Annotated in this window: 37 protein-coding genes; 22 read left to right on the top strand and 15 right to left on the bottom strand. The window is 56.0% G+C overall.

Annotation, left to right across the window (positions count from 1 at the left end; genetic code table 11):
* Positions 1 to 219: 219 nt before the first annotated feature.
* Positions 220 to 768 carry an oligoribonuclease gene (gene orn, locus RT657_RS19015; RefSeq protein ID WP_313656334.1) on the bottom strand — a complete coding sequence of 183 codons (549 nt, stop codon included), beginning with the start codon at positions 766 to 768 and terminating at the stop codon, positions 220 to 222.
* A 101-nt stretch (positions 769 to 869) separates the two neighbouring features.
* On the opposite strand from orn, the gene rsgA reads away from it, so the two are divergent.
* The 3 genes from rsgA to mscM all read left to right on the top strand — a co-directional run bounded on the left by rsgA (position 870) and on the right by mscM (position 6,331).
* A complete protein-coding gene (gene rsgA / locus RT657_RS19010; protein WP_313656333.1) occupies positions 870 to 1,919 on the top strand; it encodes a small ribosomal subunit biogenesis GTPase RsgA in 1,050 nt (349 codons plus the stop codon).
* Positions 1,920 to 2,089: 170 nt separating this feature from the next.
* On the top strand, positions 2,090 to 2,989 hold the full coding sequence (asd, locus tag RT657_RS19005) for an archaetidylserine decarboxylase (protein WP_313656332.1): 900 nt from the start codon (positions 2,090 to 2,092) through the stop codon (positions 2,987 to 2,989).
* Between the two features lie 12 nt (positions 2,990 to 3,001).
* Positions 3,002 to 6,331, top strand: coding sequence for a miniconductance mechanosensitive channel MscM (gene mscM, locus RT657_RS19000; protein WP_313656330.1), 3,330 nt, complete (start codon positions 3,002 to 3,004; stop codon positions 6,329 to 6,331).
* Between the two features lie 46 nt (positions 6,332 to 6,377).
* Here mscM and mdh read toward each other — a convergent pair whose 3' ends face one another.
* Complete coding sequence (mdh, locus tag RT657_RS18995; protein WP_313656329.1) at positions 6,378 to 7,316, bottom strand: malate dehydrogenase; 939 nt, start codon at positions 7,314 to 7,316, stop codon at positions 6,378 to 6,380.
* 429 nt (positions 7,317 to 7,745) lie between these two features.
* Between mdh and argR the strand changes: the two genes are divergently transcribed.
* From argR to yhcN (RT657_RS18975), 4 genes are all read left to right on the top strand, one after another.
* Positions 7,746 to 8,216, top strand: a complete 471-nt coding sequence (gene argR / locus RT657_RS18990; protein ID WP_009087485.1) for a transcriptional regulator ArgR — start codon at positions 7,746 to 7,748, stop codon at positions 8,214 to 8,216.
* Between the two features lie 466 nt (positions 8,217 to 8,682).
* A complete protein-coding gene (yhcN, locus tag RT657_RS18985) occupies positions 8,683 to 8,946 on the top strand; it encodes a peroxide/acid stress response protein YhcN (RefSeq protein ID WP_313656328.1) in 264 nt (87 codons plus the stop codon).
* Between the two features lie 89 nt (positions 8,947 to 9,035).
* The gene (locus RT657_RS18980) at positions 9,036 to 9,299 is read left to right on the top strand and encodes a YdgH/BhsA/McbA-like domain containing protein (protein WP_313656337.1); all 264 of its coding nucleotides are present in this window, start codon (positions 9,036 to 9,038) and stop codon (positions 9,297 to 9,299) included.
* 92 nt (positions 9,300 to 9,391) lie between these two features.
* The gene (yhcN, locus tag RT657_RS18975; protein WP_313656327.1) at positions 9,392 to 9,655 is read left to right on the top strand and encodes a peroxide/acid stress response protein YhcN; all 264 of its coding nucleotides are present in this window, start codon (positions 9,392 to 9,394) and stop codon (positions 9,653 to 9,655) included.
* A 52-nt stretch (positions 9,656 to 9,707) separates the two neighbouring features.
* Here yhcN (RT657_RS18975) and RT657_RS18970 read toward each other — a convergent pair whose 3' ends face one another.
* From RT657_RS18970 to aaeX, 5 genes are all read right to left on the bottom strand, one after another.
* Positions 9,708 to 9,977 carry a hypothetical protein gene (locus RT657_RS18970; RefSeq protein ID WP_313656326.1) on the bottom strand — a complete coding sequence of 90 codons (270 nt, stop codon included), beginning with the start codon at positions 9,975 to 9,977 and terminating at the stop codon, positions 9,708 to 9,710.
* Between the two features lie 55 nt (positions 9,978 to 10,032).
* Positions 10,033 to 11,484 (bottom strand): NAD-dependent succinate-semialdehyde dehydrogenase, encoded by a 1,452-nt coding sequence (locus tag RT657_RS18965; protein WP_313656325.1) that lies wholly within the window; start codon positions 11,482 to 11,484, stop codon positions 10,033 to 10,035.
* A gap of 113 nt (positions 11,485 to 11,597) precedes the next feature.
* Positions 11,598 to 13,550 (bottom strand): p-hydroxybenzoic acid efflux pump subunit AaeB, encoded by a 1,953-nt coding sequence (gene aaeB, locus RT657_RS18960; RefSeq protein WP_313656324.1) that lies wholly within the window; start codon positions 13,548 to 13,550, stop codon positions 11,598 to 11,600.
* Positions 13,551 to 13,559: 9 nt separating this feature from the next.
* The gene (gene aaeA / locus RT657_RS18955; RefSeq protein ID WP_313656323.1) at positions 13,560 to 14,492 is read right to left on the bottom strand and encodes a p-hydroxybenzoic acid efflux pump subunit AaeA; all 933 of its coding nucleotides are present in this window, start codon (positions 14,490 to 14,492) and stop codon (positions 13,560 to 13,562) included.
* Positions 14,493 to 14,499: 7 nt separating this feature from the next.
* Entirely contained in the window at positions 14,500 to 14,703 is a 204-nt protein-coding gene (gene aaeX, locus RT657_RS18950; protein ID WP_003855277.1) for a p-hydroxybenzoic acid efflux pump operon protein AaeX, read from the bottom strand.
* A gap of 233 nt (positions 14,704 to 14,936) precedes the next feature.
* Between aaeX and aaeR the strand changes: the two genes are divergently transcribed.
* Positions 14,937 to 15,854, top strand: coding sequence for an HTH-type transcriptional activator AaeR (gene aaeR, locus RT657_RS18945; protein ID WP_313656322.1), 918 nt, complete (start codon positions 14,937 to 14,939; stop codon positions 15,852 to 15,854).
* A 33-nt stretch (positions 15,855 to 15,887) separates the two neighbouring features.
* Here the strand turns inward: aaeR and tldD are convergent, their stop codons facing one another.
* The 8 genes from tldD to csrD all read right to left on the bottom strand — a co-directional run bounded on the left by tldD (position 15,888) and on the right by csrD (position 28,379).
* Complete coding sequence (gene tldD, locus RT657_RS18940) at positions 15,888 to 17,333, bottom strand: metalloprotease TldD (RefSeq protein WP_313656320.1); 1,446 nt, start codon at positions 17,331 to 17,333, stop codon at positions 15,888 to 15,890.
* A gap of 64 nt (positions 17,334 to 17,397) precedes the next feature.
* The gene (gene yhdP / locus RT657_RS18935) at positions 17,398 to 21,225 is read right to left on the bottom strand and encodes an AsmA2 domain-containing protein YhdP (RefSeq protein ID WP_313656318.1); all 3,828 of its coding nucleotides are present in this window, start codon (positions 21,223 to 21,225) and stop codon (positions 17,398 to 17,400) included.
* 130 nt (positions 21,226 to 21,355) lie between these two features.
* Positions 21,356 to 22,825, bottom strand: coding sequence for a ribonuclease G (gene rng, locus RT657_RS18930; RefSeq protein WP_313656317.1), 1,470 nt, complete (start codon positions 22,823 to 22,825; stop codon positions 21,356 to 21,358).
* Positions 22,815 to 23,408, bottom strand: coding sequence for a Maf family protein (locus RT657_RS18925; RefSeq protein WP_313656316.1), 594 nt, complete (start codon positions 23,406 to 23,408; stop codon positions 22,815 to 22,817). Before RT657_RS18925 ends, rng begins: the two co-directional genes overlap by 11 nt.
* Before the next feature lie 8 nt (positions 23,409 to 23,416).
* Positions 23,417 to 23,905: a rod shape-determining protein MreD gene (gene mreD / locus RT657_RS18920; RefSeq protein ID WP_111139674.1), complete on the bottom strand. Its 489-nt coding sequence runs from the start codon at positions 23,903 to 23,905 to the stop codon at positions 23,417 to 23,419.
* The gene (mreC, locus tag RT657_RS18915; protein ID WP_313656315.1) at positions 23,902 to 24,927 is read right to left on the bottom strand and encodes a rod shape-determining protein MreC; all 1,026 of its coding nucleotides are present in this window, start codon (positions 24,925 to 24,927) and stop codon (positions 23,902 to 23,904) included. Before mreC ends, mreD begins: the two co-directional genes overlap by 4 nt.
* Positions 24,928 to 25,075: 148 nt before the next feature.
* Positions 25,076 to 26,119 carry a rod shape-determining protein MreB gene (gene mreB, locus RT657_RS18910; protein WP_003855260.1) on the bottom strand — a complete coding sequence of 348 codons (1,044 nt, stop codon included), beginning with the start codon at positions 26,117 to 26,119 and terminating at the stop codon, positions 25,076 to 25,078.
* A gap of 310 nt (positions 26,120 to 26,429) precedes the next feature.
* Complete coding sequence (csrD, locus tag RT657_RS18905; protein ID WP_313656314.1) at positions 26,430 to 28,379, bottom strand: RNase E specificity factor CsrD; 1,950 nt, start codon at positions 28,377 to 28,379, stop codon at positions 26,430 to 26,432.
* 285 nt (positions 28,380 to 28,664) lie between these two features.
* Between csrD and msrP the strand changes: the two genes are divergently transcribed.
* The 14 genes from msrP to RT657_RS18835 all read left to right on the top strand — a co-directional run bounded on the left by msrP (position 28,665) and on the right by RT657_RS18835 (position 41,803).
* Entirely contained in the window at positions 28,665 to 29,669 is a 1,005-nt protein-coding gene (gene msrP / locus RT657_RS18900; RefSeq protein ID WP_313656313.1) for a protein-methionine-sulfoxide reductase catalytic subunit MsrP, read from the top strand.
* A 3-nt stretch (positions 29,670 to 29,672) separates the two neighbouring features.
* Positions 29,673 to 30,275: a protein-methionine-sulfoxide reductase heme-binding subunit MsrQ gene (gene msrQ / locus RT657_RS18895; RefSeq protein WP_313656312.1), complete on the top strand. Its 603-nt coding sequence runs from the start codon at positions 29,673 to 29,675 to the stop codon at positions 30,273 to 30,275.
* A 232-nt stretch (positions 30,276 to 30,507) separates the two neighbouring features.
* Positions 30,508 to 30,960: a type II 3-dehydroquinate dehydratase gene (aroQ, locus tag RT657_RS18890; protein WP_313656336.1), complete on the top strand. Its 453-nt coding sequence runs from the start codon at positions 30,508 to 30,510 to the stop codon at positions 30,958 to 30,960.
* Between the two features lie 25 nt (positions 30,961 to 30,985).
* Entirely contained in the window at positions 30,986 to 31,447 is a 462-nt protein-coding gene (gene accB / locus RT657_RS18885) for an acetyl-CoA carboxylase biotin carboxyl carrier protein (RefSeq protein WP_128084844.1), read from the top strand.
* A gap of 11 nt (positions 31,448 to 31,458) precedes the next feature.
* Complete coding sequence (gene accC / locus RT657_RS18880) at positions 31,459 to 32,808, top strand: acetyl-CoA carboxylase biotin carboxylase subunit (protein ID WP_313656310.1); 1,350 nt, start codon at positions 31,459 to 31,461, stop codon at positions 32,806 to 32,808.
* 72 nt (positions 32,809 to 32,880) lie between these two features.
* On the top strand, positions 32,881 to 33,123 hold the full coding sequence (locus tag RT657_RS18875) for a YhdT family protein (protein WP_313656309.1): 243 nt from the start codon (positions 32,881 to 32,883) through the stop codon (positions 33,121 to 33,123).
* Positions 33,113 to 34,558, top strand: coding sequence for a sodium/pantothenate symporter (panF, locus tag RT657_RS18870; protein ID WP_313656308.1), 1,446 nt, complete (start codon positions 33,113 to 33,115; stop codon positions 34,556 to 34,558). The genes RT657_RS18875 and panF overlap by 11 nt, the downstream gene beginning before the upstream one ends.
* A gap of 16 nt (positions 34,559 to 34,574) precedes the next feature.
* Positions 34,575 to 35,456, top strand: a complete 882-nt coding sequence (prmA, locus tag RT657_RS18865) for a 50S ribosomal protein L11 methyltransferase (RefSeq protein WP_313656306.1) — start codon at positions 34,575 to 34,577, stop codon at positions 35,454 to 35,456.
* A 367-nt stretch (positions 35,457 to 35,823) separates the two neighbouring features.
* Positions 35,824 to 36,789: a tRNA dihydrouridine synthase DusB gene (gene dusB, locus RT657_RS18860; protein WP_009087532.1), complete on the top strand. Its 966-nt coding sequence runs from the start codon at positions 35,824 to 35,826 to the stop codon at positions 36,787 to 36,789.
* Between the two features lie 23 nt (positions 36,790 to 36,812).
* Positions 36,813 to 37,109, top strand: a complete 297-nt coding sequence (gene fis / locus RT657_RS18855) for a DNA-binding transcriptional regulator Fis (protein WP_003855228.1) — start codon at positions 36,813 to 36,815, stop codon at positions 37,107 to 37,109.
* Between the two features lie 535 nt (positions 37,110 to 37,644).
* Positions 37,645 to 38,670: an amino acid ABC transporter substrate-binding protein gene (locus RT657_RS18850; RefSeq protein WP_313656305.1), complete on the top strand. Its 1,026-nt coding sequence runs from the start codon at positions 37,645 to 37,647 to the stop codon at positions 38,668 to 38,670.
* 68 nt (positions 38,671 to 38,738) lie between these two features.
* The gene (locus tag RT657_RS18845) at positions 38,739 to 39,917 is read left to right on the top strand and encodes an amino acid ABC transporter permease (RefSeq protein WP_313656304.1); all 1,179 of its coding nucleotides are present in this window, start codon (positions 38,739 to 38,741) and stop codon (positions 39,915 to 39,917) included.
* Positions 39,918 to 39,932: 15 nt separating this feature from the next.
* Positions 39,933 to 41,033, top strand: a complete 1,101-nt coding sequence (locus tag RT657_RS18840) for an amino acid ABC transporter permease (protein ID WP_313656303.1) — start codon at positions 39,933 to 39,935, stop codon at positions 41,031 to 41,033.
* An 8-nt stretch (positions 41,034 to 41,041) separates the two neighbouring features.
* Positions 41,042 to 41,803: an amino acid ABC transporter ATP-binding protein gene (locus tag RT657_RS18835; RefSeq protein ID WP_111139686.1), complete on the top strand. Its 762-nt coding sequence runs from the start codon at positions 41,042 to 41,044 to the stop codon at positions 41,801 to 41,803.
* The last annotated feature ends 252 nt before the right edge of the window (positions 41,804 to 42,055 follow it).

Here is a 42,055-nt window from a genome sequence, read left to right as displayed (position 1 = left end):
AACTCGCGACCCCGACCTTGGCAAGGTCGTGCTCTACCAACTGAGCTATTCCCGCGCCTTGTACCGTTACAAAATTCTTCACCGGTACGGGGTGCGCATTATACGAGAAATCGTTTCTGCTGCAAGCGTCTGAAAGCAAAAATTTTCGCTTTCTGCGCGTTTGCCGATTAAATCATCAATGTGGCGATTTCATGTGCACCCCTTACCGGTTCTTGTCGGTTAAAGCTGCAGGAAGTGCTCGCGGTAGTAAGCCAGCTCCGCTACAGACTCGCGGATATCATCCAGCGCCTGGTGTGTATTGCCTTTTTTGAAGCCTGGCAGAATCGCCGGTTTCCAGCGACGGGCCAGCTCTTTCAGCGTACTGACATCCAGATAGCGATAGTGGAAATACGCCTCCAGCTCGGGCATATATTTAAACAGGAAGCGGCGATCCTGCCCGATGCTGTTGCCACAGATCGGCGAAGTATTGGCCGGCACCCACTGTTTCAGAAATTCGATGGTTGCCAGCTCCGCTGCGCGATCGTCAATCTTACTTTCTTTGACCCGTGCCACCAGACCGCTGTTGGTGTGGGTACGGACATTCCACTCATCCATCAGCGCCAGCTGTTCATCCGACTGATGAACGGCCATGACCGGCCCTTCCGCCAGAATGTTCAGGTTAGCGTCAGTCACCAGGGTCGCAATCTCAATAATGCGATCGTGTGTCGGATCGAGCCCGGTCATCTCAAGATCAATCCAGATCAGATTCTGTTCATTTCCAGTAGCCATGCTGTTTCCTGCGGTTGCTATAGTCGTCATTCACAATGAATAAGGTGTATCATAGACGTTTTGCCCAGCCGGGCGAAATCTGGCTAACGCTGTGAGGGTGAGTGAGTAAAAATAAACTGTCGAAGGGCCAACAACGCCGCGTAAGTGCAAACCACGATCGCCGTCTTAACCAGCGCAGAGAGCGTCCGGAAGCGGATGACAACCTGTTTGGTGAAGCTGCAGATGGGGTCGTTGTCAGCCGTTTTGGCATGCACGCTGACGTTGAGGATAGCGCAGGCGTCACCCACCGCTGCAACATCCGCCGGACTATCCGTTCGCTGGTCACGGGCGATCGGGTGCTGTGGCGTCCGGCAACCAGCGGCGGCAAGGGTATCGTTGAAGCCGTACATGAACGTACCAGCGTCCTGACCCGCCCCGATTTTTACGACGGCGTGAAACCGATGGCGGCGAATATCGACCAGATTATTATCGTCTCCGCCATCCTGCCGGAGCTGTCACTGAATATTATTGATCGTTATCTGGTGGCCAGCGAAACGCTGGAGATCGAACCGCTGCTGGTCCTGAACAAAACCGATCTGCTGGATGATGAGGCGCGTCTTCGCGTTGACCAGCAGATGGATATCTATCGCCAGATTGGCTATCGCGTGGTGATGGTTTCCAGCCGGGCGAAAAATGGCCTGGCCGATCTGGAAGCGGCGTTAACTGACCGTGTCAGTATCTTTGCCGGTCAGTCGGGCGTGGGGAAATCGAGCCTGCTGAATGCCCTGCTCGGCTTTGACAAGGATGAGCAGTCCGCCATCCTGACCAACGACGTGTCCGATGGCTCGGGGCTGGGCCAGCACACCACCACGGCCTCACGGCTCTATCACTTCCCGCACGGCGGTGACGTGATCGACTCTCCGGGCGTGCGTGAATTCGGCTTATGGCATCTGGAGCCGGAACAGGTTACCCGTGGTTTTGTCGAATTCCGTGCATTTCTGGGCGCGTGTAAATTCCGCGACTGTAAGCACGGCAGCGATCCGGGCTGCGCCATTCGCGAAGCGGTCGAAGAGGGAAAAATCAACCGCTCCCGATTCGATAACTACCACCGTATCCTGGAGAGCATGGCGCAGGTAAAAACGCGTAAAAATTTCCCAGACGGTGAGAGTTAATCGGTATAACCGCTTCTGCGCCATCTGCCGCTGAATTTTGCGAAATGCATTCCAGTCATGCACAAGGAACGTGCAGCGTGCCGGAAATCGTATATAGTCGCGATCTGAACGGGGCACTGCTACAATCCGCCCCCTTTTTTTGTAACGTCATAAATAGCCAGGAGGCTAAGGTGTTTGATCGTTTAAAACTCGGCTTGAATCATATTCTCCCGAAGAAATGGCTGACTGAACTTGCCGGTTGGGGCGCCAGTCGCCGCGGTGGTTGGTTGACCAAACTGGTCATTGACATCTTTGTCTGGTTTTACAAGGTCGACATGGCGGAAGCGCGCAAGCCTGACACGGCCAGCTACCGCACCTTCAATGACTTTTTCGTTCGTCCGCTGAAAGATGATGCGCGTCCGGTCGATGCCGACGCCAGCCTGATCGCCCTGCCCGCCGATGGCGCAATCAGCCAGCTCGGTCATATTAATGGCGATCAGATTTTCCAGGCGAAAGGTCATCACTACTCTCTGGAAGCACTGCTGGCGGGCGATGAGCGCATGGCAGCCCGCTTTGTGGAGGGTGAGTTTGTTACCACCTACCTGGCCCCACGTGATTATCACCGTGTCCACATGCCGTGCAACGGCATCCTGCGTGAAATGATCTATGTGCCTGGCGATCTTTACTCAGTTAATCCGCTGACCGCACGTAATATCCCGAACCTGTTTGCCCGCAATGAGCGCGTGATCTGTTACTTCGAAACCGACATTGGCCCGATGGTGCAGATCCTGGTGGGTGCCACTATCGTCGGCAGCATCGAAACCGTCTGGGCGGGCACCATCACACCACCGCGTGAGGGTGTGATCAAACGCTGGCACTATCCGGCAGCCGAAGATGAAGGCGCGGTAGTCCTGCTGAAAGGTCAGGAGATGGGCCGCTTTAAACTCGGCTCAACCGTGATCAACCTGTTCGCGCCGGGCCGCGTCAAACTGGCGGAAAGTCTGGAAGCAGAAAGCAAAACCCGTCTCGGCCAGCCGCTGGCGATTGCGCTGCCGGTCGCCACAGACATCTCTGACATCACCACAGACTAAAGTGAGAGTCCTGTGCGCCCCATTCTCCTCCTGCTGCTGAGCCTCTGGCTCAGCAGCCCGGCCTTTGCGGCCAGCCTTCCTGACGCCAGCCAGCTGAAACAGCAGCTGGAAGAGATCAAATCAGCGAAAAGCTCCCCGACGCAGGCGGAGCAGATCCAGACGATCGAAGCTGCCCTGAATTTCCTCTCTGAACGCGATGAATCCCTGGAGCGCGCCGCGCAATACCAGCAGGTTATTGACGACTTTCCGCGCCTGGCGCGTGAGCTGCGCCAGCAGATTGCGGCACTGAACGACAGCGGGAAAACGGTACGCAGCAACATGAGCAGCGCCGAGCTGGATCAGGAAATCCTGCAGGTCAGCAGACAGTTGCTGGAAGAGGGGCGGCAGGCGCGGCAGGAGCAGGATCGGGCGCGGGAAATCAGTGATTCTTTATCTCAGTTGCCACAGCAGCAGACCGACGCCCGCCGGGCGATGACGGAGAGCGAACGCCGATTACAGGGTGTCAGCAGTACGTCACCTCAGGGTCAGCTGCAACTGGCGGCCCGCCAGGCCGAAAACGCCGCCAATAAAGCGCGCGTCGATGAACTTGAACTCGCGCAGCTCTCGGCCAATAACCGTCAGGAGCTGGCGCGGATGCGGGCGGAGGTCCATCAGCGAAAAGCAACGCAGCTGGATAACTATCTGCAGGCGCTGCGCAATCAGCTTAACGACCAGCGGCAGCGTGAGGCAGAAGTGGCGCTGGCGCGCACCGAACAGCTGGCCGAAAACAGTGGCGATCTGCCGCCAGCGATCAGCGATCAGTTCCGGGTCAACCGCGAACTCTCTGGTGCGCTGAATCAGCAGGCGCAGCGCATGGATCTGGTGGCGTCGCAGCAGCGCCTTGCCACCAACCAGATTATTCAGGTCCGCCAGGCGCTCTCTACCCTGCGCGAACAGTCGCAGTGGCTCGGTGCCTCGAATCTGCTGGGGGAGGCGCTGCGGGCCCAGGTTGCGCGTCTGCCGGAAATGCCAAAATCCCAGCAGATCGATAATGAGATGGCGCAGCTTCGCGTCCAGCGCCTTTATTACGAGGATCTGCTGGAGCGCCAGGCGTCCCTGCGCAAAGGACACCAGGCTGATGGCCAGGCCTACACGGCCGATCAGAAACGTATTCTCGATGCCCAGCTCCGCACTCAGCGTGAGCTGCTTAACTCCCTGATCTCCGGCTGCGACACGCTAATCCTGGAGATCACTAAGCTGAAAGTTGGCAATACCCAGCTGCAGGATGCGCTAACCGAAGTCAAAGAGGCGACCCACCGCTACCTGTTCTGGACCGCCGATGTCAGCCCGATTAGCCTGAGCTATCCGCTGGACCTGGCGAAAGATCTTTCCCGTCTGCTGTCGCTGGACACCCTGGGGCAGCTTGGCAAAGCGATGGCGATGATGTTTACCAGCCGCCATTCGGTGCTGCCAATTATTGGCGCCCTGCTGCTGGTCGGCTTCAGCATCAGCTCACGCCGTCACTTTAATGCGTTTCTTGCGCGCTCCGCCAGCAAAGTGGGTAAGGTGACACAGGATCGCTTCCGCCTGACCATCCGGACGGTATTCTGGTCGATTCTGGTGGCGCTGCCGCTGCCGGTGCTGTGGGGCGCGCTGGGTTATGGCCTGCAGAACGCCTGGCCCTACCCTATCGCCGTGGCGATTGGTGATGGCATTACCGCCACACTGCCCCTGCTGTGGGTCTTTATGATCAGCGCCGCCTTTGCCCGTCCTAATGGCCTGTTTATCGTGCATTTCCGCTGGCCGCAGAACCGGGTAGCACGCGCCATGCGCTACTACTCGCTGAGCATCGGCCTGATTGTGCCGCTGATCATGTTACTTATCGCCCTGGGTAATCTGGAAGATCGCCAGTTCTCCGCATCGCTGGGCCGTCTCTGCTTCATTCTGATCTGCGGAGCAATCAGCATTGTCACCGTGAGTCTGAAGCGTTCCGGTATTCCGCTCTATCTTGATAAAGAGGGAAATGGCGAGAACATCGTGAATCGGATGTTGTGGAACCTGATGATCGCCATGCCGCTGATGGCGGCCCTTGCCTCCGCTGTAGGATATCTGGCGACCGCGCAGGCGCTGCTGGCGCGGCTTGAAACCTCTGTCGCCATCTGGTTCCTGCTGCTGGTTATCTATTACATCATCCGCCGCTGGATGCTGATTCAGCGGCGCCGGCTGGGCTTTGACCGGGCCCGTCAGCGCCGTGCCGATATGCTGGCCAACCGGGCGCGCAGCGAAGAAGAGAAAGAGCAAGGCACGCAGAACACAGATGCGATTGAAATCGAAGAACCTGTCATCGATCTGGATGCGATTAGCGCCCAGTCATTGCGGCTGGTGCGTTCTCTCCTGACGCTAATCGCCCTGGTTTCTGTGATTGTGCTCTGGTCGGAAATTCACTCCGCCTTCGGCTTTCTGGAAAATATTCAGCTGTGGGATGTCAGTACTTCCGTACAGGGCGTGGAGTCGATTCAGCCGATCACCCTTGGCGCGGTGCTCATCGCCATTCTGGTGTTTATTATCACCACCCAGCTGGTGCGCAATATGCCAGCGCTGCTCGAACTGGCGCTGCTGCAGCATCTTAATCTGACACCCGGCACAGGCTATGCCATTACTACCCTGACCAAATATCTGCTGCTGCTGGTTGGCGGTCTGATTGGGTTCTCCATGATAGGGATTGAGTGGTCGAAGCTGCAGTGGCTGGTTGCGGCACTGGGTGTTGGGCTGGGATTTGGCCTGCAGGAGATTTTTGCCAACTTTATCTCTGGTCTGATTATTCTGTTTGAAAAGCCGATTCGCATCGGCGATACCGTGACGATTCGGGACCTGACCGGCAGTATCACCCGGATCAATACCCGCGCGACCACCATTACCGACTGGGACCGCAAAGAGATTATCGTGCCGAACAAAGCCTTTATCACTGAGCAGTTTATTAACTGGTCACTGTCCGATTCTGTCACGCGCGTCGTGCTTACTATTCCGGCCCCGGCCAAAGTCAGCAGCGAACAGGTTACCACCATTCTGATACAGGCGGCTGAACGCTGCAGCTATGTGCTGGACACGCCACAACCGGAAGCTTTCCTCGTGGATCTGCAACAGGGTATTCAGCTGTTTGAACTGCGCGTGCATGCCGCAGAGATGGGGCATCGGATGCCTTTGCGTCATGAGCTGCATCAGCTGATTCTGAGTGGATTCGATCAGCACGGTATTGAGATGCCGTTCCCGCCTTTCCAGATGCGGATGGAAACCCTGGGTAAGAAGCTGCCTGCCAGCAACGGCACACCGGCCGCCCGCGCCTATAAATCTGGCGGTCTGTAATGCAAAACGCCCGGCTGAGCCGGGCGTTTTCACTCTGTGCGATGCGTTACTGCTTAACGAAAGCTTCACCCTGAGCAATGTCTTTCTTCAGCGTCTCCAGCATGCCGGAGAGCGCCTGCTGTTCATACGCGCTCAGCGTGCCAATCGGCCTGCGTTCCGCAATCCCGTTTTTACCCAGCAGCAGCGGCTGGGAGAAGAAGCGCGCATGTTCGCCCTCGCCTTCCACATAGGCACACTCCACCACCTCTGGCTCGCCATTCAGCGCCCGCACCAGAGACAGACCGAAACGGGCAGCGGCCTGACCCATCGACAGGGTCGCCGATCCGCCACCCGCTTTGGCTTCCACCACTTCAGTTCCGGCGTTCTGAATTCGCTGGGTTAGATCGGCAACCTCCTGATCGCTGAAGCTGACGCCATGAACCTGAGATAACAGCGGCAGAATCGTCACGCCTGAATGGCCACCAATGACCGGGACTTCAACCTCATCAGGTTGTTTGCCCTTCAGTGCCGCCACAAAGGTGTTGGCACGGATGATGTCGAGCGTCGTGACACCGAACAGACGATTTTTGTCATAAACACCGTGCTTTTTCAGTACTTCTGCTGCAATGGCTACCGTAGTATTGACCGGATTGGTAATAACGCCAATCAACGCCTTAGGCGCTGTCGTTGCCACCTGGTCAATCAGATTACGAACGATACCGGCATTCACATTGAACAGATCTGCGCGGTCCATACCGGGCTTACGGGCAACACCCGCGGAGATCAGAACCACGTCCGCGCCCTGTAAGGCCGGTGTGGCATCTTCACCACTGAATCCCTGAACAGAGACGGCAGTCGGAATATGACTGAGGTCAACGGCAACGCCAGGTGTAACCGGCGCGATGTCATACAGTGAGAGTTCTGAACCTGCAGGAAGCTGGGTTTTGAGCAGAAGTGCGAGCGCCTGGCCTATGCCGCCAGCGGCACCGAGAACGGCAACTTTCATTCTTAACTCCTTATTAAGGTGGGGCAGAGATGGGCCGAAATTCTATCTGTGTCAGACCTTAATCAACTGCTCAGGCAATGATAATTATCCGCTATTAATTCTACGTGCTTTCGCACTTAATCTCCGGATTTTAAAAGTTACTTATCATGACGCCTGAATGACCGACAACTTTGCCGTCGTCAGACAGAGAACGGCTGCGTGCGTTTTCTGTTACTACACCACCAATAATATAACAACTTTGCAACCTTCGCTTTTTGCGGTTGTGACGGGGGTTTTGGTCTGAGCGGATTTATTTGCTATTATCGCCGCCCGCCAGCCGCCTGACCTCCGCTCATCAATTGAACGATTGCATAAAAATTCATTTAAATGCATAATCACCACTCTGCCGCGGGCGGATGCGCGGTTATTTTCTCTCTATACTGGTAACCTATGCGAAACCCATCGAAACAAGACGATCTGATCAAGGCTTTTAAAGCCTTATTAAAAGAAGAAAAATTCAGTTCCCAGGGCGAAATTGTTCAGGCGCTGCAGGATGAAGGCTTTGAAAATATCAATCAGTCCAAAGTCTCTCGCATGCTGACTAAGTTTGGCGCCGTGCGTACCCGCAATGCCAAAATGGAGATGGTTTACTGCCTGCCAGCAGAGCTGGGCGTACCAACCACCACCAGCCCGCTGAAAAACCTGGTTCTGGATATCGATTACAACGACGCTCTGGTAGTCATTCACACCAGCCCGGGCGCCGCACAGCTGATTGCCCGCCTGCTGGATTCGCTGGGTAAATCGGAAGGGATTCTGGGAACGATTGCTGGCGATGATACGATTTTTATTACCCGTGCGCGCGACTTCACCGTAAAGCAACTGCACAGCGCCATTCTCAACCTGTTTGAGCAGGAGCTCTGATGGCAGACTGACGGCTTCCGGTACAGACCGGGCCGTCAGCGTCTTTTGTCTGCCAGCGGTTTTCAGGTTACGGACCGTCCGCGCCCAGGCAGACGCATTACCCACTCCGCCTGCAGGCAGGAATCATCCTTTTCTTCACTTTCTGCGCTATTTTACGCTGCCTTACATCATTAATCCGGCGCCATCGCCCGGATCCCGATCAAATCCCAGCCCGAAACACCCCTGCATTTCGCACTAAAAGTTAAAGTGATCTATATCACTGTTTTTGCAATTAAAAGCAACATAAAGGCTGTTTTTTAATCGGTTTTTATAACATAGGGTTATTAAAAGTAGCCATAAGGATAAAGTATCACAAAAAAACATTATTAGCGGGGTATTAATTTCTATCGTTATTAGTTCTATACTTCTTTTCGTGACGCAAATCACACAAACCAGAAAGATAAAAATAGACGACGAGGAAATATCTATGAACGTTAAAACTACCATCGCTACCCTGAGCATCCTTTCTGCATTTTCATTTGGTGCTGTAGCAGCAGAATCTATCGATGCCAACCAGGCACAGAATCTTCAGCCTGCAGGCACCATCAGCGTCAGCGGCGTCGCTGGCTCACCGATGGATATCCGTCAGCAGCTCAGTGATAAAGCCGATCAGCAGGGCGCAAAAGCCTATCGCGTGATCGAGGCTTATAACAATGGCAACTATCACGCTACCGCCGCGCTTTATAACTAAGGCGTAGTCCGGTAAAGCCAGTCGCTCTCTGCCTGATACGTACGCTGTCGCACTGGAGAGCAGAAACAGATATTGCAGGAGAGTTGATGATGAAAATGAAATTAGCGATTGCCGCCCTTGGCCTTTCCCTGATCTCAATGGGCGCAGGCGCTGCCAGTCTGGTGACCAGTCAGCAGGCGCAGGGTTTGCAGCCGATGAACCAGACCATCAGCATCAGCGGCCGCAACGGTGACCAGACGCATGTTCGTCAGGTGCTTTCAGAGAAAGCGGATGCTCAGGGTGCCGGTCACTATCGGATCATCGAAAATAACCAGGATAACACCTGGCATATTACCGCTGAACTTTATAAATAACCGGCCATGATGACGCCTGAACGGCGTTGAAAATATCGACGACCCGCCTTTACGATTAACCGCAGGTTGTTGACTATATTGAGGAGATTGACATGAATATCAAAACAACCATCGCGACAGTCAGCCTGCTTTCCGTTATGGCGTTCGGCGCATCTGCCGCTCAGCTGATAACCGGCGATCAGACACAGAGTCTGCAGCCTGCGGGAACCGTAACCATCAGTGGTACGGCGGGTGCGCCAATGGATTACCGTACTGAGCTTTCTCAGAAAGCCGATGCGCAGGGTGCCAGCGCCTATAAAGTCATCGAGGCACGCACCGGTGATAACTACCACATCACCGCACAGCTCTATAAGTAATTCCTCGTCAGACGTTGACGAACCCTTTGGCCCCGCTCTCCGGGGCCTTTTTTCATCTGACGTTAAAGTGAAGCTGCCCTTCCAGTTCCTCTTCCGCTTCATCAAATAACAGAATCAGCGCACCGTAACGTCGTCGCTGCCCTCTGCCCAGATTGATAAATTCAATCTCCAGCGGTACAGGTAACAGGTCGCCAGTCACTACATCCCATAATCCATCCAGATCGCAGATGCGGCGCTCTTCCAGCGCAAATCGCTCGCTGAACTGGCGAAAAAAATGGGCCTGATCGACAATTTCATTAAAATCAAATCGCTCGATTTTCATGCTGACCGCTCCCATGCTCCGTCTGCGGGCGACCTCTGCCGCCCGTTCCTTGTTGCTAGTTCAAACCGCCCAGGTGGAGCGCTTTGACCTCCAGATACTCTTCCATACCCAGTACCGAGCCTTCACGGCCCAGCCCCGACTCTTTTACACCGCCAAAAGGTGCCAGCTCAGTTGAAACGGCACATTCATTAATGCCGATCATGCCGCTCTCCAGTGCCGCTGAGACACGAAACACCCGTTGCAGATTCTGCGTATAGAAGTAAGCAGCCAGGCCAAACGGCGTGGCGTTGGCGCGACGAATGACATCCGCCTCATCATCAAAGCGGAAACAGGCGGCTACCGGACCAAACGTCTCCTCCTGCGCGAGCTGCATCTCTTCGTGGGCTTCGGCGATCACCGTGGGCTGCCAGAAGTTGCCGCCCAGAGCGTGCCGTTCGCCCCCCGCCAGTAATTTTCCGCCTTTTGCGATAGCATCTTTAACGTGCTGCTCCACCTTTTCCACCGCCGAGGCTTCGATCAGGGGACCGACGATCACCCCCTCCTCCATGCCGTTGCCGACCTTCAGCTTGTTCACTTCGGCCGCCAGTTGCTGCGTGAAACGATCATAGACCGCACTGTGAATGTAAAAGCGGTTCACGCTGACGCAGACCTGGCCCGCGTTACGGAATTTGTTGGCGATCGCGCCCTGTACGGCGGCATCAATGTCAGCATCCTCAAACACGATATAGGGCGCATTGCCGCCCAGCTCCATCGACACTTTTTTCATGGTTTCAGCGGCATTGCGCATCAGCAGTTTGCCTACCTGCGTCGAACCGGTGAACGAGATTTTGCGCACCGCGCTGCTGGCCATGATGGCGTCGCTGATGGCGTGGGTGTCACCGGCCACCGCATTTAGTACGCCGTCCGGTACGCCCGCCTGTTTTGCCAGCGCCAGCAGCGCAAAAGCGGAGAGGGGCGTGTTATTGGCGGGCTTAATAATGCCGGTGCAACCTGCAGCGAGCGCAGGCCCCAGTTTGCGGGTCAGCATCGCCATCGGGAAGTTCCACGGTGTAATAGCCGCTACCACACCAATCGGTTCGCGGGTGGCCAGGATACGGGAGCCCGGTTTGGCGGGTGGAATGATCTCACCGTTCGCCCGTTTCGCCTGTTCGGCAAACCATTGAATAAAGCTGGCGGCATATTCGACTTCCCCTTCCGCTTCTTTCACCGGTTTGCCCTGCTCCATGGTCATCAGCTCAGCCAGCCAGCGCTTGTTCTCAATAATCAGCTGGTACCAGCGCGTGAGAATTTCAGAGCGTGCTTTTGCAGTGAGCGCCCGCCAGGCGGGAAAGGCGCGCTCAGCGGCGGCGATAGCCTGTTCCGTTTCCGCTTTGCCCGCTTTCGCCACCTGCGCAAGCACCTCGCCGGTCGCCGGATTGGTGACGTCGAAAGTGGCGGCCGCCTGATGCCACTGGCCATCGGCTAAATAGCCGGTCCGGAACAGCTCGCTCTCTTGCAGTGATTTCATTGATTCGCTCCTGTCAGTTTTACACTTCCGTTCAGAAAGTATAGTTGGCAAACGCGACAGGTTTTATGACGGGCAGGGATTGGGCAGGCCGCTGCGGGTGGCAGCGGCCGGATTCAGATCTGGATAAGGGTGTTCTGGTATTTATCGAGCATGAGCGCCAGCCGTTTGACCGGCTCCGTAACGCTTTCAGGTGCCTCGTAGTGGGCCAGTTTCTCCTGATAGACATCCAGCTCTTTCAGCAGACGTTCAAAGTAGTAACGCCGCTTGTCATCGCTGCTGGCGGAGATGACCCGATCTGCGGTGTAGCGTAGCTGGCGGTGATACGCCGAGAGATCGGCATTGACCGGCACTTCGGCGTCACGCAACCGCTGATGACCAATGATTAGCGTCAGGGCGATACGGTATTTGTTGATATCTCCGGGAAACAGGTTCAGCAGCAGAAACAGTTGCTGATAGAGCGCCGGTAAATGGTTCTCACGCCGGCGGGCCTTATTGGTTGTCATCGCCGACACCGCCGCATACATAAAGCGGTTGAGCAGTTTGCGGCCAGTGCGCGCTTTCGATTTATCGCGGATCAGCAGGATTACCATCATCGCCACGAAGCAGCCGATGACCTGGCCCAGCACGTTGTCGAGAAAGACGTTAATGTGAAACTGCATCGGATTATCCAGCACCAGTACGTTGAGCGTGCCAATCAGCGCGCCGAGTGTGCCGAGCTGACGCCGCTGAATAAAGATGCCGCCAATAAAACCCAGCAGCCCGATGGCGATGCAGAGCAGCAGCGCGCTCTGCTGGGTGGCAGGCAGGACATACATAAAGTAGAGCGCCCCCAGCGGAACCGCCACCGTCATGCCGTAGAGGAAGTCTTTTGCCATCATCAGCGGGTTCGGCATACGCATCGCCAGCGCAGTGATCACCGCCAGCATAACCATGCAGCCGCTGCCGGAGGTCCATCCGGTGTAGAGCCAAAACAGTGAACCCAGCGCGGTCGCCACGAAAGTGCGGATTCCGTTGATAATCGCGTGATGCGTTTCAGCAGAGCGCGCCTGAATCACCACCTCGCGCTGCAGAATCTCCTCCTCCAGCGACGTGATCCGGCTGTTACTTCGGATGCCTTTCAGCAGCAGCAGATACTCCGTTGCGGCGCCCACCCAACTGCTCAGCGTGACCGGGGCCGTTTTCTCTCTGGCCCTCATCACCCGCCGCATCACCTTCATCCGCTTGTGCACCTCCTCCACCGTTGTAGCGGGCTTCTCAACCATCAGACGATACTGAGGCGGGATGTAGTCAGGGCGGGAGTTCTGGATCAGAAAGGTTTCGGCGGCCTGGGTAATCAGCGTCAGCGACAGCGTATTCAGCATCTGCAAACGGCGATGGCTGTTCTTCCAGCGGGAGGATTCCATCATCAGCTGGCTGCGCATGCTGTTAAGGGCGGTGGTGCGTCGGACCAGCGCGCTCCAGGCTTTATCGACCTCCTCTTTATCACCGTGGGCAACGCAGAGCTGCAGCAGCTGATAGTGCGCCACCAGCAGCGAGTCGACCTCCGCGTCGATCACTTTTTTGATCGAACGGGGCGAGAAGATCATATCGGCCAGGATGGCACACAGAATACCGAGCACAATCTCACTGCAGCGCTCGACCGCATATTGGGGCACCAGCGTCAGACCGCCGCTGGCGTCAGCGGTCACCACAATAATCAGTGCGGTGTAGCCCGCCAGTCCCAGCGCGTAGGAGTTTTCAACCTTGATCAGTGAAGAGAGCCAGACGCAGAGCCCTGCCCAGATGCAGCACAGCAGCAGCATCACAACCGGCGCACGGACGGTGGCGATCATGATGGTCAGCGCGGCGATACAGCCGATAAAGGTCCCGATAATACGCAAAACGCCACGATAGCGAAGCGCCCCCGAATAGGGATCGCCCCCCGCTGCAAAGGCGGTGCCACCCGCCACAATCCCGGCGGTCATCACCGCCCAGCGCGGCGTTTCGAGGTTAAGATGGAAGCCCACCATCAGCGCCAGAACCAGCGCGAAGGTGAGCTTTACCGGGAACCGCAGGAACTCGATCATATCGCCCTCTTAACCAAACTCACGCAGGCGATTCAGCAGACGGGCCAGCGGTGAAACCTGTCCGGGCTGGCGGTCGCCCTGCCCGGTGATCACGACGGTCGCCGTGGTGCCTGCCGGGAAGCGATTGCCGGGCTGCTGATCCAGCCGGATGCGCACCGGCACACGCTGCGCCAGACGGACCCACTCCAGGTTTGAGTCCACCGTCGCCATCCCTTTACTGTCAACCGAGCTGCTGCTGTTGGTGACGCCGGCAGCCACGCTGTCGACGGTGCCGCGCAGAATGATGTTGCTGCCAAGTGGCGTCACCTCGGCACGGAAGCCCTTCTCCACACCGTGAAGTTTGGTCTCTTCCAGATAAGCAAGCACATAGAAGGAGTGCTGCTGAACCAGCGCCACCGCCACTGAACCCCGGGTGATGAACTCGCCCTGATAGACATTCAGGTTGGTGACCCAGCCATCGGACGGCGCTTTCACAGTAGTGCGCTCCAGATCGATCTCTGCCAGATCGCGTGTCGCCATCGATTTCGCCAGCTGATGTTCGCTGGTTTGCAGATCGTTGTTGGATTGTTCAATCGCTTCGCGCGACATCGCGGAGGTGCCAAGCTGATTACGCCGACCGGCTTCACGACGTTTCTCGCTGACCAGTGCCTGGTAATATTCAACATCCGCCTGAGCCTGTGCCAGCGCTTTCTGATAGCGCGGCCGATCCACCACAAACAGCGTATCGCCCTTTTTCACCAGCTGGTTATCGTGTACCGGAACATCGGTGATCAGGCCGGTGACATCGGGCGAGATCGCCACCACGTCAGCCGCAAAGCGTGCATCACGCGTCCAGGGGGATTCGGTATAGAACACCCAGGCACGAAAGATGATAACCACTGCGATGATGACCAGCAGGAGAGTAATCGCGTAACGCGCGATTTTTCTTATGAGTGCTTTCACTTAAACCTCAGACTAATAAACGGGAGACAAGGTAAAACACACAGCAGTAAAGCGCTGTATTAAAAAGTGCCGGATGCCAGACAAGATCGTAGATGCCGCTCGGCGTCAGCACGCGTTTCACTAACCAGAACAGCATGAGTGAAATAATAAGTTCGATGAAAACGGGCGGAAAAGAGAGCCCAAACATGACAAATACCGGAAGCACACTCATCAGAAATCCTTAGTTCAACCTTGCCGGGAGACGCCTTTGCCTTCTGCAGATGCCACAGGAAAACCCTCTGCCAGCGCTATCTGAACCGCAGCTGGCTTAATAATAGCGTATCATCGAGGGGTATCAGGCAATGAAGAATCACCGGAAAATACCCCGGCCCGCTTATAATAACGTGCATTACTAACCATTTTCTACAGAATGTGATCTAAATCACTTTTAAGCCAGAGTAAACAATGGAACGACTGAAAGGTATGTCCGTTTTTGCCCGGGTGGTCGAACTGGGTTCGTTCACCGCCGCGGCGCGTCAGCTTCATCTGAGCGTCTCCTCAATCAGTCAGATTGTCGCCAAACTGGAGGATGCGCTGCAGGTCAAGCTGCTGAATCGCAGCACCCGCAGTATCGGGTTGACCGAGGCGGGCAAAATCTACTATCAGGGCTGCCGCCGGATGCTGGCGGAAGCGACGCAGGTGCATGAACAGCTCTATGCGTTTAATAATACGCCGATTGGCGTACTGCGGATTGGCAGCTCCTCGACCATGGCGCAAAACGTGTTAGCCGGCATGACCAGCGAGATGCTTCGGGAATATCCGGGGCTGAGCGTGAATCTGGTAACCGGCGTACCGGCGCCGGACCTGATCGCCGATGGTCTGGACCTGGTGATTCGTGTCGGCGCGCTGAAAGATTCCAGCCTCTTTTCACGGCGTCTTGGCGCGATGCCGATGGTGGTGTGCGCCGCCAAAAGCTATCTGGCGCAGCACGGTACGCCGGAGAAACCGGGTGACATCGACAACTTTTCCTGGCTGGAATATAGCGTGCGGCCCGATAACAACTTCGAGCTGATTGCACCAGAAGGGTTAGTGACTCGTCTGGCCCCGCAGGGCCGCTTTGTTACCAACGATTCGCTGACGCTGCTGCGCTGGCTGAAGTCGGGCAATGGCATCGCCTATGTCCCGATGATGTGGGTTATTGATGAGATTACCGCGGGTGAGATTGATATTCTGTTTCCGCAGTATCAGTCCGATCCGCGTCCGGTCTATGCGCTCTACACCGAGAAAGATAAGTTACCGCTGAAGGTGCAGGTCTGTATCGATTATCTGACCGGCTATTTTGAGCAGGTGGCTGAACAGTATCAGCAGCACCGTAAAAGCTGACAACCCGCCGGGCGGCGGGTTGTTGAGGTCACATCAGGCGGTGCCGCCGATGGTCAGTTTATCCAGCTTCAGGGTCGGCTGACCGACGCCGACCGGCAGGCTCTGCCCTTCTTTGCCGCAGACGCCGACGCCTTTGTCCAGCGCCAGGTCATTACCCACCATTGAGATCTGCTGCATCGCTTCGATACCGGAGCCAATCAGCGTGGCCCCCTTAACCGGTTTAGTGATTTTGCCGTTCTCGATCAGATAGGCCTCTGAGGTAGAGAAGACAAATTTGCCGGAGGTGATATCGACCTGGCCGCCGCCAAAGTTCGGCGCATAGATGCCATAATCCACGCTTTCGATAATGTCCTGCGGTGAGGATTTACCCGCCAGCATGTAGGTGTTGGTCATGCGTGGCATCGGCAGGTGCGCATAGGATTCACGACGGCCGTTGCCGGTCGGGCTGACACCCATCAGTCGCGCATTCAGCTTATCCTGCATGTAGCCTTTCAGTACGCCGTTCTCGATCAGCATATTGTACTGACCCGGTACGCCCTCATCATCAATCGCCAGCGATCCACGCAGCCCTTCAAGGGTGCCATCATCCACCACGGTACAGAGCTCAGACGCGACCTGCTGACCGATTTTACCGCTGAACACAGAGGTGCCACGCCGGTTGAAGTCGCCTTCCAGACCGTGACCGACCGCTTCATGCAGCAGGACGCCTGGCCAGCCGGCCCCCAGCACCACGGGCAGAGCACCGGCCGGCGCAGCAACCGCCGAAAGATTGACCAGCGCCATACGCACCGCTTCACGCGCCCAGGCATCAGCGCGGACTTCGCCATTTTCATCCGCCAGGAAGAACGCATAGCCGGTTCGGGCGCCGCCGCCGCTGGCACCGCGCTCGCGCTTGCCCTGATCTTCTACCTGAACGCTGACAGAAAGGCGTACCAGCGGCCGCACATCGGCGGCCAGCGTGCCGTCGGTAGCCGCCACCAGCACCTGCTCGTAAACGCCGGTCAGGCTGGCATTCACCTCCTGAACGCGCGGATCTTCAGCACGGGCCACTTTATCGACGCGGTGCAGCAGGGCAATTTTCTCTTCGCGCGTCAGGCTGCTCAGCGGATCGACCGCCGGATAAAGTGAGCGGTTCATCACGGCAGAAAGCGTATGGGCTTTGCCATTGCCCTGTTCACGCACGATGCTGCGTGCCGCATCAGACGAGAGACGCAACGCATTCAGCGTAATCTGGTCCGCATAGGCGAAGCCGGTTTTCTCACCGCTGACCGCGCGCACGCCCACACCCTGATCGATATGGTATGAGCCATCTTTAATGATTTTATCTTCCAGCACCCAGGATTCGTGGAAGCTGGACTGAAAATAGAGATCGGCATAATCCAGACGACGTTCTGAAAGCTGCCCTAACAGGGAAAATAGGTCCTGCTGATTAATGCCGTTAGCAGTCAGTAACTGCTCACTTACCAGGTTCAGAGTCATCGTTTCTCACTCATTATGTGCTCAGATAATCATAGCCTGCGGTAATTCCGGTACGGCGTCAAATTCACTTGTTATCAGTTTCACGCGGTTTACGCAGCACTTCGCTAATTTCCGGTTTATCCAGCGGGCCGCTGATGTGATAACGCAGCAGTGAGATTTTATTCCACAACGGTCCCAGCACTTTACTGGCTGCAAAGACGGCCGCGCCAATCACCGGGTTAATGGCAAACGCCGTTGCCACGCCGACCGAGGCGGATATCTCAGGCGCGACAACCGCTTGCATATCTATCTGACGCTTCACCAGGTCGAGTTTACCCTGCATTGCGATGTCGGCTTCCAGTCCATCCACCAGCAGATTATCGGTGCGCATGACGCCGTTTTCGATCCAGGCTGTACCGTTGATGGAATCAAAGTAGAAGGCGTTGGTGAAGGTGTCGCTGAAGTCGAAGCGCAGCTTGCGTAACAGCGCATCGAAGCTCACCAGACGCAGGATTTTCCCCGCCGTGCCGGTGTTGACATCCGCAATCTGACCTTTACCGAAGTGGGTCTTCAGAGTACCGCTCAGGGTCTCTGCGGCGGGCTGCCACGGCGCGGATTTCCAGTGCAAATCGTAGGCGATATTAAAAGGCGCATCGCGCAGTGGTGTATTCATGCCAAACCAGTTGATCGCGTTATTGATATTCGGCCCTTTCAGCGTGCCTTTCAGTGAGGTGCGTGGATCACCCGGACGATTGACCCACTCACCGTCGATTTTCAGCTGTGAACTGCCGGTGTCCACTTTTCCATTAGTAAGTGCTAACGTATCTCCGCGTGGCTGAAGCATTGCGGAGATCTGGCCATATTTCTGGCCGAGTACCCAGCACTCTTTGCAGAAAAGCTGCAGAGCAGGCCACTGACTGAAGTTGATTTTCGTAGCCTGCTGAGAAGCCCCCTTACCCTCTTCGCGCTTTCCGGTTTCCCACTGCGGGTTGTAATAGAGATAATCCAGGCTGACCTGCCACGGTGCCGCAGGGGCCATAGTCAGTCTGCCGCGCAGCTCTTTCGCATTGACACTGACCTGACTCCTGCCGCCCGCACTCTGTGCCAGCGTCGCATCGACATCATGCCATTGCTGTCCAACCAGGGTGACCGCCGGACTGCGCAGGGTGACGTTGCCAGGCAGCGTAACGCCGCCGGTCCGGAAATCGCCATTTTCCGCCTGCCGTCCGCCTGCGGACTCCCCGCCGGCCAGCATCGCCACCCAGGCTTCGCCATCCAGCGCGGGCAGATTCAGCACCATCCCCGCGCGATCCGGCAGTGCCGGGGTTTTGTGTGCATCGTTCAGCCAGATGCCGCGATCCACGCGCAGCGTCGGCTCCAGCAGCCAGCGGCTGTTGAAACGCTGGTTGCCATTAACGCTGCCGCTGAGATCGAAATGGTGCAGATCGCCACTGGCCTGAATGGTCACAGGCATCGCCTCACCCGCCTGTTTTTCCAAGGGAGCAGGTAAGCGACTGCTTACTTCTTTTGCATTTCCGTTCAGCGCAACGTCATACCGCACGCCGCCCTGATGCGGCAACGTGATACCCACTTTACCCTGCCACGGCAGATGTCCGCCCAGCTCTCTGCTGACGGCGGTCGGGATCTCGCGGATTTTAGCGGGTTGCCAGTCGCCCTGAAGGCTGACGTCGACGCCAAAGTCATCCGGGTTCTCCTGGGTGCTGAAACGTACGCCCATCGGCTGACCAAACCACTCCGCGCGCAAATCGTCGCTGACCAGATTGCCGTTGTCATAGCGGAAGCGACCTGAGAGAAGGTTAATGGTGGTTTTTAACGGTTTAATGAACAGCGCGTTATCCGTCAGATCGACGTTGCCGCGGGCATGCACCTGCCTGCCATCCAGCGGAATATCCAGGTTCAGATGACCGCCAACCCGTCCGCTGATTTGCAGCTGCTCCAGCGCGGCACCCAGAGAAGGTTTTAACGGCGTCTGCTGGAAATAATCCGCGACCTGCGCGCCCTGACCGCTGATATCGCCATCAATAATCAACTTCTCTTTCAGATAATCAGGGATCACCGCACTGACGTTGCGCGCCTCTACCTCGCCCAGCCTGGCCACCGGTGCGTTCATCCAGAGGCCATCATTCACGAAGTTGAGGTCGATATCGAGATTGCTGATCGCGGGCCATTTCGGCTGAAATGCGTAAGTGGCCTGGCGCAGCGGCACCCAGACCTGGAACATACCGTCATTGTGCTTAAACGGGAACAGGGTCGGATTACCGGCAAACAGCAGCGTAGCGTTATCAACTTTTCCACCTTTTACGGCCCCGCTCAGATAGTGCGTCAGGCCATTGCCCATCAGTGGAACCGGGAAGTAGCGCCAGGCATCGCCCGCATCCGTTACCCGTATACCGGCCAGAATATCCATACGTGGCTCGCCTCCGCTGTTCTGCTGATAACGGAAGTCACCGCGCGCATGGAGTGAACGCGCCTGCAGATCCAGATTTTCGCCCGCCAGCGTCAGACCATGTTCATCACGCAGCCAGCGCAGCGCGCCGGTTACCCCTTTAATCTCCAGCGGAGCCTGAAACATGTCGCCATAGGGAACGGTCGCCGCGCCCATATTGACGCTGACCTGGCCATTGGTCAGGCTGCCGCGCGCCTCACCGCTGAGGTGGCTGATGCCCGGCAGTAGCTTCCAGTGCTGCCAGCTGAAATCGTGCCACTTCACCTGCATACGGGTTTTTTCAGGCTGCTGCAGCGGAATATCCAGCGCCAGACCCTCGACGGTGCCCTGCGGCTGCAGCGCCTGCCAGTTCTCAAACAGCGCCGGAGAAAGCGGCGCGAACAGCGGAACGATCGGCGCAATGTGTTTCAGCACCAGCTGCGTGGCGCGCACGCGGACTTCCGCCTGACTCCCGGTGCCCAGCAGCTGCTTGTCTTCAGGACGCCATAACAGCGAGAAGTGGCCTGCGGGCCAGGGCTGGTTGTCGGTGCTGAGGCGGGTCTGCGGCACGTTGACCACCCAGCCATTCTGGAAGCGGGACAGGTGCGCGGTCAGCCCATCGACTGTGATCTGATGGCGTCCGGCTTCGCCCTGCCAGCTGGCGCCGCCCTGACGCAACAACAGATCGCCCGCGTAGAGGTCGCCATCGCGCAGGCTGACCCAGGCCGCCAGGCTGAAACGGGCGCTGTCCAGACGGGTATTGTCACGCATCCAGCGGCCCAGCCATGGCCGCATATCCACGTCGTCGGCCTGCAGCCAGATCCGGCCATCGTTCAGCAGACCGTTGCTGTCATTGAGGTCGAGCCGCACCTGAACCACGCCGTGCTGGCCGGTAAAGCTCGACAGGCTGACTTCACCTTCGGCCCGGTGGCGGTTATCTTCATTAAGCCAGGTCAGGCGGGGGATCGCCAGTTCAGCGTGCTGACCGGAGGGGGTACGGAAACGGATGGTGCTGTCACGCAGATCGAAGTGGTCAAACTGACGCAGGAAGAGTTCGTTGATCTGCGCCGGACGGAAACTGTTTTTCTCTTTGTCGTTATCCAGCAGTGGACGATTGCTGTCGAGATGGAGCTGCCAGAAGGTGAGATCGCGGAACTGCCAGCGCCAGTGCAGCAGGGATTGCCAGACGTCGAGCGCGAGATTAATGCGTTTGATGGAGAGTCTGCCAGTGTCGTGCAGATCGACACTGAGATCGCGCACCTGCAGAGTCGGGCCGAAGTTCTCCCATTTGCCCTGAAGCTGGCTGGCGTCGACCGGCACACCGCTGCGATCGGAGATGAATTGCAGAAGGTTGCTGCGATAGCTGTCGAGATGCGGCATGACCAGACGCATTCCGCTGACCAGCAGCGCAACAATCACAATGATTGTTGCGACCAGCAGTAACAAAATCCTCGGCAACTGCCTCACTCACGCCTCTCCTTGTGTTCCGTAAACAGTGGATAGTTGGTTCGCATACCCGACCGTCTTAAGATAAAAGCGCCTGCACGCATTTTATCCCCAACAAGGGCGTTGATTCAGCCCGGCGCCCGGGCTGAGGTTACATCATAACAACGTCGAACTGCTCCTGCGTGTAGAGCGCTTCGACATGCACTTTAACCTGCTTGCCGACAAAGATTTCCACTTCGGCCAGCGCATGTGACTCGTCGGTTTTCAACGCCTCACCGACCGTCGGAGAGACATAGACCAGAAAACGGTCAGAATCGTAGGCGTGGTGTACCCGGACAATTTCACGCATGATTTCGTAGCAGACGGTTTCAACCGTTTTCAGCGTACCGCGCCCTTTGCAGACCGGGCAATCCTGACACAGCACATGCTCAATGCTTTCACGGGTTCGCTTACGCGTCATCTCTACCAGCCCCAGCGCAGAGAAACCGTGGATGCCGGTCTTGACCCGATCTTTACTGAGCGCACTCTCCAGCGAATGCAGGACCCGCCGACGATGATCTTCGTTGCTCATATCAATGAAGTCGATAATGATAATGCCCCCCAGATTACGCAGTCGCAGCTGACGCGCAATCGCCTGAGTGGCTTCAACGTTGGTGTTAAATATTGTCTCATCCAGATTGCGATGACCGACAAAGGCACCGGTATTAATATCTATCGTCGTCATCGCTTCGGTCTGATCGATGATCAGATATCCGCCTGACTTTAGTTCAACTTTGCGATCCAGTGAGCGCTGAATCTCATTTTCAACGTCAAACAGGTCGAAAATAGGCTGTTTACCGTTGTAAAGCTCCAGTTTACCGGCCATCTCTGGAATATATTCACCGGTAAACTCCACCAGCATGTCACAGGTCAGACGCGAGTCGACCCGGATGCGGTCCAGCGCGGCACCGGCAAAATCGCGCAGAATACGCTGAGCCAGCGCCAGCTCGCCGTAGAGCAGACAGCGGGTCTGATTGCGCTTTTTACGCTCACTGACTTTGGTCCAGAGGCGTTTGAGAAAAGCGGCATCCTGCGCCAGCTCCTCTTCGCCAATCCCTTCTGCTGCTGTACGGATAATAAAGCCGCCCAGATGATCGCAATAGTCCGCCACCACAGCTTTGAGCCGGTCGCGCTCTTTTTCGCTTTCAATACGTTGAGAAACGCCCACGTGCGACGCACCGGGCATAAAGACCAGGTAACGCGATGGCAGTGTGATATCTGTCGTCAGACGGGCACCTTTGGTGCCGAGCGGATCCTTGACGACCTGCACCACCAGGTCCTGACCCTGACGTACCAGTTCGGCGATGTCGCGTACAATAAAGTTTTTCTTTTCATCGCCTGCCACGCATTCCGTGTGCGGCATGATGTCCGAGGCGTGCAGAAACGCCGCTTTTTCCAGACCGATATCAACAAAGGCAGCCTGCATACCCGGCAGAACACGGCTTACGCGGCCTTTATAAATATTGCCAACAATGCCACGCCGCGCTTCACGCTCAATGTGGATCTCCTGAAGGATGCCGCCGTCGATATAGGCTACACGCGTTTCAGAAGGCGTGACGTTAATCAGTAATTCAGCCGTCATGTTGACCCCTTACGGCACGCAGTGACTGGAAATGGCTGATCAGCTCGGCCGTTTCAACCAGGGGTAATCCCACCACTGCGTGATAACTTCCATTAATTTTGCGGACAAAGTTTCCTCCCCTGCCCTGAATACCGTACGCGCCCGCTTTATCCATTGGTTCGCCGGTCGCGATATAGTCGTCGATGTCGCTCTCGGTTAAGGTGCGGAAAGTCACATCCGTCGTCACAACACAGTCCAGCGCCTGCTGACGGTCGGCCAGCGCCACGGCGGTCATCACCTGATGTGTCTGGCCGGAGAGTTTGCGCAGCATCGCGTGTGCATCGTCGACATCGCGCGGTTTTTCCAGCACCTCGCCATTCAGTACCACGATCGTATCCGCACCCAGTACGGGCAGATCCTGCGCGGCCAGTCGGACGCCCGCCTGCGCTTTGTCATTAGCAAGACGGCGAACATAGATCGCTGCCGCTTCACCGGGCTGACGCTGCTCCTCAACGTCAGTCACAATGCGTTCGAATGTCAGGCCAAGCTGAGTCAGCAGCTCACGACGACGCGGTGAACCGGAAGCAAGATAGAGGGTTACCATAAATTTCCTTATTGAACAGCGAACTGACGACGAATTTTTCTCATTAACAAGAATAGCCAGGGCCAGAGAATACCGTCGACAACACTGCTCCAGAAAATTTCAGGTCGGAATGAAACGTTGATTACCAGGAATTCAGCCCAGAAGACGATCACATCCATCGCCAGCGACAGGACCATCACCATCAGCGCCTGCTGCCATAACGCCAGGTTACGGAATAGCTGAAACTTAAACGCAATCAGGTAGGCGATGATACTAAGCGCCAGCGCCCGTACACCGAGCGTGGAGCCCGCAATCAGGTCCATGATGGCACCCAGCACGAAACCGGTGCCGACATTGACCCGATGCGGCAGGGCAAGCACCCAGTAGATCAGGATCAGCAGCAGCCAGGAAGGCCGGAACATGTAGATCTCATCCGGCCACGGCATGATCTGCAGAACGAGCGCCACCAGGAAAGAGAGCCAGATGACCCAACGTCCCTGGCTGCGATATCGACTCAAGGCTGGCCCCCGCGTGAACGCGAGGCGCCACTCTGCCCGCTGCTGCCGCCACTGGTTGAGGGTGCAGGTGGTCCCATCTGCGTGGCAGGCGCAGGCGGGCCCATTTCACCCGCAGGCGGTAAGACCTGTGGCATCATCTGCATCAGACGTTCATTGGCTACGCGATGAACTTCATCCTGCGGCAGTGGCATATCGCCATTGCGATCCGCACCCCACAACAGCAGCAGATAGCGCAGACGCTGCAAGCCAGCGGTCGGATGCGCCTGAATCACCGTGTAAGCACGTTGCGTATCCACTTTTACCGAGGAGACGACCCCGACCGGATATCCCTCAGGGAAACGTCCGCCGATGCCGGACGTGACCAGCACATCGCCGACCCGGATATCTGTGTTGCCCGGCAGATGCTCAAGCTGGAGATCTTCGGTACAGCCGTTACCCGCCGCAATCACACGAATGTCATTGCGCAGGACCTGAATCGGCAGAGCATGTGAGGCATCGCAGATCAGCAGCACGCGACTGGTGAGCTGCCCGACTGCAATGACCTGACCGACCACGCCTTTATCACTGATCACCGGCTGCCCTTCATAGACGCCGTTAACGCTGCCTTTGTCGATCACGACCTGATCCGTGTAAGGATCGGTGCCGGTCGAAATGACCTGCGTCACCATCTTTTGCTCATCCTGACGCAGCGGTGAACCCAGCAGTTCACGCAGACGTGCGTTTTCCTGCTTATATTGCCCCAGCATTAGCAGGTTACTGTTTTTCAGGAAGAGCTCGCGACGTAAGGCTTTGTTTTCCTGCTCCAGCTGCTGACGGGACGCCAGCGACTCTGACACGCCATCCAGCAGCTGACGTGGCCCATTGGCCAGGAAGTAAAACGGGCTGACCGACGTATCCAGATAGTTGCGTATTTGGGTGAAAGACCCCACACGGCTGTCGGCGATGATGATGGCAATTGCCACAATGACCGCCAGAAAAAGACGCAACTGCAGGGAAGGCCCCCTGCTAAAAATCGGCTTCATATAATCTGCGTGATCCTCGACAACAGGAGAGGAAGCAGCGGCAAAATACCGTGCTTCCCTGGGCTGAACGCAATGTACCGGTACAGACGTCGCCGGTTCACATGCCGCTCCCTTGCATGATCATCGCGTTCTCAGCCGGTTGAGGCAATTATTCTTCGCTGAACAGATCGCCGCCATGCATGTCGATCATTTCCAGCGCCTTGCCGCCACCGCGTGCCACACAGGTCAGCGGATCTTCAGCGACGACGACCGGAATACCCGTCTCTTCCATCAGCAGACGGTCCAGGTTACGCAGCAATGCGCCACCGCCGGTCAGCACCATGCCGCGCTCTGAGATATCAGACGCCAGCTCAGGCGGACACTGTTCAAGGGCGACCATTACCGCGCTGACGATGCCGGTTAACGGCTCCTGCAGTGCTTCCAGAATTTCGTTGGAGTTCAGCGTGAAACCACGCGGCACCCCCTCTGCCAGGTTACGACCACGCACTTCGATTTCACGGACTTCGTCGCCCGGATAGGCTGAACCGATCTCATGCTTAATGCGCTCTGCGGTCGCTTCACCAATCAGTGAACCGTAGTTACGACGCACATAATTGATAATAGCTTCATCAAAGCGATCGCCACCAATACGCACGGAGGAGGAGTAGACTACGCCGTTCAGAGAAATTACGGCAACTTCAGTGGTACCACCACCAATATCAACTACCATTGAACCGGTCGCTTCAGAGACGGGCAGTCCAGCACCGATCGCGGCAGCCATTGGCTCTTCAATCAGAAAGACTTCGCGTGCGCCTGCGCCCTGTGCGGATTCACGGATAGCGCGGCGTTCAACCTGCGTTGCACCAACCGGTACACAGACCAGCACGCGAGGGCTGGGACGCATAAAGCTGTTGCTGTGAACCTGTTTAATGAAGTGCTGCAGCATCTTTTCGGTCACGAAGAAGTCAGCGATAACGCCATCTTTCATCGGGCGGATAGCGGCAATATTGCCGGGCGTACGGCCAAGCATCTGTTTGGCGTCATGACCCACGGCCGCGACACTTTTCGGTGAACCGGCACGGTCCTGTCGGATAGCGACAACGGAAGGCTCGTTCAGCACGATGCCCTGTCCTTTTACATAAATCAGGGTATTCGCAGTACCCAGGTCAATGGACAGGTCGTTGGAAAACATGCCACGAAATTTTTTAAACATACTAAGGGATAATCCTGCAAGCTGGGGGCGGAAAATAAAATCCGCTTACTTTACCAACCACACGAAGCAGCCACAAGGCGCAAAAACGTTCTGCTTCGGTGAAAAAAGACGCCTGATTGCGTTTAAGTCATCTGAACCCATACTTCATCCTGGCAGAATGGCGACCAGAGGCCATCAGCACTGCCTTTTCCGATTTCTGCCCATTTCCTTTCCGACATAAAATTTAACATTTCCGGCAGAATGGGCCGCCGTTCAGACGCGGCTAAACATTAAAAAAACCGCATATTGCCCTCTGCATGACGGCAATAGATTAAATACGGTAACGTTGTGAATACTTTTTCACGTTACTGTTAACCGGAAGCGAAGGGGCAAAAAAGTCGCCCTGTCCGCCTGCCACACCCAGCGCCACCAGCGTCTGCCACTCAGCTTTGGTCCGGACGCCAGCCGCAAATACCTGAACATCCGTGCTCTTACAGACCTCCAGCAGACTCTGTACAAACAGCTGATTTTCAGTCCGCCGCTCAATGTTGCGCACCAGTCCGGCATCCAGCTTGATCACTTCCAGTGGCAGCTGCCGTATATAGGCGCTGCTGACCACGGTTAAGCCGGCCTGATTCACAGCAATCCGGCAGCCAAAAGCCTTAAGCGCGCGGAATACCGGCGCTAACCGGTTGATGTGTTGACAAACATCTGCCTCGGCAAGTTCAAATAAAAATCGCTTTCTTTGCGATTTCGGGCACTGCAACAGCATGTTCTGCAGCCAGAGCACGAAGGTGCGCTGCAGAAGCGAGTTGATTGTCACCGGGATCACCAGCGTCTCTTCAGGCCAGAGTTCAGAGAGCGCCGCGATGCGGGTCATCAGCTGACGATCCCAGCTTTCTGCCATGCCGAGCTGCTGCACCAGCGGCATATACTCTGCGGCCAGCACTTCTTTGTCTCCGTCGAAAATGCGGGTCAGCATGACCCGATGCCGCACCTTTCCTTCGATGTTCACAGCAGGCTTATGGTACAGCCGCGGACCGCCACGGCTCAGCGTGTTCTCCAGCAGCGTTCGCCAGCGCACACTTCCCCGCCCCGCATCCTGAGGATTACCGGCGCCGTTAGTCCAGTTGTTACCGCCCAGCAGGGCTGCGCGCCGGGTGGCCATTTCAACGTTTTCCATCACCTGCGGCATGGTCTGCCCGCTACACCAGGCGCTGATGCCGATATGAATCAGATCATCCCGGTTCAGCAGCCGCATCGGAGGCAGAGAATCCACCGCATTGATTAGCTGATCGGCAATCGCGTTAGCCTCTTTGAGGCTGCGATGCGGCAGCAACACGGCAAAATCGCTGCGGAAGTAACGTGCCAGCAGCGCGCCGGAATAGCGCAGCACAAAGGTAGAGAGCATATTGACGAAGTTAAAGAGGTACTCCTCTGGCAGACCGGGCTCCAGGGCGTCTTTCAGCGTGTCCAGATCGGGCAGACGGATCATCATCACTACGCCGTGGGTACCGACATTTTCCTGATCCTCCAGCAGCGTCGCCAGCTGGTTATCAAAGAAGAGCCGGTTATTCAGGCCGGTGCGGCTATCCTGGGCGGCAAAGGTGCGGATCAGCGTGTCGATACGCAGGCGCTGTTCGCCCGCCTCCTGCAGATCGGCCAGCAGCACATCCAGTGCGCGGCTCGCCCGCGGCGGCCACTCATCTATCGCGCGCTTCGGCACCACGCCACGCTCACCGCTGATAATCGCCTCAGCCCGCGCCTCAAGATGCTCCATGCCGCGCCACTGACGTGCAAGCCAGCGATGCATCATCAGCAGCATCAGACTCATGATCAGCATGATGACAAACAGCAGGGTCAGCGTGGAGGTGCCGGTGATCGAGCCCAGCCAGGTTCTGGCGGGATCGAGCGTGACGACCCGCAGGGTTAATCCGGTCTGATGTATCAGCGGCACATCGACCTGCATAAACCGGTTAGGCTCATCCTCCAGCATCGGGTTTTCATGTCGGGAGAGGGCAAGAAACGTCTGCCTGCCGTTGTGAAGCAGGATCTGCTCGGCATTCATGACTGGCATCATGCGCACCAGCCAGCGTTGCATTTCGGATGGCGTCTGGGTGAACATCGCCTGATCCACCTCCGTCGCCAGCGCCCGCGCCCGATGTTCAACCCGTTCATGACTGAACCAGAAAACACTGAATGCGCAGCCCGCCAGCATCAGTGACATGGCCAGCAGACTTAAGAACGTGATAATCGCCGATAATTTTGTGGTTAGTCGCATCCCTGTGCCTGTCTTACTGGGGTGATAACCGGATCACCCAACCTTGTACCGTCAGCCTGACGAAAACGCGAGCAAAAATAGCATAATTTGCCGCTGTCGACAGCGCCGGGTCGCATGAAGCCGAAGTATATCGTCGGGATAGCGCAGCTGACGTTGGCCCGGACACTTTTCAGTGCATTCTCATCGTTAACCGCAGCCAGGAAATTTCACATTTTTGCGGCGAAACTGGCTGATATCAGCAATAGTCATCATGCTGGTTGATGACATCCCGTCTGGAGAACGCCCATGAAACGCATACCCAATCTGACCGAAGGCGAGGTAACGCCAGAAAGCATTTTTAATATGAAGCGCCGTCAGGTGCTGAAAACGCTGGGACTCAGCGCGGCGGCAATGGGGATGCCGGACGTGGCCAATGCCGATATTCTCAGCTGGTTTAAAGGTAATGACCGTCCGGCAGCGCCCGCAGGCCGGCCGCTGGACTTTACCAGACCCGCGCAGTATCAGGCCGATCTCACCTTAACACCCGCGGATAAAGTATCCGGCTATAACAACTTCTATGAGTTCGGGCTGGATAAGGCCGATCCGGCGGCCAATGCCGGGAGCCTGAAAACGGAACCCTGGAAACTGACCATCGACGGGGAAGTCGCAAAGCCCGTGACGCTGGATATAGATGACATCTTTAAAAAGTTCGCCATGGAGCAGCGAATCTATCGCATGCGCTGTGTCGAGGCCTGGTCGATGGTGGTGCCCTGGATAGGCTTTGAGCTGAATAAACTGCTCTCGCTGGCAGAACCCACCAGCAAGGCGCGCTTTGTCGCCTTCCAGACCTTGTATGATCCCGAGCAGATGCCAGGCCAGAAAGATCGCTTTATCGGCGGCGGTCTCAACTATCCCTATGTTGAGGGGCTGCGTCTGGATGAAGCGATGCATCCGCTGACGATACTGACGACCGGCGTCTATGGCAAAGCGTTGCCGCCACAGAACGGCGCGCCGATTCGGCTGACCGTACCGTGGAAGTATGGTTTTAAGGGCATCAAGTCGATCGTCAAAATTACGCTGACCGCGACACAGCCGCCGACCACCTGGAACCAGATTGCCGCCGATGAATATGGTTTTTATGCCAATGTGAATCCGCACGTCAACCATCCACGCTGGTCGCAGGCGACTGAGCGGTTCATCGGTCCGGGCGGTACGCTAAAGGTTGAGCGTCAGCCCACCCTGCTGTTCAACGGCTATGCCGATCAGGTGGCCTCGCTCTATCGTGGCATGGACTTACGGGAGAACTACTAAGTGGTGCGCCTGTCGCTAAAACAGATCGTGTGGCTCAAGGTGATTCTGCATCTGGCGGCATTTCTGCCGCTGGTCTATCTGATCTTTGCCGCGATGCAGGGCGGACTGAGCGCAGATCCGGCTAAAGATATCCAGCACTTTACCGGCCGGATGGCGCTGAAGCTGCTGCTGGGAACGCTGCTGGTTTCGCCGCTGGCCCGTTACGGCAAGCAGCCGCTGTTAATCCGCACCCGTCGCCTGCTGGGCGTCTGGACATTTGTCTGGGCTTCTCTCCACCTGCTGAGCTACTACCTGCTGGAACTGGGCATGGATAACCTGCGTCTGCTGGGCAGCGAGCTGATTTCCCGTCCTTATCTGACGCTGGGCATTATCAGCTGGCTGATATTGCTGGCCCTGGCGCTGACCTCGTTTCAGCGTGCGCAGCGCAGGCTCGGTAAACGCTGGCAGACGCTGCACAACCTGATCTATCTGGTCGCCATCCTGGCGCCTGTTCACTATATCTGGTCGGTAAAAATCCTCTCTCCCCAGCCACTTATCTATGCGCTACTGGCAGCGTTCCTGTTAGCCTGGCGTTACAAAAAAGTGCTCAGATGGTGGTCCCGCTAGCGCGTCGCCCGTTGTTTTCCGCTGCCATTTTCTGATAAAAGATGTGGCCTCCAGGTCACATCCGATCATCTTCGCAGATAAGACCAGTATTTTGCTGCGAAATGACACGAAACGGATATAATGCCCGGCTTTATTGCTCGTCGGGTCTTCTTTTTCATTCGGAAAGGTGACAAATGAAGATTCGCAAGGTATTTTACGCGATGCCTCAATGATTGCGGGAGATGGCAGCACGATGGCGCATAAATTACATATTCTGCTTTTGAACGGACCCAACCTTAATCTGCTGGGAAGCCGTGAACCAGAGAAGTATGGTCACACCACGCTGCGTCAAATCGTTGACGATTTAACGCAACAGGCAGACCAGCTGAATGTGGAGTTGAGCCACCTGCAAAGCAATGCTGAATTTCAGCTGATTGATCGCATTCATGAGGCCAAAGGCAAGGTGGATTACATCATCATTAATCCTGCCGCGTTTACCCATACCAGTGTCGCACTGCGTGATGCCTTGTTAGCGGTAGAAATACCTTTTATCGAGGTTCATCTCTCCAACGTGCATGCCCGCGAGCCCTTCCGTCATCACTCCTATCTTTCTGATGTGTCTGCTGGCGTGATCTGTGGGCTGGGCGCTGACGGCTACACCTGGGCTTTACAAACGGCAGTCAAACGCCTGTCTCAAACTAATTAATCAAACTGAGTACGGAACCCCACTCATGGATATTCGTAAAATTAAAAAACTGATCGAACTGGTTGAAGAGTCTGGCATTTCTGAGCTGGAAATCTCTGAAGGTGAAGAGTCCGTTCGCATCAGCCGTGCACCTGCAAATAGCGGTTACCCGATGATGCAGCAGGCTTACGCTGCGCCTGTTCAGCAGCCTGCGCTGGCGACGGCGGTTGCGCCTGTTGCGGCGGTTGCCGAAGCGGCACCGGCTGAGATCAGCGGTCACATCGTGCGTTCACCTATGGTAGGTACCTTCTACCGTACGCCGAGCCCGGATGCGAAAGCCTTTGTGGAAGTCGGTCAGAAAGTGAATGCAGGCGATACCCTGTGCATCGTCGAAGCCATGAAAATGATGAACCAGATCGAAGCAGACAAATCAGGCGTGGTAAAAGCGATCCTGGTTGAGAGCGGTCAGCCGGTCGAATTTGACGAGCCACTGGTTATCATCGAGTAACGGGGCAGATCATGCTGGATAAAATTGTTATTGCTAACCGCGGTGAGATTGCGCTGCGCATTCTGCGTGCCTGTAAAGAGCTGGGCATCAAGACTGTTGCGGTACACTCAAGCGCGGATCGTGACCTGAAGCACGTGCTGCTGGCAGACGAAACCGTCTGCATCGGCCCGGCGCCGTCAGTCAAAAGTTATCTCAACATCCCGGCACTGATCTCTGCTGCAGAGATCACTGGCGCGGTAGCGATTCACCCGGGCTACGGCTTCCTGTCTGAGAATGCCGATTTTGCTGAGCAGGTTGAGCGTTCTGGCTTTATCTTCATCGGTCCGAAAGCCGACACCATTCGCCTGATGGGTGACAAGGTTTCTGCGATCAACGCGATGAAGAAAGCCGGCGTTCCGACCGTACCGGGCTCTGACGGTTCGCTGACGGATGATATGGAAAAGAACCGTGCCTTTGCCAGGCGCATCGGTTATCCGGTCATCATCAAAGCGTCTGGCGGTGGCGGCGGTCGTGGTATGCGCGTCGTGCGCAGCGACAAAGATTTGGAACAATCCATCAACATGACGAAAGCGGAAGCCAAAGCGGCTTTCAACAACGACATGGTGTACATGGAGAAGTATCTGGAGAACCCGCGCCATATCGAAATTCAGGTTCTGGCTGATGGTCAGGGCAACGCGATCTATCTGGGCGAGCGCGACTGCTCCATGCAGCGTCGCCACCAGAAAGTCGTCGAAGAAGCACCAGGCCCGGGCATCACGCCGGAGCTGCGCAGCTTCATCGGCAATCGCTGTGCGAAAGCCTGTATCGAGATCGGCTATCGTGGCGCAGGCACCTTCGAGTTCCTGTATGAAAACGGTGAGTTCTACTTCATTGAAATGAACACTCGTATTCAGGTGGAACACCCGGTGACAGAGATGATTACCGGTGTGGATCTGATCAAAGAGCAGTTGCGTATTGCTGCCGGTCAGCCCCTGTCGATCAAACAGGATGAAGTGGTGATTCGCGGACATGCGGTTGAGTGCCGTATCAACGCCGAAGATCCGGTGACCTTCCTGCCAAGCCCGGGTAAAATTACCCGCTTCCACGCGCCAGGCGGTTTTGGGGTGCGCTGGGAGTCGCATATTTACGCCGGCTACACCGTTCCTCCGTACTACGATTCTATGATCGGCAAGCTGATCACCTACGGCGAAACGCGTGACGTGGCCATCGCCCGCATGAAGAATGCGCTGGCGGAACTGATCATCGACGGTATCAAGACCAACGTTGATCTGCAGATGAAAATCATGTCCGATGAGAATTTCCAGCACGGTGGAACCAATATCCACTATCTGGAGAAAAAACTCGGCTTGCACGAGAAGTAATCGCAACGCTGAGTCAGTCAGAGGCCGGTTAATCCGGCCTTTTTCTTTTGCCGCTGGCGTTAAGGTTGAATCATGGATGCTCGTTTTATCCAGGCACATAAAGAGGCGCGCTGGTCTCTCTATCTTACCCTGCTCTGGCTCGCTGCCTGGGGGCTTTCCGCCTGGCTGGGTGGCAGCGAAAGCGGTGTGACCGGACTGCCGCGCTGGTTCGAACTCTCCTGCCTGTTTGCTCCTCTGTTGTTCATTTTTCTGTGCTGGCTGATGGTACGGGTGCTTTTCCGCGATATGCCGCTGGAGGATAAAAATGAACGGTGAAATTATCCTGCCGTTACTGATCTATCTGGTGCTGATCGCCGCGCTGTCGATCTTTGCCGTCCGCAAAAGACGTCAGGGCAGCTTTCTGACAGAATATTTCCTTGGCAGCCGCTCGATGGGCGGATTTGTGCTGGCGATGACCCTCACCACTACCTATATCAGCGCCAGCTCGTTCATCGGGGGGCCCGGTGCGGCCTACAAATATGGGCTGGGATGGGTATTACTGGCGATGGTCCAGGTACCCGCCGTCTGGCTCTCGCTGGGCGTGCTGGGCAAAAAGTTTGCCATTCTGGCGCGTAAATATAATGCGGTAACGCTGAATGACATGCTCTATGCACGCTATCAGAGCCCGCTGCTGATCTGGCTGGCGAGTCTGAGCCTGTTGATCGCTTTTATCGGTGCCATGACGGTGCAGTTTATCGGTGGTGCCCGGCTGCTCGAAACCGCCGCGGGCATTCCCTATGACAAAGGGCTGCTGATTTTTGGCGGCACCATCGCGCTCTACACGGCGTTTGGCGGCTTCCGCGCCAGCGTTCTCAACGACGCGATGCAGGGCATCGTGATGCTGATTGGCACGTTCCTGCTGCTGTTCGCGGTGATCCATCAGGCTGGCGGCCTCAGCGTGGCCGTTGAAAAACTGCATGCGATTGATCCTGCGCTGCTGTCGCCGCAGGGGCCCGGCGAGATTATCACCCCGACGTTTCTGAGTTCATTTATCGTTCTGGTCTGCTTTGGCGTCATTGGCCTGCCCCATACGGCGGTGCGCTGCATCTCCTATAAAGACAGCAAGGCCGTCCATCGGGCCATTATTCTGGGTACCATTGTGGTGGTAATCCTGATGCTGGGTATGCATCTGGCCGGAGCCCTGGGCCGCGCGGTGCTGCCGAATCTGACCGTGCCGGACAGTGTCATACCGACCCTGATGATTACCGTCCTGCCCCCGCTGGCAGCCGGTCTGTTTCTGGCTGCACCAATGGCCGCCATTATGTCGACCATCAATGCCCAGCTGTTGCAGGCGTCGGCTACGCTGATCAAAGATCTCTATCTGCGTGTCGCCCCGCAACATCTTGAGAATGAGCCGCGGCTGCGGCGCTTGTCTGGCACCATTACCTTTGCACTGGGTCTTCTGCTGCTGATTGCAGCATGGAACCCGCCCGATATGATTATCTGGCTCAACCTGCTGGCATTTGGCGGCCTTGAGGCGGTGTTCCTCTGGCCACTGGTTCTGGGCCTCTACTGGGAACGCGCGAATGCCGCGGGTGCCATTACCGGCATGGTGGCAGGCGGAGGTTGCTACGCCTTTCTGGCGAGCCTCAACCTGCAGATTCTGGGGTTTCACCCCATCGTGCCCTCACTGATTCTGAGCCTGCTGGCCTTTTTAGTGGGCAACCTGTTTGGACGCGCGCCGCACAGGGTCGACGCGCCGCAACATTGACGGAAAGAGAGACGTTATGCCGTGGATTCAAATCAAGATAAATAGCTCAGGTGAACATGCGGAAACGCTGAGCGACGCACTGATGGAGATCGGTGCCGTTTCCGTGACTTTTCAGGATACCAACGACACGCCGGTTTATGAGCCGCTGCCGGGTGAAACACGCCTGTGGGGCGATACCGATGTCATCGGCCTGTTCGATGCAGAGACGGACATGGCTGGGGTAACCGCTGAACTGGCTCAGCATCCGCTGCTGGGCGAAGGCTTCCGTCACCGGATCGAGCAGATAGAAGACAAAGACTGGGAGCGCGAATGGATGGAAAACTTCCACCCGATGCGCTTCGGCGAGCGCCTCTGGATCTGCCCAAGCTGGCGCGACGTGCCGGAACCTGACGCCGTCAACGTGATGCTGGATCCCGGCCTGGCGTTTGGCACTGGCACCCATCCCACCACCTCGCTCTGCCTTACCTGGCTTGACGGGCTGGATCTGGCGGGCAAAACCGTGATCGATTTCGGCTGTGGTTCAGGGATCCTGGCGATCGCGGCCCTGAAGCTGGGTGCCGCTCAGGCGATCGGCATTGATATCGATCCGCAGGCGATTCAGGCCAGCCGGGATAATGCCGAGCGCAACGGCGTTGCCGATCGTCTGTCGCTCTACCTGCCCCACCAGCAGCCCGATAATCTGCAGGCGGATGTGGTCGTCGCCAATATTCTGGCTGGCCCGCTGCGTGAGCTGGCGCCACTGATTAGCGTGTTACCGAAGTCTGGCGGTCATCTGGGGCTGTCCGGGGTGTTAGAGAGTCAGGCAGAGGGCGTCTGCGAAGCCTACGCCAGCGAATTTGCGCTCGACCCGGTGGCGGTTAAAGAGGAGTGGTGCCGGATTACCGGAATTAAATCCTGATTTTTGCCCCGCTCTTCCCCCGCGGATAGCGCGGTTTCAGGTACAAAGCGTCCTGACAGCATATTCCACCAGCCCGCAGCGTAAGTTGCGGGCTTTTCTGACCTGAACTGGATGCTTGTATCGTTAATCACGGCATGTGACGTTTATTATCTGGTGAATTGCCGTACTTTTCTGGAAAAATTTTTGTTCACAATTTCAGCATAAATTATTAAGTTTATGATATTTAAGACTAATTATTAATGCTTCGCATCATCGCCCGGTTTTCATTGATCTTTCTTGCTGATTGTTCAAAGTTTGGCCTTTCATCTTCCTGCAAAAATGCGTAATATACGCCGCCTTGCAGACACAGTATGGCCATTCTGACTTCATGCGTATTGGAAACCTCCAGCTGAGAAATCGACTGATTGCAGCGCCTATGGCCGGTATTACCGACAGGCCGTTCAGGACGTTGTGTCATGAAATGGGTGCAGGCATGGCAGTTTCTGAGATGTTGTCATCTAACCCGGAAGTCTGGGCGAGCGACAAGTCTCGATTACGTATGGTGCACAGTGATGAGCCAGGCATTCGCGCTGTGCAGATTGCCGGTTGCGATCCCAGCGAAATGGCGCAAGCTGCACGCATTAATGTCGAGGCTGGTGCACAGGTCATCGACATTAATATGGGATGCCCTGCCAAGAAGGTTAACCGCAAAATGGCGGGTTCAGCCTTGCTGCAATACCCCGCAGTGGTGGAGTCTATTCTCTCCGCAGTGGTTAATGCGGTAAACGTGCCGGTCACGCTGAAAATCCGTACTGGCTGGGATCCTGAAAACAGGAACTGTGTCGCGATTGCCCAATTGGCTGAACGCTGCGGTATCCAGGCTCTGACGATACATGGCCGCACTCGTGCCTGCCTGTTCAACGGAGAAGCTGAATATGACAGCATTCGGACAGTTAAGCAGAGTGTTTCCATTCCGATTATCGCGAATGGAGACATAACTGACCCGCATAAAGCCAGAGCGGTGCTCGACTATACAGGGGCCGATGCTCTGATGATAGGACGCGCTGCTCAGGGAAGACCGTGGATCTTCCGGGAAATCCAGCATTATCTGGACACTGGGGAGCTGCTTGCCCCGCTGCCACTGGCAGAGGTCAAGCGCTTGCTTGTTTCGCATATACGTGAGCTGCACGACTTTTACGGTTCAGGCAAGGGATACCGTATAGCGCGCAAGCACGTCTCCTGGTACCTGCAGGAGCATGCCCCTAATGACCAGTTTCGGCGCACATTCAACGCCATTGAGGATGCCAGCGAACAGCTGGAGGCGTTGGAGGCATACTTCGAAAATCTTGCGTAACGAAATAAAGAGCTGAAAGAACTATGTTCGAACAACGCGTAAATTCTGACGTACTGACCGTTTCTACCGTTAACTCACAGGATCAGGTAACTCAAAAACCTTTGCGTGATTCGGTTAAACAGGCACTGAAGAACTATTTTGCTCAACTGAATGGTCAGGATGTGAGCGACCTGTATGAGCTGGTTTTGGCTGAAGTCGAGCAGCCTCTGTTGGACATGGTGATGCAGTATACCCGTGGCAACCAGACCCGTGCTGCCCTGATGATGGGTATCAACCGCGGTACGCTGCGTAAGAAACTGAAAAAATACGGCATGAACTGAGTCTGAGTTCAGTCTGTTAATCACGCCAGCCTTCGGGCTGGCGTTTTTATTTGTGCGTCATCGCACAAAGTCGCCGCATTGAGCATGAAACAGTTGTCTGCAATATGGTAACTATAGTTGCAGTTGCTGACGTGATATTTCGCCCTCTTGTCTTTCCCTGCTTTCGCGACCATTTTACTTCTGGCCTGGCTCTCCTTCCCTGTCATCACTGATTGTGTGATTTTCTGCGCATTAAAAAGCAATAGATTCTTTTCATACATTCCTGCCTGAGTGAATGCTCACACTGCTCTCATGTAGTGAAACTATTTGCACTAATTGTGATCGGGTCGACTCGCATTGCTTCCTTTTGGTGCGCGATATTAGCGGAACTTTCCAGGTGCTTCCGATTATTAACCGTTCTTTCAGCCCTGTTCAGGCCTCTGCAAACCTGGCATCAGCTTTGCAGAGTCGTGAATGGCTGACAGCCACAGACAGGAAAAAACGCACAATAAAGTGCGCAAACATAACAACATAATCCCGCCACACAGGATGCTTTATGAAAAAGATGATGCTCTCTACGCTGATCGCCGCTGCCTCGCTGGCTGGCCTTGCTCAGCAGGCACACGCAGGCACCACACTGGATGCGATAAAGAAAAAAGGATTTGTTCAATGTGGGATCAGTGACGGCTTGCCGGGCTTTTCCTATGCCGATGCCAGTGGCAAGTTCACGGGTATCGATGTGGATGTCTGTCGTGCTGCGGCTGCCGCAGTATTTGGCGATGCCACCAAAGTGAAATATACCCCGCTGACCGCCAAAGAGCGTTTCACCGCCCTGCAGTCCGGCGAAGTCGATGTGCTGTCACGTAACACTACCTGGACCTCATCACGTGATGGCGGCATGGGCTTCCTGTTTGCGGGCGTGAACTATTACGACGGTATCGGCTTCCTGACTCACCAGAAAGCCGGTCTGAAAAGTGCGAAAGAGCTGGATGGTGCCACCGTCTGTATCCAGGCGGGCACCGACACCGAGCTGAACGTGGCGGACTTCTTCAAAGCCAACAAAATGCAATATACCCCGGTGACCTTCGATCGCTCCGATGAGTCGGCCAAAGCACTGGATAGCGGCCGCTGCGACACGCTGGCCTCTGACCAGTCTCAGCTTTATGCATTGCGTATCAAGCTGGGCAAGCCTGACGATTTTATCGTGCTGCCAGAAGTGATCTCTAAAGAGCCGCTGGGGCCGCTGGTACGCCGCGGTGATGATGACTGGTTCACCATCGTGAAATGGTCTCTCTACGCCATGCTGAATGCGGAAGAGATGGGTATCTCCTCGAAGAACGTCGACCAGATGGCCGCGAAGCCAACGACGCCGGATATGGCGCACCTGCTGGGCGCAGAGGGTGATTTTGGTAAAGACCTGAAGCTGGATAATAAGTGGGCCTACAACATCATCAAGCAGGTGGGCAACTATCAGGAAAGCTTTGACCGCAACGTCGGTAAAGATAGCGCACTGAAGATCGCTCGCGGTCAGAATGCGTTGTGGAACCAGGGCGGCATTCAGTACGCGCCGCCGGTACGTTAACAGACCTCGCCAGTCGGGCACCGTATTCTGCGGTGCCCTAGCCCAGCTTTCGTTACTGAGGTTTCAACATGTCACAACGCCCAACCGTGAAAAGGGATTTTTCATTTGGTAATCCCACGGTTCGCGCCTGGATTTATCAGTTCATCGCCGTTGTCGCGGTGCTTGGTGTGGTGGGTTATCTGGTGCACAACACCATTATCAACCTCGCCAATCGCGGCATTACATCAGGGTTTGGATTTCTTGAGCGCACTGCCGGTTTCGGCATCGTTCAGCATCTGATTGAGTATACGGAGGGAGATACCTACGCGCGCGTGTTTATGGTCGGATTAACCAACACGCTGCTGGTCTCTGCGCTCTGTATTGTTTTCGCATCGATTATCGGATTCGCGGTCGGTCTGGCCCGCCTGTCTGACAACTGGCTGCTGCGGAAGCTTTCAAATATCTATATCGAGACCTTCCGTAATATCCCGCCCCTGCTCCAGATCTTCTTCTGGTACTTTGCGGTACTGCGCAATCTGCCCGGCCCGCGCCAGGCGCTGAATGCTTTCGATCTGGCCTATGTCAGTAATCGCGGGCTCTATGTGCCCTGGCCGACCTATGCACCGGGCAGCTGGCCGTTTGTTATCGCACTGCTTCTGGCATTAGCCGTGAGCTATGGCCTGTTTCGCTTTAACCGGACTCACCAGCTGAAAACCGGTCAGTTACGTCGTACATGGCCCGCCGCGGTAGGGATGCTGATCCTTTTCCCGCTACTGGCCTATATGGGGTTTGGTCCGGCGACGCACTGGGATGTGCCGCAGCTGCGCGGGTTCAACTTCCGGGGTGGCTCGGTGATGATTCCGGAACTGGCGGCGCTGACGCTGGCACTCTCGATCTATACCTCATCATTTATCGCAGAAGTCATCCGTTCCGGTATCCAGTCGGTACCTCATGGTCAGCATGAAGCCGCACGATCGCTGGGCCTGCCGAATCCGGTGACGCTGCGCCAGGTGATTATCCCGCAGGCCATGCGGGTGATTATTCCGCCGCTGACCAGCCAGTACCTGAACATCGTGAAGAACTCCTCTCTGGCCGCCGCCATCGGTTATCCCGATATGGTGTCGCTGTTTGCCGGTTCGGTCCTGAATCAGACCGGTCAGGCTATCGAGACGATCGCGATCACGATGGGCGTTTACCTGATTATCAGCCTGCTGATATCGCTGCTTATGAATGTCTACAACCGCAAGATTGCGCTGGTTGAGCGTTAAGAGAACGGGATCCTTATGTCTGTCACTACACATGAAACGCCCCCCGTCCCGACGACGCTGTTCAGTCGCGCCTGGCTCTGGGCTCGTAAAAATCTGTTTTCAGGTTGGTTTAATACCTTACTGACGCTGCTGTGCATCTGGATAATCTGGCATGTCATTCCGCCCGCGCTGAACTGGCTGGTCTTTCAGGCCAACTGGATCGGTTCCACGCGTGCCGATTGTACTAAAGAGGGTGCCTGCTGGGTCTTTATCCATGCGCGATTTGGTCAGTTCATGTATGGGCTCTACCCGCATGAACTGCGCTGGCGCATTAACCTGGCGCTGGTGATTGGACTGTTGTCGATTGTGCCGATGTTTGTGAAAAGCCTGTCTTATCGCGGACGCTATATTGCCGCCTGGGCGGTCATCTATCCGCTGACGGTTTGGTTCCTGCTCTATGGCGGCTATCTGGGACTGGAACGGGTCGAAACCCGTCAATGGGGTGGATTAACGCTGACGCTGATTATCGCCTCTGTCGGGATTGCCGGCGCGCTGCCGCTGGGCATTCTGCTGGCGCTGGGTCGCCGTTCACGGATGCCGGTTGTGCGCACGCTGTCGATTATCTTTATCGAGTTCTGGCGTGGCGTTCCGCTGATCACCGTGCTGTTTATGTCATCCGTAATGCTGCCACTGTTTATGTCAGAAGGAACAACGATCGACAAGCTGGTGCGCGCGCTGGTCGGCGTAATCCTCTTCCAGTCCGCCTATGTGGCCGAGGTGGTTCGCGGTGGCCTGCAGGCGCTGCCTAAAGGTCAGTATGAAGCTGCCGAGTCGCTGGCGCTGGGTTACTGGAAAACGCAGATGCTGGTGATTCTGCCGCAGGCACTGAAGCTCACCATCCCCGGGCTGGTGAACACTATCATCGCCCTGTTTAAAGATACCAGTCTGGTCATCATCATCGGCCTCTTCGATCTCTTCAGCAGCGTCCAGCAGGCCACGGTCGATCCGGCCTGGCTGGGCATGTCGACCGAAGGCTATGTGTTTGCTGCACTGGTCTACTGGATTTTCTGTTTTAGCATGTCGCGCTATAGCCAGTATCTGGAAAAGCGCTTTCACACCGGGCGTACACCGCACTGAGGTTTTACATGACTGACTCTATGACACACTCTTCCGACCCGTTGATGATCTCGCTTGAGAACGTAAATAAATGGTACGGGCAGTTCCACGTACTGAAAGACATCAATCTGCAGGTAAAACCCCGCGAACGCATCGTGCTGTGCGGCCCTTCCGGCTCCGGCAAATCAACCACGATTCGCTGCATCAACCATCTGGAAGAGCATCAGCAGGGGCGCATCGTGGTGGATGGTATTCACCTTAATGATGATGTGCGTAACATTGAGCGCGTGCGCACCGAAGTCGGTATGGTCTTCCAGCACTTCAACCTCTTCCCCCATCTGACCGTGTTGCAAAACTGCACGCTGGCGCCATCATGGGTAAGGAAGATTCCAAAGAAGGAAGCGGATGAACTGGCCATGCACTACCTGCAGCGCGTGCGTATTGCTGAACATGCACATAAGTTTCCGGGGCAGCTCTCGGGAGGGCAGCAGCAGCGTGTGGCGATTGCCCGCTCGCTCTGTATGAAGCCGAAAATTATGCTGTTCGATGAGCCAACGTCGGCGCTGGATCCTGAAATGGTGAAAGAGGTGCTGGATACAATGATTGGTCTGGCTGAAGATGGAATGACGATGCTCTGCGTGACCCACGAGATGGGCTTTGCCCGGACGGTCGCAGACCGGGTGATCTTTATGGATCGAGGTGAGATCGTTGAAGTCGCGCCACCTCAGGAGTTCTTTGCCAATCCAAAATCGGAGCGCACCCGGGCGTTCTTATCGCAGGTTATCCACTGATAAGCCGTTCAGACAGCCTGTTAACCCGGCCTGGTGCCGGGTTTTTTTGTGGTCTGAATAACCCGGCAGCTTTGCTTTTCAACAGGTTGCAGAGGCACAGACAGCAAAGTGATGGGGTAACAGACATCAGAGAGACTGAAAGTGTTTATTGCGCCACAACGAAAAAAGCCCTTCGCGCATGCGAAGGGCTCTCTCTTATTTGATGCCTGGCAGTTCCCTACTCTCGCATGGGGAGACCCCACACTACCATCG

It is taken from the genome of Pantoea sp. (assembly GCF_032114055.1).
Classification (GTDB): Bacteria; Pseudomonadota; Gammaproteobacteria; order Enterobacterales; family Enterobacteriaceae; genus Pantoea.
Note: the sequence above shows the minus strand (reverse complement) of the source record. Positions and strands in the feature narration are given on the sequence as shown.

Excerpts from the sequence above, each read along its gene's own strand:
- orn (WP_313656334.1), bottom strand. The coding sequence starts at position 768 with ATGGCTACTGGAAATGAACAGAATCTGATCTGGATTGATCTTGAGATG.
- mdh (WP_313656329.1), bottom strand. The coding sequence starts at position 7,316 with ATGAAAGTTGCCGTTCTCGGTGCCGCTGGCGGCATAGGCCAGGCGCTC.
- argR (WP_009087485.1), top strand. The coding sequence starts at position 7,746 with ATGCGAAACCCATCGAAACAAGACGATCTGATCAAGGCTTTTAAAGCC.
- yhcN (WP_313656328.1), top strand. The coding sequence starts at position 8,683 with ATGAACGTTAAAACTACCATCGCTACCCTGAGCATCCTTTCTGCATTT.
- RT657_RS18980 (WP_313656337.1), top strand. The coding sequence starts at position 9,036 with ATGAAAATGAAATTAGCGATTGCCGCCCTTGGCCTTTCCCTGATCTCA.
- yhcN (WP_313656327.1), top strand. The coding sequence starts at position 9,392 with ATGAATATCAAAACAACCATCGCGACAGTCAGCCTGCTTTCCGTTATG.
- RT657_RS18970 (WP_313656326.1), bottom strand. The coding sequence starts at position 9,977 with ATGAAAATCGAGCGATTTGATTTTAATGAAATTGTCGATCAGGCCCAT.
- RT657_RS18965 (WP_313656325.1), bottom strand. The coding sequence starts at position 11,484 with ATGAAATCACTGCAAGAGAGCGAGCTGTTCCGGACCGGCTATTTAGCC.
- aaeB (WP_313656324.1), bottom strand. The coding sequence starts at position 13,550 with ATGATCGAGTTCCTGCGGTTCCCGGTAAAGCTCACCTTCGCGCTGGTT.
- aaeX (WP_003855277.1), bottom strand. The coding sequence starts at position 14,703 with ATGAGTGTGCTTCCGGTATTTGTCATGTTTGGGCTCTCTTTTCCGCCC.
- aaeR (WP_313656322.1), top strand. The coding sequence starts at position 14,937 with ATGGAACGACTGAAAGGTATGTCCGTTTTTGCCCGGGTGGTCGAACTG.
- tldD (WP_313656320.1), bottom strand. The coding sequence starts at position 17,333 with ATGACTCTGAACCTGGTAAGTGAGCAGTTACTGACTGCTAACGGCATT.
- rng (WP_313656317.1), bottom strand. The coding sequence starts at position 22,825 with ATGACGGCTGAATTACTGATTAACGTCACGCCTTCTGAAACGCGTGTA.
- RT657_RS18925 (WP_313656316.1), bottom strand. The coding sequence starts at position 23,408 with ATGGTAACCCTCTATCTTGCTTCCGGTTCACCGCGTCGTCGTGAGCTG.
- mreC (WP_313656315.1), bottom strand. The coding sequence starts at position 24,927 with ATGAAGCCGATTTTTAGCAGGGGGCCTTCCCTGCAGTTGCGTCTTTTT.
- mreB (WP_003855260.1), bottom strand. The coding sequence starts at position 26,119 with ATGTTTAAAAAATTTCGTGGCATGTTTTCCAACGACCTGTCCATTGAC.
- csrD (WP_313656314.1), bottom strand. The coding sequence starts at position 28,379 with ATGCGACTAACCACAAAATTATCGGCGATTATCACGTTCTTAAGTCTG.
- msrP (WP_313656313.1), top strand. The coding sequence starts at position 28,665 with ATGAAACGCATACCCAATCTGACCGAAGGCGAGGTAACGCCAGAAAGC.
- aroQ (WP_313656336.1), top strand. The coding sequence starts at position 30,508 with ATGGCGCATAAATTACATATTCTGCTTTTGAACGGACCCAACCTTAAT.
- accB (WP_128084844.1), top strand. The coding sequence starts at position 30,986 with ATGGATATTCGTAAAATTAAAAAACTGATCGAACTGGTTGAAGAGTCT.
- accC (WP_313656310.1), top strand. The coding sequence starts at position 31,459 with ATGCTGGATAAAATTGTTATTGCTAACCGCGGTGAGATTGCGCTGCGC.
- RT657_RS18875 (WP_313656309.1), top strand. The coding sequence starts at position 32,881 with ATGGATGCTCGTTTTATCCAGGCACATAAAGAGGCGCGCTGGTCTCTC.
- panF (WP_313656308.1), top strand. The coding sequence starts at position 33,113 with ATGAACGGTGAAATTATCCTGCCGTTACTGATCTATCTGGTGCTGATC.
- prmA (WP_313656306.1), top strand. The coding sequence starts at position 34,575 with ATGCCGTGGATTCAAATCAAGATAAATAGCTCAGGTGAACATGCGGAA.
- dusB (WP_009087532.1), top strand. The coding sequence starts at position 35,824 with ATGCGTATTGGAAACCTCCAGCTGAGAAATCGACTGATTGCAGCGCCT.
- fis (WP_003855228.1), top strand. The coding sequence starts at position 36,813 with ATGTTCGAACAACGCGTAAATTCTGACGTACTGACCGTTTCTACCGTT.
- RT657_RS18850 (WP_313656305.1), top strand. The coding sequence starts at position 37,645 with ATGAAAAAGATGATGCTCTCTACGCTGATCGCCGCTGCCTCGCTGGCT.
- RT657_RS18845 (WP_313656304.1), top strand. The coding sequence starts at position 38,739 with ATGTCACAACGCCCAACCGTGAAAAGGGATTTTTCATTTGGTAATCCC.
- RT657_RS18840 (WP_313656303.1), top strand. The coding sequence starts at position 39,933 with ATGTCTGTCACTACACATGAAACGCCCCCCGTCCCGACGACGCTGTTC.
- RT657_RS18835 (WP_111139686.1), top strand. The coding sequence starts at position 41,042 with ATGACTGACTCTATGACACACTCTTCCGACCCGTTGATGATCTCGCTT.